Origin of the sequence: Streptomyces sp. 8N706 (assembly GCF_052245415.1) — a bacterium.
In the GTDB taxonomy this organism is placed as follows: Bacteria; Actinomycetota; Actinomycetes; order Streptomycetales; family Streptomycetaceae; genus Streptomyces.
The window spans coordinates 1-55630 of sequence record NZ_JBQQBW010000005.1 but is presented as its reverse complement, the minus strand read 5'-3'; the positions used below and the strand labels follow the sequence as shown (position 1 = coordinate 55630).

Annotated in this window: 54 protein-coding genes, 4 tRNA genes and 3 pseudogenes; 27 read left to right on the top strand and 34 right to left on the bottom strand. The window is 69.8% G+C overall.

All coding sequences use genetic code 11. The annotated features are described in order from the left end of the window. Positions 1-42 precede the first annotated feature (42 nt). On the top strand, positions 43-1065 hold the full coding sequence (locus tag ACTWQE_RS03740) for an adenosine deaminase (RefSeq protein WP_443327342.1): 1023 nt from the start codon (positions 43-45) through the stop codon (positions 1063-1065). 467 nt (positions 1066-1532) lie between these two features. Here ACTWQE_RS03740 and ACTWQE_RS03735 read toward each other — a convergent pair whose 3' ends face one another. The 6 genes from ACTWQE_RS03735 to ACTWQE_RS03710 form a co-directional block, all read right to left on the bottom strand. Continuing rightward, complete coding sequence (locus ACTWQE_RS03735; RefSeq protein ID WP_443327341.1) at positions 1533-2588, bottom strand: UDP-N-acetylmuramate dehydrogenase; 1056 nt, start codon at positions 2586-2588, stop codon at positions 1533-1535. A gap of 409 nt (positions 2589-2997) precedes the next feature. Continuing rightward, positions 2998-3426, bottom strand: coding sequence for a MaoC family dehydratase (locus ACTWQE_RS03730; protein ID WP_443327340.1), 429 nt, complete (start codon positions 3424-3426; stop codon positions 2998-3000). Further along, complete coding sequence (locus ACTWQE_RS03725) at positions 3426-3878, bottom strand: FAS1-like dehydratase domain-containing protein (protein WP_443327339.1); 453 nt, start codon at positions 3876-3878, stop codon at positions 3426-3428. The genes ACTWQE_RS03730 and ACTWQE_RS03725 overlap by 1 nt, the downstream gene beginning before the upstream one ends. 109 nt (positions 3879-3987) lie before the next feature. Beyond that, positions 3988-4152, bottom strand: a complete 165-nt coding sequence (gene rpmG / locus ACTWQE_RS03720) for a 50S ribosomal protein L33 (protein WP_004571794.1) — start codon at positions 4150-4152, stop codon at positions 3988-3990. 84 nt (positions 4153-4236) lie between these two features. Next, positions 4237-4309, bottom strand: a tRNA-Met gene (locus ACTWQE_RS03715). A 46-nt stretch (positions 4310-4355) separates the two neighbouring features. Further along, a tRNA-Thr gene (locus ACTWQE_RS03710) sits at positions 4356-4428 on the bottom strand. Between the two features lie 212 nt (positions 4429-4640). On the opposite strand from ACTWQE_RS03710, the gene ACTWQE_RS03705 reads away from it, so the two are divergent. From ACTWQE_RS03705 to ACTWQE_RS03690, 4 genes are all read left to right on the top strand, one after another. Beyond that, entirely contained in the window at positions 4641-5894 is a 1254-nt protein-coding gene (locus ACTWQE_RS03705; protein ID WP_443327338.1) for an amidohydrolase family protein, read from the top strand. 64 nt (positions 5895-5958) lie between these two features. Then, on the top strand, positions 5959-6621 hold the full coding sequence (locus ACTWQE_RS03700) for an SDR family oxidoreductase (protein WP_443327337.1): 663 nt from the start codon (positions 5959-5961) through the stop codon (positions 6619-6621). A 181-nt stretch (positions 6622-6802) separates the two neighbouring features. Next, complete coding sequence (locus ACTWQE_RS03695; RefSeq protein WP_443327336.1) at positions 6803-7027, top strand: hypothetical protein; 225 nt, start codon at positions 6803-6805, stop codon at positions 7025-7027. A gap of 2 nt (positions 7028-7029) precedes the next feature. Continuing rightward, positions 7030-7275 (top strand): hypothetical protein, encoded by a 246-nt coding sequence (locus ACTWQE_RS03690; RefSeq protein WP_443327335.1) that lies wholly within the window; start codon positions 7030-7032, stop codon positions 7273-7275. Positions 7276-7344: 69 nt separating this feature from the next. On the opposite strand, the gene ACTWQE_RS03685 is transcribed toward ACTWQE_RS03690, so the two are convergent. Beyond that, positions 7345-7424: transfer RNA gene (locus ACTWQE_RS03685), tRNA-Cys, on the bottom strand. Between the two features lie 356 nt (positions 7425-7780). On the opposite strand from ACTWQE_RS03685, the gene ACTWQE_RS03680 reads away from it, so the two are divergent. Beyond that, entirely contained in the window at positions 7781-7999 is a 219-nt protein-coding gene (locus ACTWQE_RS03680; RefSeq protein ID WP_443327334.1) for a hypothetical protein, read from the top strand. A gap of 170 nt (positions 8000-8169) precedes the next feature. On the opposite strand, the gene ACTWQE_RS03675 is transcribed toward ACTWQE_RS03680, so the two are convergent. Next, positions 8170-8409, bottom strand: a complete 240-nt coding sequence (locus tag ACTWQE_RS03675; RefSeq protein WP_443327333.1) for a hypothetical protein — start codon at positions 8407-8409, stop codon at positions 8170-8172. Positions 8410-8441: 32 nt separating this feature from the next. Further along, the gene (locus ACTWQE_RS03670) at positions 8442-9026 is read right to left on the bottom strand and encodes a histidine phosphatase family protein (protein WP_443327332.1); all 585 of its coding nucleotides are present in this window, start codon (positions 9024-9026) and stop codon (positions 8442-8444) included. Positions 9027-9375: 349 nt separating this feature from the next. Here ACTWQE_RS03670 and ACTWQE_RS03665 point away from each other — a divergent pair, with 349 nt between their 5' ends. From ACTWQE_RS03665 to ACTWQE_RS03655, 3 genes and pseudogenes are all read left to right on the top strand, one after another. After that, positions 9376-9822 carry a GntR family transcriptional regulator gene (locus tag ACTWQE_RS03665; protein WP_443327331.1) on the top strand — a complete coding sequence of 149 codons (447 nt, stop codon included), beginning with the start codon at positions 9376-9378 and terminating at the stop codon, positions 9820-9822. Positions 9823-9832: 10 nt separating this feature from the next. Next, positions 9833-10159 (top strand): annotated as a pseudogene (locus ACTWQE_RS03660) (HD domain-containing protein); the annotation flags it as partial. Between the two features lie 7 nt (positions 10160-10166). Beyond that, the gene (locus tag ACTWQE_RS03655) at positions 10167-10607 is read left to right on the top strand and encodes a hypothetical protein (protein ID WP_443327330.1); all 441 of its coding nucleotides are present in this window, start codon (positions 10167-10169) and stop codon (positions 10605-10607) included. Positions 10608-11848: 1241 nt separating this feature from the next. Here the strand turns inward: ACTWQE_RS03655 and ACTWQE_RS03650 are convergent. Further along, positions 11849-11931, bottom strand: a tRNA-Tyr gene (locus tag ACTWQE_RS03650). Between the two features lie 190 nt (positions 11932-12121). Here ACTWQE_RS03650 and ACTWQE_RS03645 point away from each other — a divergent pair. Continuing rightward, positions 12122-12610 (top strand): YajQ family cyclic di-GMP-binding protein, encoded by a 489-nt coding sequence (locus tag ACTWQE_RS03645; protein WP_443327329.1) that lies wholly within the window; start codon positions 12122-12124, stop codon positions 12608-12610. Here ACTWQE_RS03645 and ACTWQE_RS03640 read toward each other — a convergent pair. The 3 genes and pseudogenes from ACTWQE_RS03640 to ACTWQE_RS03630 form a co-directional block, all read right to left on the bottom strand. Further along, positions 12601-13488: a tyrosine-type recombinase/integrase gene (locus ACTWQE_RS03640; RefSeq protein WP_443327328.1), complete on the bottom strand. Its 888-nt coding sequence runs from the start codon at positions 13486-13488 to the stop codon at positions 12601-12603. The two genes, ACTWQE_RS03645 and ACTWQE_RS03640, sit on opposite strands and share 10 nt — an antisense overlap. Next, positions 13472-13680: pseudogene (locus ACTWQE_RS03635) on the bottom strand (helix-turn-helix domain-containing protein); the annotation flags it as partial. The pseudogene ACTWQE_RS03635 and the gene ACTWQE_RS03640, both read right to left, overlap by 17 nt. Before the next feature lie 308 nt (positions 13681-13988). Next, positions 13989-14276, bottom strand: a complete 288-nt coding sequence (locus ACTWQE_RS03630; protein WP_443327327.1) for a WXG100 family type VII secretion target — start codon at positions 14274-14276, stop codon at positions 13989-13991. 257 nt (positions 14277-14533) lie between these two features. Here ACTWQE_RS03630 and ACTWQE_RS03625 point away from each other — a divergent pair, with 257 nt between their 5' ends. The 8 genes from ACTWQE_RS03625 (at position 14534) to ACTWQE_RS03590 (ending at position 25039) form a co-directional block, all read left to right on the top strand. Next, complete coding sequence (locus ACTWQE_RS03625; protein ID WP_443327326.1) at positions 14534-19279, top strand: FtsK/SpoIIIE domain-containing protein; 4746 nt, start codon at positions 14534-14536, stop codon at positions 19277-19279. Between the two features lie 48 nt (positions 19280-19327). Further along, positions 19328-19639, top strand: a complete 312-nt coding sequence (locus tag ACTWQE_RS03620) for a hypothetical protein (RefSeq protein ID WP_443327325.1) — start codon at positions 19328-19330, stop codon at positions 19637-19639. A 108-nt stretch (positions 19640-19747) separates the two neighbouring features. Next, positions 19748-20962, top strand: coding sequence for a hypothetical protein (locus ACTWQE_RS03615; RefSeq protein ID WP_443327324.1), 1215 nt, complete (start codon positions 19748-19750; stop codon positions 20960-20962). After that, a complete protein-coding gene (locus tag ACTWQE_RS03610) occupies positions 20959-21384 on the top strand; it encodes a hypothetical protein (RefSeq protein ID WP_443327323.1) in 426 nt (141 codons plus the stop codon). The genes ACTWQE_RS03615 and ACTWQE_RS03610 overlap by 4 nt, the downstream gene beginning before the upstream one ends. Next, the gene (locus ACTWQE_RS03605; RefSeq protein ID WP_443327322.1) at positions 21381-22013 is read left to right on the top strand and encodes a hypothetical protein; all 633 of its coding nucleotides are present in this window, start codon (positions 21381-21383) and stop codon (positions 22011-22013) included. Before ACTWQE_RS03610 ends, ACTWQE_RS03605 begins: the two co-directional genes overlap by 4 nt. Beyond that, positions 22010-22660 carry a hypothetical protein gene (locus ACTWQE_RS03600; protein ID WP_443327321.1) on the top strand — a complete coding sequence of 217 codons (651 nt, stop codon included), beginning with the start codon at positions 22010-22012 and terminating at the stop codon, positions 22658-22660. The genes ACTWQE_RS03605 and ACTWQE_RS03600 overlap by 4 nt, the downstream gene beginning before the upstream one ends. A gap of 344 nt (positions 22661-23004) precedes the next feature. Continuing rightward, the gene (locus ACTWQE_RS03595) at positions 23005-23625 is read left to right on the top strand and encodes a hypothetical protein (protein WP_443327320.1); all 621 of its coding nucleotides are present in this window, start codon (positions 23005-23007) and stop codon (positions 23623-23625) included. A gap of 232 nt (positions 23626-23857) precedes the next feature. Further along, on the top strand, positions 23858-25039 hold the full coding sequence (locus ACTWQE_RS03590; protein WP_443327319.1) for a hypothetical protein: 1182 nt from the start codon (positions 23858-23860) through the stop codon (positions 25037-25039). Between the two features lie 510 nt (positions 25040-25549). Here ACTWQE_RS03590 and ACTWQE_RS03585 read toward each other — a convergent pair. The 12 genes from ACTWQE_RS03585 to ACTWQE_RS03530 all read right to left on the bottom strand — a co-directional run bounded on the left by ACTWQE_RS03585 (position 25550) and on the right by ACTWQE_RS03530 (position 37495). Beyond that, complete coding sequence (locus tag ACTWQE_RS03585; RefSeq protein ID WP_443327318.1) at positions 25550-25942, bottom strand: YccF domain-containing protein; 393 nt, start codon at positions 25940-25942, stop codon at positions 25550-25552. Then, positions 25939-26802 (bottom strand): zinc metalloprotease HtpX, encoded by an 864-nt coding sequence (gene htpX, locus ACTWQE_RS03580; RefSeq protein WP_443327317.1) that lies wholly within the window; start codon positions 26800-26802, stop codon positions 25939-25941. The genes ACTWQE_RS03585 and htpX overlap by 4 nt, the downstream gene beginning before the upstream one ends. A 162-nt stretch (positions 26803-26964) precedes the next feature. Then, a complete protein-coding gene (locus ACTWQE_RS03575) occupies positions 26965-28470 on the bottom strand; it encodes an NADH-quinone oxidoreductase subunit N (RefSeq protein ID WP_443327316.1) in 1506 nt (501 codons plus the stop codon). Next, positions 28470-30089 carry a complex I subunit 4 family protein gene (locus tag ACTWQE_RS03570; protein WP_443327416.1) on the bottom strand — a complete coding sequence of 540 codons (1620 nt, stop codon included), beginning with the start codon at positions 30087-30089 and terminating at the stop codon, positions 28470-28472. The genes ACTWQE_RS03575 and ACTWQE_RS03570 overlap by 1 nt, the downstream gene beginning before the upstream one ends. Before the next feature lie 30 nt (positions 30090-30119). Then, the gene (locus ACTWQE_RS03565; protein WP_443327315.1) at positions 30120-32129 is read right to left on the bottom strand and encodes an NADH-quinone oxidoreductase subunit 5 family protein; all 2010 of its coding nucleotides are present in this window, start codon (positions 32127-32129) and stop codon (positions 30120-30122) included. Beyond that, positions 32126-32509, bottom strand: a complete 384-nt coding sequence (nuoK, locus tag ACTWQE_RS03560) for an NADH-quinone oxidoreductase subunit NuoK (RefSeq protein WP_443327314.1) — start codon at positions 32507-32509, stop codon at positions 32126-32128. The genes ACTWQE_RS03565 and nuoK overlap by 4 nt, the downstream gene beginning before the upstream one ends. Further along, on the bottom strand, positions 32509-33123 hold the full coding sequence (locus ACTWQE_RS03555) for an NADH-quinone oxidoreductase subunit J family protein (RefSeq protein WP_443327313.1): 615 nt from the start codon (positions 33121-33123) through the stop codon (positions 32509-32511). Before ACTWQE_RS03555 ends, nuoK begins: the two co-directional genes overlap by 1 nt. Further along, positions 33120-33716, bottom strand: coding sequence for a NuoI/complex I 23 kDa subunit family protein (locus ACTWQE_RS03550; protein WP_443327312.1), 597 nt, complete (start codon positions 33714-33716; stop codon positions 33120-33122). Before ACTWQE_RS03550 ends, ACTWQE_RS03555 begins: the two co-directional genes overlap by 4 nt. Further along, positions 33716-34684 carry a complex I subunit 1/NuoH family protein gene (locus ACTWQE_RS03545; protein WP_443327311.1) on the bottom strand — a complete coding sequence of 323 codons (969 nt, stop codon included), beginning with the start codon at positions 34682-34684 and terminating at the stop codon, positions 33716-33718. The genes ACTWQE_RS03550 and ACTWQE_RS03545 overlap by 1 nt, the downstream gene beginning before the upstream one ends. Next, positions 34681-36270 carry an NADH-quinone oxidoreductase subunit C gene (locus ACTWQE_RS03540; RefSeq protein ID WP_443327310.1) on the bottom strand — a complete coding sequence of 530 codons (1590 nt, stop codon included), beginning with the start codon at positions 36268-36270 and terminating at the stop codon, positions 34681-34683. Before ACTWQE_RS03540 ends, ACTWQE_RS03545 begins: the two co-directional genes overlap by 4 nt. Then, complete coding sequence (locus tag ACTWQE_RS03535; RefSeq protein WP_443327309.1) at positions 36267-37088, bottom strand: NADH-quinone oxidoreductase subunit B; 822 nt, start codon at positions 37086-37088, stop codon at positions 36267-36269. Before ACTWQE_RS03535 ends, ACTWQE_RS03540 begins: the two co-directional genes overlap by 4 nt. Next, entirely contained in the window at positions 37079-37495 is a 417-nt protein-coding gene (locus tag ACTWQE_RS03530; RefSeq protein WP_443327308.1) for an NADH-quinone oxidoreductase subunit A, read from the bottom strand. Before ACTWQE_RS03530 ends, ACTWQE_RS03535 begins: the two co-directional genes overlap by 10 nt. 172 nt (positions 37496-37667) lie before the next feature. Between ACTWQE_RS03530 and ACTWQE_RS03525 the strand changes: the two genes are divergently transcribed. The 5 genes from ACTWQE_RS03525 to ACTWQE_RS03505 all read left to right on the top strand — a co-directional run bounded on the left by ACTWQE_RS03525 (position 37668) and on the right by ACTWQE_RS03505 (position 44888). Further along, complete coding sequence (locus ACTWQE_RS03525; RefSeq protein ID WP_443327307.1) at positions 37668-38906, top strand: sensor histidine kinase; 1239 nt, start codon at positions 37668-37670, stop codon at positions 38904-38906. A gap of 460 nt (positions 38907-39366) precedes the next feature. Further along, positions 39367-40686 carry a sensor histidine kinase gene (locus ACTWQE_RS03520; protein ID WP_443327306.1) on the top strand — a complete coding sequence of 440 codons (1320 nt, stop codon included), beginning with the start codon at positions 39367-39369 and terminating at the stop codon, positions 40684-40686. Between the two features lie 195 nt (positions 40687-40881). Further along, positions 40882-41541: a LuxR C-terminal-related transcriptional regulator gene (locus tag ACTWQE_RS03515; RefSeq protein WP_443327415.1), complete on the top strand. Its 660-nt coding sequence runs from the start codon at positions 40882-40884 to the stop codon at positions 41539-41541. A gap of 298 nt (positions 41542-41839) precedes the next feature. After that, positions 41840-43801 (top strand): 2-oxoacid:acceptor oxidoreductase subunit alpha, encoded by a 1962-nt coding sequence (locus ACTWQE_RS03510; protein ID WP_443327305.1) that lies wholly within the window; start codon positions 41840-41842, stop codon positions 43799-43801. Beyond that, complete coding sequence (locus ACTWQE_RS03505; protein ID WP_443327304.1) at positions 43794-44888, top strand: 2-oxoacid:ferredoxin oxidoreductase subunit beta; 1095 nt, start codon at positions 43794-43796, stop codon at positions 44886-44888. The genes ACTWQE_RS03510 and ACTWQE_RS03505 overlap by 8 nt, the downstream gene beginning before the upstream one ends. 41 nt (positions 44889-44929) lie before the next feature. On the opposite strand, the gene ACTWQE_RS03500 is transcribed toward ACTWQE_RS03505, so the two are convergent. Then, positions 44930-45367, bottom strand: a complete 438-nt coding sequence (locus tag ACTWQE_RS03500; RefSeq protein ID WP_443327303.1) for a winged helix-turn-helix transcriptional regulator — start codon at positions 45365-45367, stop codon at positions 44930-44932. Between the two features lie 107 nt (positions 45368-45474). Between ACTWQE_RS03500 and ACTWQE_RS03495 the strand changes: the two genes are divergently transcribed. Beyond that, positions 45475-46332: an SDR family oxidoreductase gene (locus ACTWQE_RS03495; RefSeq protein ID WP_443327302.1), complete on the top strand. Its 858-nt coding sequence runs from the start codon at positions 45475-45477 to the stop codon at positions 46330-46332. A gap of 216 nt (positions 46333-46548) precedes the next feature. Here ACTWQE_RS03495 and ACTWQE_RS03490 read toward each other — a convergent pair whose 3' ends face one another. Genes ACTWQE_RS03490 through ACTWQE_RS03480 form a run of 3 tightly spaced genes read right to left on the bottom strand, consistent with a single transcriptional unit; the run spans position 46549 to position 47170 of the window. Continuing rightward, complete coding sequence (locus ACTWQE_RS03490; RefSeq protein ID WP_443327301.1) at positions 46549-46734, bottom strand: hypothetical protein; 186 nt, start codon at positions 46732-46734, stop codon at positions 46549-46551. Beyond that, positions 46731-46949 carry a hypothetical protein gene (locus ACTWQE_RS03485; protein ID WP_443327300.1) on the bottom strand — a complete coding sequence of 73 codons (219 nt, stop codon included), beginning with the start codon at positions 46947-46949 and terminating at the stop codon, positions 46731-46733. Before ACTWQE_RS03485 ends, ACTWQE_RS03490 begins: the two co-directional genes overlap by 4 nt. Further along, complete coding sequence (locus tag ACTWQE_RS03480) at positions 46949-47170, bottom strand: hypothetical protein (RefSeq protein ID WP_443327299.1); 222 nt, start codon at positions 47168-47170, stop codon at positions 46949-46951. The genes ACTWQE_RS03485 and ACTWQE_RS03480 overlap by 1 nt, the downstream gene beginning before the upstream one ends. 318 nt (positions 47171-47488) lie before the next feature. Here ACTWQE_RS03480 and ACTWQE_RS03475 point away from each other — a divergent pair, with 318 nt between their 5' ends. Together ACTWQE_RS03475 and ACTWQE_RS03470 are read left to right on the top strand one after the other, a co-directional pair. Continuing rightward, entirely contained in the window at positions 47489-48304 is an 816-nt protein-coding gene (locus tag ACTWQE_RS03475) for a helix-turn-helix domain-containing protein (RefSeq protein ID WP_443327298.1), read from the top strand. Beyond that, entirely contained in the window at positions 48283-48492 is a 210-nt protein-coding gene (locus ACTWQE_RS03470; RefSeq protein ID WP_443327297.1) for a DUF397 domain-containing protein, read from the top strand. The genes ACTWQE_RS03475 and ACTWQE_RS03470 overlap by 22 nt, the downstream gene beginning before the upstream one ends. Positions 48493-48577: 85 nt before the next feature. On the opposite strand, the gene ACTWQE_RS03465 is transcribed toward ACTWQE_RS03470, so the two are convergent. Beyond that, entirely contained in the window at positions 48578-49507 is a 930-nt protein-coding gene (locus ACTWQE_RS03465; protein ID WP_443327296.1) for a hypothetical protein, read from the bottom strand. A gap of 435 nt (positions 49508-49942) precedes the next feature. Between ACTWQE_RS03465 and ACTWQE_RS03460 the strand changes: the two genes are divergently transcribed. Next, the gene (locus ACTWQE_RS03460; protein WP_443327295.1) at positions 49943-51355 is read left to right on the top strand and encodes a M28 family metallopeptidase; all 1413 of its coding nucleotides are present in this window, start codon (positions 49943-49945) and stop codon (positions 51353-51355) included. A gap of 185 nt (positions 51356-51540) precedes the next feature. On the opposite strand, the gene ACTWQE_RS03455 is transcribed toward ACTWQE_RS03460, so the two are convergent. From ACTWQE_RS03455 to ACTWQE_RS03440, 4 genes and pseudogenes are all read right to left on the bottom strand, one after another. Then, the gene (locus ACTWQE_RS03455; protein WP_443327294.1) at positions 51541-52542 is read right to left on the bottom strand and encodes an ABC transporter permease; all 1002 of its coding nucleotides are present in this window, start codon (positions 52540-52542) and stop codon (positions 51541-51543) included. Then, positions 52529-53533 carry an ATP-binding cassette domain-containing protein gene (locus ACTWQE_RS03450; protein WP_443327293.1) on the bottom strand — a complete coding sequence of 335 codons (1005 nt, stop codon included), beginning with the start codon at positions 53531-53533 and terminating at the stop codon, positions 52529-52531. The genes ACTWQE_RS03455 and ACTWQE_RS03450 overlap by 14 nt, the downstream gene beginning before the upstream one ends. 161 nt (positions 53534-53694) lie before the next feature. Then, the gene (locus tag ACTWQE_RS03445; RefSeq protein ID WP_443327292.1) at positions 53695-54972 is read right to left on the bottom strand and encodes a LolA family protein; all 1278 of its coding nucleotides are present in this window, start codon (positions 54970-54972) and stop codon (positions 53695-53697) included. A gap of 378 nt (positions 54973-55350) precedes the next feature. After that, positions 55351-55630 (bottom strand): annotated as a pseudogene (locus ACTWQE_RS03440) (polyprenyl synthetase family protein); the annotation flags it as partial.

Here is a 55630-nt window from a genome sequence, read left to right as displayed (position 1 = left end):
ATGCCCTACCCCGCCGGCCGCCGGATGCGGCAGGATCCTGGGATGGAGAGCGTGCGCGATGTCCGTCAGCTGCCGAAGGCCCATCTGCATCTGCATTTCACCGGGTCGATGCGGCCCGGCACCCTGCTGGAGCTCGCCGACAAGTACGGCGTCCACCTCCCGGAGGCCCTGAACGGCGGCGAACCGCCGAAGCTGCGGGCCACCGATGAGCGCGGGTGGTTCCGTTTCCAGCGGCTGTACGACATCGCACGGTCCTGCCTCAGATCGCCCGAGGACATCCAGCGGCTCGTCCGGGAGGCGGCGGAGGAGGACCTGCGGGACGGATCCGGCTGGCTGGAGATCCAGGTCGACCCCACCTCGTACGCGCCACGGCTCGGTGGGCTGATCCCCGCGATGGAGATCATCCTCGACGCCGTGGAGAGCGCCTCGCGCGCCACCGGGATCGGTATGCGGGTGCTGGTCGCGGCGAACCGTACGAAGCATCCGCTGGACGCGCGGACCCTGGCACGGCTCGCGGTCCGGTACGCCGAGCGCGGGGTCGTGGGCTTCGGGCTCTCGAACGACGAGCGGCGCGGGTTCGCACGGGACTTCGACCGGGCCTTCGCGATCGCCCGGGACGGCGGTCTGCTGGCGGCGCCGCACGGAGGCGAGCTGTCGGGGCCCGGCAGTGTGCGGGACTGTCTCGACGACCTGGACGCGGGGCGGATCGGACACGGCGTGCGGGCGGCGGAGGACCCGCGGCTGCTGCGGAAGCTGGCCGAGCGCGGGGTGACCTGCGAGGTCTGTCCGTCGTCGAACGTGGCGCTGGGCGTCTACGAGAAGCCGGAGGACGTACCGCTGCGGACGCTGTTCGAGGCGGGCGTGCCGATGGCGCTGGGCGCGGACGACCCACTGCTGTTCGGGACGCGGCTGGCGGCCCAGTACGACCTGGCACGGGAGCACCACGACTTCACGGACGCCGAGCTGGCGGAGCTGGCACGGCAGTCGGTACGGGGGTCGGCCGCGCCTGCGGAGATCCGGGAGCGACTGCTCGACGGGATCGCGGACTGGCTCGGGGAGTCGTAGAAGGACGACTCCGGTCTCGGCGACTGCGGTCTTGGGCGACTGCGGGGCAGGGACGGGCTCGAGGGGGCCGCCTCGGCGGGCTCGAGGCGCGGTCGCAGCGGGGTCGGGCTTCGAGGCCGAGCCTTGGGCCGTGGGGCCCGGTTCTTGAAGGACAGGTGTCGTGGAGTCCCAGGCCGGCCCGCGGGTGGCGGCACTGGCGGGCTCCGCCGGGGCGCGCGGTGCTGACACCACGGTGACGGAGGGCCGGCGACGGGTGCGGTCAGTCGGTTCCGGCGCTTCCGCACGGCAGGGGGCCCGGGTCCGCTCCGGCTGGGTCCGGGACGGCACCGCGGGGCCCGCCGAGGAGCGCCCGATCCTGGTCCCGTACGGGGGCGGGGGACGGCACCTCGGGCCCGCGAGGCGGGGACGGCCCGACCGGGCCAGGCTGGGTGGAGGTCCGCACCGGAGCGGCACGGCGGGTGCCGCACTCAGAGGCTGACGCCGACCGTCACCGGCTCGTTGACGAGACTGACGCCGAAGGCCTCGCGGACGCCGTCGCGCACCTCGCGTGCGAGGGCTAGCAGATCCTCGGTTGTCGCGGCCCCGCGGTTGGTGAGGGCCAGCGTGTGCTTGGTGGAGATGCGGGCGGGGCCCGTGCCGTACCCCTTGGTGAAACCCGCCTTGTCGATCAGCCAGGCCGCGGACGTCTTGATGCGGCCGTCACCCGCCGGGTAGGCGGGCGGCACCGTGTCCGGGCCGAGGCGCTCGTGGACGCGGGCGAGAAAGACCGTGTGTTCGCCCGTGGTGAGGATCGGATTGGTGAAGAAGGAGCCGGCGGACCAGGTGTCGTGGTCATCGGCGTCCAGGACCATGCCCTTGCCGGAGCGGAGCTTCAGGACGGCCTCGCGGGCGGTGGCGGCCGGAACGCGGTCGCCGGGCTCGACACCGAGGGAACGGGCGAGTTCGGCGTATGTGACCGGGGCGGACAGGCCTTCGGCGTCCTCGAGCGCGAAGCGGACGCGGAGGACCACGTAGCGGGTGGGATCGGCCTTGAAGCGGCTGTGCCGGTAGGAGAAGCCGCAGTCGGCGTTCGGGATGGTCACCGTCGCGTCCGTCCGTCGGTCGTAGGCGACGACCTCGGTGATGACGGAGGAGACCTCCTGGCCGTAGGCGCCGACGTTCTGGATCGGGGTCGCACCTGCGGAGCCGGGGATTCCGGCGAGGCATTCGATACCGGCGAAACCTGCCGCGACGGTCCGCGCGACCGCGTCCGACCAGTTCTCGCCGGCCGCGAGCTCGAGGCGGCTGCCCGCGAGGTCGAAGCCGGGGGTGGCGATGCGCAGGGCGGTGCCCTCAAAGCCCTTGTCGCTGATGACGAGGTTGCTGCCGCCGCCGATGACCAGGAGGGGCGTCGCGGTCGCGTCGGCTTCGCGGACCGCGGCGATCACCTCGTCGTCCGTGGTGGCGGTGACGAGGCGGGCGGCGGGGCCGCCGAGCCGGAACGTGGTCAGCGGGGCGAGGGGGGCGTCGTGGAGTTCCTGCACGCGCCAAGCGTACGGGGAGCGCGCCGGGGGGAAATCCTCGGTACTCCCCGGCGGCCGTCCGCGAGCGAGAGCCGGCCGGCTGCGCCGATCCTGGACGAGCCGCTGCACGAGACGCCGCACGCGCTCCCCCACGAGCCGCGGCACGGCGCGTCCCGGACGCGCCTCCGGGTACCGGAACGGACACGTCGCTATCTTCCGCACGGACTCCCACACATGCCCCTGCACGGTGCTCCCGCAGGGCCCTACGCGTACTCGTGCGGACGAATCCCTCGCCCGCTCCCGCGTGGGCTGCTGCGGGGGCGCGTTCGCCAGCTCCCTCACCGGCCTTCCGGACCCAGCCATGCGTAAGGGACCCACGGACGCTCCGTGCCCCCGCCCGTGCACCCGAACGGGCGGGCCGAGCTGCGGCTCAGGCGAGGCGGACCAGGGCGCGGGACATGCCCAGCACCTTCTGGCCCGCGCTGACCGCGGTCAGGTCGACCCGGACCGTACGGTCGTCCAGTTTGGCGGCGACCTTGGCGCTGACCTCGATGGCCGCCCCGCGGCCGTCGTCGGGGACCACGACGGGCTTGGTGAAGCGCACCCCGTATTCGACGACGGCACCCGGGTCCCCGGCCCAGTCGGTGACGACACGGATCGCCTCGGCCATCGTGAACATGCCATGCGCGATGACGTCGGGGAGACCGACCTCCTTGGCGAACTTCTCGTTCCAGTGGATCGGATTGAAGTCGCCGGAGGCCCCCGCGTAGCGGACCAGCGTCTCGCGGGTCACCGGGAAGGTCTGCGCGGGCAGTTCCGTGCCGACCTCGACGTCGTCGTAGGAGATCGTCGCGGTCATCAGGCCTCCTCGGCGGCGCGGGCCACCAGCTTCGTGTGCGCGGTGACGACATGTTCGCCGCTGTCGTCGTACACCTCGCCGCGGATCGACAACACATCGTTTCCGGCGAGGGATTTGATCGATTCAATAAAAGAGGTGACCGAGAGACGGTCACCGGCGCGCACGGGGCGGGTCTGGACGAACTTCTGGTCGCCGTGGACGACCCGGCTGTAGTCCAGGCCGAGGGCGGGGTCCTCGATGACCTGTCCGGCCGCCTTGAAGGTGATCGCGAACACGAAAGTCGGCGGGGCGATCACATCCGGGTGGCCGAACTCCTTGGCCGCGTCCGGGTCGGTGTAGACCGGATTGGCGTCCCCGATCGCCTCGGCGAACTCACGGATCTTCTCCCGGGCGACCTCGTACGGCGGGGTGGGCGGGTAGGACCGCCCGACGAACGACTGGTCGAGCGCCATCTGCTCTCCCTGTAGTGCGGCAATGGCCAGAAGGGCCTGTGTCGATGGAACGGGGCCAACGACGCGAGGCCGCCCCCAGCATGGGGACGGCCTCGCGTACGAGCCGGTTTTATCGCGTCTCGCGGTGCGCGGTGTGCGCGTTGCAGCGCGGGCAGTGCTTCTTCATCTCAAGACGGTCCGGGTCGTTACGCCGGTTCTTCTTGGTGATGTAGTTCCGCTCCTTGCACTCCACGCAGGCCAGCGTGATCTTCGGGCGGACGTCGGTGGCAGCCACGTGAGTGCTCCTTGCCGGACGGATGGATGAACGCAGAAAAGAGTAGCCGATCGGAGGACCGACCCCACAATCGGCTACTGTCAGTAGCGGTGACCGGACTTGAACCGGTGACACAGCGATTATGAGCCGCTTGCTCTACCGACTGAGCTACACCGCTTTGATGCGTGCGTACCCCGCCCGAGGGCGGGACACTCGCACATCAGAGCCCCAATACGGAATCGAACCGTAGACCTTCTCCTTACCATGGAGACGCTCTGCCGACTGAGCTATTGGGGCGAGCGATGAAGACATTACACGGTCGGCAGCCGAACGTGAAATCCGTATCGGAGCGTCCTGCCATGCCTCATGGCCACCACAGCAGTACGACTATTCGGCTCCTCCTCGATGCCGCAGCGGCCGCGCCTTAGGCTCGTCCCGCGCTGCGTGATCTTGGCGGCGCGTCCCCCCAGGAGGACGACCACGGGCCCCCGAACACCCCAGGGAGCACGATGCCCGAGAGCCACCCGCAGCAACCCCCGAGACGCGACGGTTCCGGCCCGGACGCCGCTGCGCTGCTGCTGTGCGGCGCCGGACTCGCGGACGGCCGGACCGTGGACGTACGGCTCAGCGGCGGGCGCATCGAGGCCGTCGGCACGGCCGGGAGCCTGGAGCGCGCCGGGGGCGCGGCCGCCGGCAGGCGCGTCGATCTCGCCGGCTATCTGCTGCTGCCGGCGCCCGCCGAGCCGCATGCCCACAGCGACACGGCCCTCACCGCCGACGCGGACGGGCCCGTCTCGTACGCCCCGGCGGATGTCCAGCGGCGCACCACCGAGGCCGCGCTGCTGCAGCTGGGACACGGCGCGACGGCGCTGCGCTCCCATGTGCGGATCGGCGACGTGCAGGGGCTGAGCTCGCTCGAGGCCGTGCTCCAGGCCGGGCGGACGCTGCGCGGCCTGACCGACCTCAGCGCCGTCGCCGTACCGCGGGTGCTCACCGGTGCGGCCGGGGCGGACGGGCTGGCGATGCTCCGCGACGCGGTGAAGATGGGCGCCCCCGTGGTCGGCGGCTGCCCCGACCTCGACCCGGACCCGACGGGGTATGTGGAGGCCGTTCTGGAGGTCGCGGCCGAGCACGGCTGCGCCGTCGATCTGCATACGGAGGGTGACGACCCCGCCAGGCTCGCGCGGCTCGCGGCGATGGCGGGCGGTCTGCGGCCGGGGGTCGCGGTGGGGCCGTGCGCGGGACTGGCGAAGCTGTCGCAGGAAAGGGCGGCGCGGGCGGCGGACCAGCTCGCGGCAGCCGGTATCACGGTGGTCTGTCTACCGCAGGGCGGCTGCGGCTCGACACACCGGCGGGCGGGCGCGGCTCCGGTGCGACTGCTGCGGGCGGCGGGCGTACGGGTCGCTGCGGGCAGCGGGGCGATGCGGGATGTGGCGAACCCGGTGGGGCGCGGAGATCCGTTGGAGGCCGCGTATCTGCTCGTCACGCAGGGCGGGGAGCAGCCCGGCGCGGCGTACGACGCGGTGAGCGGGCAGGCGCGGGCGGCGATGGGGCTGCCGGAGGTACGGGTGGAGGCCGGCTTCCCGGCCGAACTGCTCGCGGTGCGCGGTTCCGGGCTCGCGGGGGTGCTCTCACTGGCGTACAGCCGGGTGGTGGTGCACCGGGGGCGTGTGGTGGCGCGGACCAGCGCGGTGCGGGAGTACTGCGACTCGGCCGCGGTGGCGGCGCTGGACCTGCCGCGGCAGGCGCAGGGCGGTTCCTGACCCGTCCGCTCGCTCCACACGCCGTCGAGGTGCGGCACCGGCTCCCCGGCGTACGGTCGGAACCATGCGCATTGTCATCGCTGGTGGACACGGTCAGATCGCGCTACGGCTGGAGCGGTTGCTCGCCGGGCGCGGAGACGAGGTAGCGGGGATCATCCGCAAACCCGAGCAGGCGGACGATCTGCGGGCCGCGGGCGCCGAACCGGTTGTGTGCGATCTCGAGTCGGCGTCGGTCGACGAGGTCGCGTCCCATCTCGAGGGGGCGGACGCGGCGGTGTTCGCGGCGGGCGCGGGGCCGGGCAGTGGCGTCGAGCGGAAGGAGACCGTGGACAAGGGGGCCGCACAGCTGTTCGCGGACGCGGCGGAACGGGCCGGTGCCCGGCGTTTCCTCGTCGTCTCCTCCATGGGCGCGGACAGCGAGCCGCCGCCGGACACGGACCCGGTCTTCGCCGCCTATCTGCGGGCCAAGGGAGCCGCGGACGCCTACGTACGGTCCAAGAAGGGCCTCGACTGGACGATCCTGCGCCCCGGAGCGCTCACCAACGAGCCGGGGACGGGCATGGTCCGTCTCGTCGAGCACACGGGGCGCGGGCAGATTCCCCGCGACGACGTGGCGGCCGTGCTCGGGGCGCTGCTGCTGGAGCCGGGCACGGCCGGCCACGTACTGGAGCTGATCAGCGGACCGATGCGGGTCGAGGAGGCGGTCGCGGCGGTGGCCAGGGGCTGAGACCGCGAACTCGCGAACCCTGCGAACCCACACGGACCTCACCGACCTCACTGACTTCGCCAACCCCACAGAAGTTACGGACCTCGCGAACCCTGCAAACCCCACAGAGTTCGCGGACCTCGCGGATCCAGCGGGCCGCTGCCGGGATGCGCCCGGCAGCGGCCCGCCGCACGCTGGGGGCATGAACGGACAGCAGGGCCCTCCCGTGGTCGTGCACCCGTGGCTGGACGGCACGCGCCGCGTGACGATCCGCGGCGAGTCGGTCGGCAAGGCGCATTCGCTGCGGGACGTCGTCGAGTTCCTCCGCGTGGCGGGCCTGGACGAGCACATCGTCCGGGTGGACGACCCGGACCTCATCGAGTGGCGCGGCGGCGGCCCGGCGGACTGGCCGGACGAACAGGTCTAGCCATGGAAGCCCCCATCACCAGGGACGAGCGCACGGTCCTCCGGGCGATCGCCGACTTCCTGGACACGAAGCCGCCGGTCTGTCCCCACCGGGGCGATCTCGTACGGGCCACGGGCCTGACCGAGGAGGACGTCACCGAGGCCCTCCGGTCGCTGGAGCGCCTGGACTACATCGTGATCGGCACCCCTGCCCTGGGCGGGACGGGCGAGATCAGCCACATCACGAGAACGGGCCAGCACCACCTGTGAGCACGCGAGCGCACCCGGCATGAGATCAGCCCCCGACCAGACGTGCTGGTCGGGGGCTGATCCTGAGTGTGGCGGGTGCAGGGTTCGAACCTGCGTAGGCGTAAGCCGACAGATTTGCAGACTCCTGACGTGCTCTCCTAGATTGCACCTTTGACCTGCAAGAACAGGGCGACGCAGCTTAGATCGGCGCCCAGTCGTCCACACGTCGTCCAGAGCGGCACAGTAGGCATCCACCGAACTACGCCGTTTCGTTCTGACCACCAAGCGGTGCACCCGGCCCCCCGCGTGCGCGGCTGACCGGCAGACAACGCGGTTGTGGAGCAGGGGCTGTCGAACGACTGACGGCTCCTGGACTGTGCGGCAATTGAGGAGATCCGGAGCAGCTGCGGTCCGGGCCGTCAGCGGGGGAGGGCGTTCCATGGCAGCACAACGGGGCGGTACGAGCGGCGGAGCCTTACCGCCGCCCTCCGCACCAGGTCCGGCCGGCATCCCTGCGCCGGGCCCCGTGCCGCCAGACCCCGTAGTCCCGCCCGACAACCGCCTGCTGCGCGCGGGCCGCAGGTACCGCGCCCTCTCCACCGCCAACAAGCTCGGCCTGTGGAGTGTGGTCGTCGCTGCTCTTGCTTTCGCCGTCCCCACCGCCATATCGGCCCGGCAGTCGCTCTTCCCTGCCGACCCGGCCACGCTGTTGTCTTGGACGGTGGAGATAGGGACTTCCGGGTAGTCCCGACCGGGGACGACACAGCGTGAAGGTGACGGGTGCACGCCCGGCTAATGATCTCAAGGAAGCCGTGGCGACCCGGTACGACAAGAGAGCGTTCGTCTCTCACGGCACGGTCACCGACGCTGCGATCCGGCTGTGGATCCGTTAGTGCACCGCCAGACAGTCCCGAACTACCGCACGTACGACGAGCCGACGCCGTCGATGCCAGCAATCGTGGTGATGGGGGCGAAGGTGTTGCTTTGACCGCTCATGAAGCTGTCCCCCAACACCAACAAGCTGGCTGATTCATCAGTGTTAAGCCCCCCGTTGTCTCCGAACCCCAGGACGCCAGCAGCGTGGGCCGTACCTGTGATCGCCAGTGTGGCCCCGGCGAGGCCGAGAGTGGTAAGTGCACGCTTCATGGTGTTCATGCGCTTTCCCGTACCGCCGATGGGAGCCGACGTCAGACCTGCTCGAGAACGCTCTTCAAGCGCAAGTTCCAGTGCCCGGCCCGCCCGGTGAGCGTGATGGCGGTCAGCGGCATGACATCGATGCTCCAGTACGAGTGAGGCGGAACTTTGAGCGTGTAGACGAGGGCGGCCCGTACCACATCGGGTTCGGTCACGGCGAGGATGTGCCCGCCGTCGTGGACTGGCCGGGTGTCGAGCCAGCCACCCACCCGGGAGATGAACGTCAACAGCGGCTCGCCGCCGTGTGGGGCGACCCGCGGATCGGCGAGCCAGGCGTCGACGGCACGTGACTCGTGCGCCATCACCTCCTCCAAGGTGCGCCCGCGCCACCTGCCCATGTCGCAGCCGCGCAGCGCGGGCTGGGCTAGCGGGGAAAGGCCAAGGACCCTTCCTGTCTCCCGGCAGCGGGGCGACGGCGAGCAATAGCGCAGATCCGCCGCGGCCAGATGAACGAGGACAGGTGCCGCTCGTTCAGTCTCGTGCCACCCCGTGGCATCGAGGGGGCGGTCATCGCCGAATCGCACCTCGAGCAGAGAAGAGCTGCGGGCCGCGGCGAGCAGCGTGAGGCGAAGATTCATTCAGCAATATTAAGGGGAATTCCGTATTCCGCCTCGGTCGGCCCCGCTCGCTGCGGGCGCCACGCTCGCCTTGTGCCCGGATTTCAGGATCTGCACCTTGGGCAGTTCTGCTGTGCGAGGCTGCCGTGCTTCCGGGGGCTAGTCGACGCTCCCGTGACTAGAGCCGAGCCTGGCCTGTGCAAAACGCTACGGCCACACAGCGGCCGGCCAGCAGTCGTCCCCCTCGGGCCCGGAGTACCACGGGCCGAGCCGAGGCTGGGTCACCAGGGATGAACATGAACACGCTCGGGTTAACCTACTCAATTGAGTAGGCAGCCACCCCTGCTCGTGTTGAGGGGGTTCGTTCTCGGTGCCAGCAGCCAACCCGCGAGGTACGTATGTACTGGTTGCGGATGCTCTGCGCAACAAGATCAAAGATGGGTCCGTCTCGGGCGCCCTGCCATCTGAAGCCCAGATGATGCGTGACCACGGAGTCTCACGGACAACCATCCGACGCGCTCTGGCTGTGCTTCAAGCCGAGGGTCTGATCGAGTCCGCGCCCGGTGTCGGGTGGAGCGTGAGCCGGGGTGGAGACCGCCGGCCGCTCGTGGAGCGCATGACTTCACTCATCCCCGACAGGCAGCTCGCCGTTGGCGACGCGTTCCCATCCGAATCTGAGCTATGCCAGACCTTCGAGGTCTCCCGTACGGCTGTGCGCCGGGCGCTGGCTCAGATGGAAGGCAACGGCTTGCTGGACACCGTCCACGGCAAAGGGCGCACGGTGCGCGCCCTCCCGGGCCCCGCGGTCCCCTCGTAGCCTGGCTGCTATGACACTGACTGAGTGGCCGTACGAGCTCTCCGAAAAGATGCTGTCCGAGCCGCTGCCGCGACGCTGGGCGCACTCTCTGGGCGTCACTGAGCGGGCCCGCTCACTTCGTCCGATCGTCGGGAACGATGCCGAGGTGTTGGAGGCCGCCGCGATCCTCCATGACGTCGGCTACTCGCCGTCCATCGCCACCACCGGCTTTCATCCCCTGGACGGGGCTCGCTTCCTGCGCGACCAGGAGGCGGCGGACGGCCGAGTCGTACGGCTCGTCGCTCACCACTCATGTGCGCTTCTGGAAGCTGAGGAGCGGGGCCTACGGCAAGAGCTAGCGTGCGGTGATCAACGCCAAAGAGGGCGACCGTAGGGCAACTCACCGGCACATCGAGCAGGCCCACGACATCGCTGCGCGGCTCGGCGAGGACCGCAACGACTTCGGCACCGAGTTCGGCCCGACGAATGTCGAGCCGCATGCAGTGAGCACCGCTGTTGATCTAGGGGACGCTGGGCTAGCGCTGGACGTAGCGGAAGGCGTTGACGCCTCTGGGCTCTCTCCAGAGCGTCAGTCGCGTTTCCTGCTTGACGTGGCGCGGGCACATGCGCAGCGGCGACACGTCGGTGAAGCCGTAGCCGCACTGACCGAGGCGGAGGCACTGGCGCCAGAGCAGATCCGTACGCATCATCTGTCCCGCGGAGTGATCCGCGACCTGGTCCAGCTCTCAGGCACGCGAGTACCCGAGCAACTCGCCGAGCTTGCCGAGCGGAGCGCTGTGTCGTAGCCAGCCGAGATGCGTGCGGTAAGAGTTTCTCTACTTCATCAAGGCTCGCTCCGCTCGCTCCCGGGTCCGGCGAGTTGGGGCGCCAGGAGCAACGCGACGACGCATGAGCGTCGAACGATCCCGGCCTCCTGGAACTGCGAAGCAGTCTGAACACAGGGGATTCAGGTGCCGCGCTGAAGCGCGGCGGCGCCGGACGCCGCCGGCGCGCGGCTCCCCTCCATGCCTCCGTCACCGGGGGCCACGCGCCGTCGCCGTCCGCGCCCACAAGGGGGCGAAAGACCAGGCCGGATGTGGGGCGGTCGGCTCCGCGGCTTCAGGCACCTCCCCGGTCCGGGTCCCGCGTCGAGCAAGACCAGGGGGCCACTCGGACACATTGCGGGCAGGGGGCAAGCCTGCCCGAGTTGCGGGCAAGCGTACGGCCCCCTGATCATGCTCGACCCCAGACCGGGCAGGCCACCGCCCAAACCCGCTCCGCCGACCTGGTGTCCAGCGCCGTCCAGACAGGTCGCCCGGGCGCACTCAGGCTCTCAAGATCCGTTGTTGGACGGATGCGACCGTACGGCCTCCCGGCTGCCCCGGCGCCTCATCCCAACAACGAACGATGCCGCGCCGACCCCAGCGGTGATCAACCCACCGACAGCGGTAATGAGCGCAGGCGCTCCACCATCTGCCTCGGACACTCGAACGTGCTGGGTCACCGTCACGGTCGGCGTAGGAGGTGGCATAGAGGGCGTGACGGGGTTCTGGGGGGCGGTTGGGAGGTCAGCGGTACCGGGCGGGGTTGGTTCAGGGGTCCTAGAGAGGGTGGGGCTGCGAGTCGGCGACTCAGGCAAGCGCAAGCCACGCTCATGATCGGTCATCCGGAGGACGGACACCGCGAGCAGAACCACAGCGACACCCATCAGTCCGGCGCCGGACCAGACCAGGCGCCAGCGCCTACCACGCCGCCGGTGATCCTCCGGCGAGCTCCTCGCATTGTGACCCGTCACTCCACCAGATTGAGGCAGGTGAACAACTCTCGCGAGATAACTGCACCACTCTGCGTAGCCAACAGTGCCGGGACTGGGAAGCTAGCCCGATTCGCCCTAGGCCCGCCGTCAGCAGCATGTGGCCCACTGCACCTCATGCCCGTTACGTGCCCGATGAGGCGGGGAAGCACGGGGAGCCACGGCCATCACAGTCACCTGGATAGGCGGACGGCCCCCGACCGTTTTACCTGGTCAGGGGCCGCTTCACTCGTGTGGCGGGTGCAGGGTTCGAACCTGCGTAGGCGTAAGCCGACAGATTTACAGTCTGCTCCCTTTGGCCGCTCGGGCAACCCGCCGGGGATGTGGCCGGGGCGCGCTCCTGTGTCGGTGCTCCCTGGCAACGACGTAAACCATACCTGATGGCGGGGGGTGGTTCGCCACCCGGTTGATCGCCGATGGATCATGGCCGGGGTGGCTAGGCTGGCGGTGCGGGCCGGGGACGGCGCCGTACCCATGACGGATCTACGTACGAGGAGCCAACTCACGATGGCCGACTCCAGTTTCGACATCGTCTCGAAGGTCGAGCGGCAGGAGGTCGACAACGCCCTCAACCAGGCGAGCCGGGAGATCTCCCAGCGGTACGACTTCAAGAACGTCGGCGCTTCGATCGAGTGGTCCGGCGAGAAGATCGAGATGCGCGCCAACTCCGAGGAGCGGGTGAAGGCCATCCTCGATGTGTTCCAGTCCAAGCTGGTCAAGCGCGGGATCTCGCTCAAGGCACTGGACGCCGGTGAGCCGCAGGCGTCCGGCAAGGAGTACAGGATCTCCGCCTCTCTCCAGGAGGGGATCTCGCAGGAGAACGCGAAGAAGGTCGCGAAGATCATCCGCGACGAGGGCCCGAAGGGCATCAAGGCGCAGGTGCAGGGCGACGAGCTGAGGGTGACCTCGAAGAGCCGGGACGATCTGCAGTCCGTCATCGCCCTCCTCAAGGGCAAGGACCTGGACTTCGCGGTGCAGTTCGTCAACTACCGCTGAGAAGTGGCCTGACCTGCACGAACGTCGTCACGCAGACTTCGCAGGGCACAACGGGGGCACATCGCCGAGGAATGCCTCGACCGCGCCCTCGTTGTGTCCTCCTCGTCAGGCCACAGGTGCGTGTACGTGTCGAGGATGATCGACGGCTTCGCGTGGCACCTCTTCTGCACCGTCTTGACGTTCTCCCGGTGCTTGATGACCAGCGAGGCGTAGAAGTGCCGCAGGTCGTGCAGGCTCGCGCCGTCCGGAACCTCTACACGGCTCGGCTCGCTGCCCTCGGCCCTCCCGTTTCGGACCCACGCCTTTCGCGCCTGCTCGTGCCTCTTCGCGAGCGCCCTGTTCGCGTTGCGTCGGGTCCTCCCCCATACGTGCGACCAGGCTCCGCGCCGAACTGGCTCGTTGAGCTGGTTCGGTGAGATCAGCCGCGCGGTGCGACGCCGTGGCTTCCTCGGGTCGGTCCGGTCCTCGATCTTCACCGCAGGCGCCGGAAACCGCTCAAGGTGGGCGGCGAGCGCACCTACCGCCGCTTTGGTGAGCGGCACCGTGCGGTAGCTCTCGTGCGTCGTGGGCTCGCCGAGGTAGGGCTCGCCCTCTTCCGGCTCGCCCTCTTCCGGGTCGCCCTCTTCCGGGTCGCCCTCTTCCGGGTCGATGAGCTGCTGCCGCAGAGTCACCTCACGACGCAGGAAGTCGACGGCATCGACCTCGAGGCCGAATAGCTCACCTTGCCTCAGCCCGGATGACGCCGCGAGCAGGAAGAGCCCGCGGTACCACGCGGGGGCCGCGCTTGGGAGGGGGTTGAGGTCGGGTGCCCAGGGCGGCAGGTAGTAGATGGTCAGGCGAGGCGGCGAACTCCCGCAATCCGGCGAGCCAGGTCCCACGGGCCGCCGCAAGTCTTCCGCGCAGGGCCACACCTCCTTGACCCACCCGGCGACGGCCTCGTCGTCCCGCTCGACTGCGCGACGAGCGGGAACCCGGCAGGACCAACCGTTCCGTACGAGAAGTCTCCGCACACCCTGGATGGTGCAGGCCAGGTGGAAGCGCCGACCGATCACCCTCTTGACCCGCTCCAAAAGGACAGCGGCCGAGCCTCCGGCTCCTTCCCTTCTCCTGTAGCGGTGCGTTTTCGATCCCGCCGGCTACTACCAGCCCGCCGATACTTGCCGCCTGTGAATACTCTGTGACTGCACCGTAAGAGATGTAACGGAGATGGAGAAATTCCGGTGAGGTCTCGGGGCGGCGGCCCGGCCGCCCATTACGCCCCTCACACCATGCCGCAGAAAGCAAAAAAGGGGTGAGGGCGGTACCGGCCGATCCAGGCCGACATCGCCCTCACCCCCGGCGCTGTGCGCAGGCAGGCTCAACCGCGGCAGTCGCCGACTTACTTGCCGAGCTCCATGTCGAGGTTCTCGAAGGAGTCCGCCGCCTTCTCCAGGTACTGGGCCAGGCCGTCGAGACCCTCGTTGGTCTTCGACATGCCCTGCTTGAACTCCTCGAAGTCCTGGCCGAACTTCTTCGACGCCTGCCGGGTGACGAAGCCCTTCTCGAGCAGGCCGTCGATGTAGGTCTTCAGGTCCTGGAGCTTCTCCTCGATGCGCTCCTTCTCGCGGTTCATCTTCTTCGCCGCGGCCCGCATGTCCTCATATGTGACATCAAGGTCTTTAGCCATGACGCTCCCCTTCCCTCCGTTGGCGACCGCGAGGGCCCCCTCCCGGCATACGTGTGGCGCGCACCGGTTCGGCACACGCCGTTGGGCACCCTAGTCGCTAACCCTCACAGGTGCATATAAGTGCAGTCACGGCGGCCATCAACTGCCCATCAACTGCCCTCAAATCGCGACATTGTTGTGGCATATCGCAGGTGCACGACCGAGTTGCCGGGACGATATTCTTTCCCTCGTTGAGAGGCATTTCGAGGAGGAGTTAAGTGCGTTTGAAGCTGACTGTCGTCGACCCCTATACGAACGCCAGCAAAGACCTCGTCCTCGATGCCGACCCGGAGACCCGTATCGACGCCGTTGCCCGGGAGCTCGCGGCCCGGGTGCGGGGCGGGCTCGGGCCCGGCTCGCTCGCCGGGCAGCCCGGTCCCGTGCTCTACGTCGACAACTGCCAAGTGGACCCCGCCCACACCGTCACCACCTCCCCGCTGCGCGACGGCGCGGTGGTGAGCCTGGACGACCCCTCCGGCACGCTGCCCGGCGAGCAGTCCGGTGTCATCGAAGTCCGGGTGGCCGGCGGGCCCGACGCCGGCGCCGTGTACCGGCTGGGCATCGGCCGGTACGACATAGGCTCCGGCCCGAACTGTCAACTGATCATCGACGACCCGGAGTTGCCTCAGCGCGCGCTGACGCTCTACGTGGTCTCCGCGGACGACCTCCGCCTGGCCGTGCACGGCGGCAGGCAGGGCGGCGAGGGGCCGGCACAGCAGCCAGCCGGGCAGCCCGGTCGGCCGGGTGCGGCACCCGAGGACAAGGAGCCGGGGCCCGACGAGGTGCGTGTCGACGGCAAACCGCTCGAAGGGCAGCAGCTGCGCGTCGGCTCACAGCTCGCCATCGGCAACACCCTGCTCGACGTGGCCGGTTACACGCCCCCGGACGCGGCCGTGAAGTGGTCCGACGACGGCTCCGGGCTCGACTACAACCGCCCGCCGCGGCTGCGCCCCCCGGAGCGCACCACCACGTTCCGCCTGCCGACGCCCCCGAGGGAGTACGAGGCCCGGCCGCTGCCCTGGCTGATGGCGCTGTCCCCGCTCGCCATGGCCGTCACCATGGCGTTGGTGATGGGGCGCATGACGTACCTGCTGATCGCGGTCTTCAGCCCGCTGATCATGATCGCCAACTACTTCTGGGACAAGAAGCACGGCCGCAAGTCCCACGCCAAGCAGGTCAAGGAGTACGAGGAGCACAAGGCCCGGATCGAGCGCGACGCACAGGAGGCGCTGGTCCTGGAGCGCGGCGACCGCCGCCTCGACCACCCGGACCCCGGCACCATCTGGGCCAACGCCACCGGCCCCCGCACCCGTCTGTGGGAGCGCCGCCGTAGCGACGCCGACCACCTGCTGCTGCGGGTGGGCACCGGCCGACTGCCCTCCGCCGTCGTCCTCGACGACCCTGAGCAGGACGACCACCGCCGCCAGGTCACCTGGGACATCACCGACACCCCCGTCACCCTGCACCTGGGCCGGCTCGGCGTGATCGGCTTCGCGGGTCACGACGACACCGCGCGCAGCCTGGCGCGGTGGACGGTGACGCAGGCGGCCGCCCTGCACAGCCCGCTGGACGTGCAGTTCTACGTGCTCACCGAGGCGAACGCGCAGGCCGGTTGGGACTGGGTCCGCTGGCTGCCGCATGCCCGTCCGACGGCGCAGGACGCCAACGTCCTCATCGGGAACGACGCCGAGACCGTCGGCGCCCGTATCGGCGAACTCACCCAAATCCTTGAGGCCAGGCAGAAGGCCGCCCAGGAGAACCGCGGTCAGGTGGGCTTCGCCGACCCCGACATCGTCGTCGTCTGGGACGGCTCGCGCCGGCTGCGCTCGATGCCCGGCGTCGTACGGCTGCTGAAGGAAGGCCCGGCCGTATCGATGTACGCGATCTGCCTGGACGCCGAGGAGCGCTTCCTGCCGGGCGAGTGCAAGGGCATCGTGATCGCGGAACCGCGCAATGCCCGGCACGCCAGGCACGAGCGGCAGGCCGGCGGCGGCGCGAGCGAGGCTCTCGACGTGCTGCGGCGGGCCGCCGAGGAGGAGCAGCGGAAGAAGGCGGCGGCCGAGGCCGGCAGGTCGCGCCGCAAGCGGAAGCGGAAGACGTCGGCCGCGCCCGCCACGCCGGCGCTGACCAACACCGCCGCTGTGCTGCTCTCCCTCGACAACCAGAGCGGCGCCCCCGGGCCGGCGGCGCCGACGGCTGCGGAGCAGGTCGACCCCTCCGTGCTGCGGCTGCGCGTGCAGCAGGAGGGCAAGGCCAAAGTCCTGGGCGTACGGCCCGACTTCGTCTCGGCGGCCTGGTGCGCCCGGGTGGCCCGGGCGCTCGCCCCGCTGCGCGACATCAGCGGCGAAGCGACGGACAGCGCGCTGCCGGACGCCAGTCGGCTCCTTGACGTCATCGGGATGGAACCGCCGACGGCCGGCGTGGTGGCCGCCCGCTGGCAGACCGGCGGGCAGTCCACGCTGGCGATGGTCGGTGAGTCGTACGACGGGCCGTTCGGCATCGACATCCGCAAGGACGGGCCGCACGGCCTCATCGCGGGTACGACGGGCTCCGGCAAGTCCGAGCTGCTGCAGACGATCGTCGCCGCGCTGGCGGTGGCGAACACACCGGAGAACATGACCTTCGTGCTCGTCGACTACAAGGGCGGCAGCGCGTTCAAGGACTGCGTACACCTGCCGCACACCGTTGGCATGGTCACCGACCTCGACGCCCACCTCGTCGAGCGCGCCCTGGAGTCGCTCGGCGCCGAGCTGCACCGCCGCGAGCACATCCTGGCCCAGGTCGGGGCGAAGGACATCGAGGACTACCAGGACCTGGTACGCCGTAATCCGGGTATGGCGCCGCTGCCCCGACTGCTGCTGGTCATCGACGAGTTCGCGTCCATGGTCCGCGACCTGCCGGACTTCGTCACCGGCCTTGTCAACATCGCCCAGCGCGGCCGCTCCCTCGGCATCCACCTGATGCTGGCCACCCAGCGACCGTCCGGCGTGGTCTCGCCGGAGATCCGGGCCAACACCAACCTCCGTATCGCCCTGCGGGTCACCGACGGCGGCGAGTCGACGGACGTCATCGACTCACCCGAGGCCGGCAACATCTCCAAGAACAACCCGGGCCGCGCCTACGTGCGCACCGGCGCAGCCTCCCTCATCCCCTTCCAGTCCGGCCGCGTCGGCGGCCGCCGTCCCGGCACCGTGGACCCGATGGCCGTCGCCCCGTGGACCGGGGAGCTGCACTGGGCCGGCCTGGGCCGCGCGGCGCTGGCGAAGCCCGCGGCCGCCAAGAGCGAGGAAGAGGAGATCACCGACCTGAAGGTGCTGGTCGACGCCGTCCGGGAGGCCAACGCGCACCTGCGCATCCCGCAGCAGCACAGCCCGTGGCTGCCGGCCCTTGCGGAGACCGTGCTGCCGGAGGACCTGCCGCCGGCTCAGGGTCTGGGCGTGCTGCCCCCGGCGCCGTACGGCATCGAGGACCTGCCGTCGAGCCAGGCCCGCCGCGCGGTCGCGATCGACTTCGCCACCTTCGGCCATCTGCTCATCGCGGGTGCGCCGCGCAGCGGCCGCTCCCAGGTGCTGCGTACGATCGCGGGCTCCCTGGCCCGCACCCTCTCCTGCGCCGACGTCCACCTGTACGGCATCGACTGCGGCAACGGCGCGCTGAATGCTCTGTCCAAGCTGCCGCACTGCGGCGCGGTGGTGGGCCGCAACCAGAGCGAGCGGGCCGTCCGTCTGGTCCGCCGGCTGTCGGCGGAGGTGAGCAGGCGGCAGGAGCTCCTTGCGGAGTACGGCTTCGCGGACATCGGTGAGCAGCGCGCCGGGGTGCCGGAGGACCGGCGGCTGCCGCACATCGTGCTGCTCCTTGACCGCTGGGAGGGCTGGGTCTCCTCCCTGGGCGAGCTGGAACACGGCGAGCTGACCGACGAGTTGCTGACCCTGATGCGCGAGGGCGCGAGCGTCGGCATCCACCTGGTGATCGCGGGCGACAGGCAACTGCTGACCGGTCGGATCGCCTCGCTGACGGAGGACAAGTACGGCCTGCGCCTTGCGGACCGTACCGACTTCTCGATGCTGGGCATCAACAGCCGCAAGGTGCCGGACGAGATCCCGCCGGGCCGCGCGTTCCGCAACGAGACGGGTACGGAGATCCAGTTTGCGCTGCTGAGCGAGGACGCCACCGGGCAGGGGCAGAACGCGGCCCTTGCGGCCCTCGGAGAGGGGGCGACCCGCCGGGACGCGGCGGTGCCGCGGGCCCTGCGGCCGTTCCGGGTGGACTCGCTGCCCAGCCGCCTCACCTTCGACCAGGCATGGCAGCACGTCGACCCGGCGGCGTCCGCCTCGCCGCTGTGGGGCCTGGTGGGCGTCGGCGGCGACGACCTGACGGCCTTCGGCCCGGACCTGGCACAGGGCTCGCCGGGCTTCGTGATCGCGGGCCCGGCGAAGTCGGGCCGCTCGACGGTGCTGATGAACCTGGCGCGTACGTTTGTGGGCCGCGGCGCCCGCCTGGTCGTCTGCGCCCCGCGGACCTCCCCGCTGCGCGAACTGGGTGCTTTTGAAGGCGTGTTGGCGGTCTTCACGGGCAGCGACGTCGAGGAGGACGAGCTGAAGGAGGCCGTGGCCACGGCGTCTGTGGAGCGTCCGATCGTCGTCCTGATCGACGACGGCGAGCTCCTGGAGGACTGCGATGCGGAGGACGAGTTCAAGAGGCTGATCTCGACGGGCTCCGACCGCGGCATCGGCATCGTTATCGCCGGCGACGAGGACGACGTCTGCTCGGGCTTCAGCGGCTGGCAGGTCGACCTGAAGAAGTCCAAGCGCGGCCTGCTCCTTTCCCCGCAGGACACGTCGAGCGGCGAACTGATCGGCGTGCGCCTGAGCCGGAGCGCGGTGGGCGGCCCGGTGGTACCGGGCAAGGGCCTGCTGCACCTGGGCAGCGGGGAGGCGTTCACGGTGACTGTGCCGGTGGGCTGAGCCGCAACGTGAGCCTGTTGAACCAAGTAAGGCAAACGGAGGGGACATATGGGCCGCCACGACCGGCTGGTTGTCGACTACACATTGCTGGAGTCCTCGAAGAGGAATCTCCGAGACATCATTAAGGCCCTAGAAGGCATCGACAAGCGTAGCGAAGCCCTACGTGATATCTGGGGCCACGACAGCATCGCCGACAAGATGGACGAGTTCGTCACCAACTGGGACAGCTATCGAGAAGAACTAGCGAAAAACGCCGAGGACTTGAAGAACCATGTGTCGGGGGCACTCAAGAACTTCGAGAAACAGGACCTCGATCTGAAGAACGCGACCGAGAAAAGCGGGAAAAACGGGGGGAAGTGACCGATGGGAACAGGTAGGGGTAGGCGGCGGCCGGTCGACTGGCACCCGCTAGCGGAGGAGGACCCGGTCCCCGGCGATCCGGAGGACATCCGGGACGAGGTCACTCGGATGAAGAACCTCGCCAAGACCCTCCGCGACCAGGCCCGCATCCTGCGCAAGGCCGAGGACGGCGATGCGCTGAAGGGTGAGTACGCCGACAAGATCCGCGAGAAGTCCGGCGAACTGGACAAGCGATTCCGCGAGACTGCGGGCCGCTACGAGCGCGTGGTGGGTGACCTCGGCAAGTGGGCCAACGACCTGGAGAATTTCCAGGATCGGGCGGACCGGATCCTCCATCGCGCAAAGCAGGCCAACGAGGATCACGCCGCCGAGCTGAAGAAGAAGGAAGCCGAGGCGAAGAAGGATGGCGGCGAGCCGCCGGACTTTACCGACGACAGTCACCTGACGCAGCATCGCAAGGCTCTGAATGAAGTCATCTCCGAACGAGACACCAAAGCCCGGGAGTACGCCAGAAACATCGGCGATGACATCTCAGACGTGCTTGAGGACAGTGCGTGGGAGAACTTTGCGGATGGGCTCAGTACGGCGCTCGATGTGATCGGCTATCTCGGCATAGCGATCGCAATCGTCGCCATCTTCTGCACGCCCGCGGGTTGGGTCCTGGCGCTCGCGACGGCCCTGACAGTCGTGAGTCTGGCCGGTCACGTACTGCTGGCAGTCACTGGCGAGGGTTCGTGGACCGACGTGGCGTTTGACGTGATCGCGCTTGCGACGATGGGGCTTGCTAAGCCGGCCGTGGCTGGCCTTAAAGCCGGCCATGCCTTGACCAAGACCGCCGCCACGGCTGCCGCGAAGAGCCAAAAGGCTAGCCAAGTTATGCAGCGCACCAAAAACATGCGTAACTTCCTCGACCGGACTATGGCCCGCCACGGGGCCGGTTCAGAGCGTGGGCAGAGGGCACTGCAGGCAAAGCAGCGGCTGAGGGAAAATGGGGCTGGCGATATGCGCGCCGCGAAGCAGGCGGAGGCCAATGCGCCGATAGCGGAGAGCCGGGGAATCGTAGAAAAGGAAAGCCGAAACATTGCTCATGACGTCAAGCGCATGAAGGAGGCATTCGGTGGCGAGCGCCCAGGTGGCAGGGCAGTCGATGAGGCTGCGGACAAGGCGCTGGCAGACTACACAAAGTTCAAGTGGTCTTGGGGTGTAGGCACGGGTGTCGATGCTGGCGACAAAGCCATTGACAACCTCACCTCATTCGTCGGCTATGACGGCTACGAGGAGCTCAAGGACGTCCCGACCATTGAAGTGGGAAGCCAATGGTGAGCAATTTCGGCAATGAAGAAAATCTAGGAGGAGACGCGATGTCATCCGGAAACGGTCAATCCAAGGCACTGCTTGCACTTCGAGTAATTGTGCTCGTGCCCGTGCTCTGGTTCTTTCTGGGCGGAGGGGCCATCGGGAAGATCGCAGGCAAGGACTGGATGCCAATGGAAGCATTCTTCTGGCCGTTGATGATTGCACCCGTTGCGTTGACTGCAGCCTACGTGGGGTATCGACAGTGTATCCGGCGGCCTCGGAGTATTCCTGACGTGCGGTGGATGTATCGGTTCGCTGCGGGGATGTTTATTTTCGCGAACGGTGCGCTGGTAATCTTCTATTCGTGGATCGCCGTGATTCCGGCAGTCCTGTCTCTGGGGATCTTGCTGGATTCGCTGATTAATAGGTCCGTCATGGAGAATTCGTGAGCTCCATCGGGACGGCCGAGGAAACGCCGACCGGGTACACCCTCATCATCCCGCCGGGGTGGGCTCGGATTCCTCTCCGTGAGGGGACGAAAGCGGCTCTGGAGCGGATCTTTTTCACGCACATGGATAAGGTCCCAGACGGGGTGTCTCGTGACGACGCCATGCGCTTTCGGCTTGAACTGCGCCAGCAGATGCAGAAGAAGGCGCGCGCTGCACGGCGCCATGGCGGCCTGGACCTCTATCTGCCGGTACGCCCACGTGGGGGGAGGCTCATAGCCGCATCGATCATCGTGTCTGAACTGCCCATCGGTAGTGCCGAGAGGGCTCAGAATGAGCGTGTCCTGGAGGGGCTCTCGGCCAGCACCGCGAGCCCCGGCGTGACCGCAGTCAAAGTCGCCGGCAGTAATGCCATCCGGCGGGAGCGCGTAGCAGCAGCGGAGCCCGACCGAGAGCTTGACATTGCTTCGCGCCGTGTCGAATATGCCATGCCGGTGCCAGGGGCCCCGGAGAAGTGGCTTTCGATCAGTTTCTCCACGTCAGGGGACGGAAACCCCGAAAGCGACTTCACCGATGTGCTGGTCGAGCTCTTCGACGCGGTCGTCGGGACGTTCAAGTGGAGATACGAATGAGCTGGCTCAACGTCAAGCACGCCATGTCCCTCGCCCCTTGGCTCCGTGTTCCGCTCATGTGGCCGGAGCCTGGCCTTGAGGACGTGGAGATTGCGCAGACGCCTCAGGTGTGGGCGCGTACCTTCGCCGAGGCGTGGTGGGAGGACTTCGCGACTGAGAAGCCGCTGCCGGGCGAGGTTGATCTGTTGACCAACATCCTGGTGATGTACGCGGACAGGGCGCCCGGTATCTCGCCGGGGTCCGATGTCTTCTTGCACATCCCGCACCCGAGGGTCGATCCCCTCATGGTGCTTGTAGATCTCGTAGAGATCGCCGCGGAAGACCGCGAGATCGAGCTGCGCAACCTGACGCACGCTGATGCGAGCGACGCAATCGAGCTCCCGATGGTCGAGAAGTTCGACTCCCCGCACCTCGGCACCGGCTTGCGTGCGTTGCGCTACTACCAGGATGAGGACAGCAACGAGGTGCACGCCGGCCTCCGTTACGCCTGGCGCTACGAGAAGGGCACGGAAGCCGTAAATGTCCTCATCGTTCTTTCCCACCCGGATCCGGCCCGGATCATCCGCGCATTCGACGACCTCGACGAATTCGCCCGTACCATCCGGATCAGCCCGGACGAGGAAGTGGACACCTGGAACCTTTCATGATTCTGGTCGCGTCCGATTCAGACTCATGGTTCCCGAAGCTCGTGCATGCGTAGAGCCCGCAGGTGCGAAAGGGTTGGCCGGGAATCCGTAAGCAGACTGCCGAGCGGATCGGTGCCGTCCGGATACCGGACCGGCGGCGAGCAGGGCATAGGTGTCGCCGCACCGTAGGTGGGCCAGGGTGAGCGGGGCTTGACGTCCCTTTGCCAGCCGCCGCCACCGCGTACAGATCTCCCCTCGCCGGGAGGCGAGTTGGCCGGCCAGGTACCGCCGGGGCCAACCTGTGGCCACCACCATCAAGTTGGAAAGGGTTCGACGATTTCAAGAGCAACACCTCGGAGCGCAGCATGAGCATTCCGTACGCACTCGACTTCACCGAGGGAACAGTCCCGGATGCGTGGATTCCCCTCCCCATCCTTGAGGGGAACGGCGCTGACCGGAAGCGGCGGAAGTGGGTGAAGAAATACGCCGAATTGCACTGGAAGCTTCACGATGGCCCTCGTGACAAGGCGCAGTTGAAGGAGCTCGCGCGCATGCTCGAGGGTATCGCCGAGCAGTTTCCGCAGAAGATCCCCATGCAGTACTTGTTCGCGTACGTTCCGGATCTTCGCAGGGAGCCCTTGCCGTTCTTCTTCTACGCGACCGCGTCGGAAGGGCCGGCGGAGCAGATTTTGGACACACTGGTGCAACGCAACCAGCCCGGAGCCGTCCAGGATCCCCAGATCGTGGATTTCACCACCGACAATCTCGGCAAGGGGCTGCGCTCCGTTCGCCACTTCGTCCCGAAGGGCGGCGAAGCTCTCTGCATGTCCGTCAACTACGGGTGGCGCGTCGACTCGTACGGCATCGACCTGTCCATGCGCACCGTCAGCGACGACCTCGGCTGGGCGTCTGCGAATATCGATGCGTTCGACGCATTCGCTCGCAGCCTGAAGGTGGTGCACCCGAACGACGTCATGGTCGATTGACCGTACCGCGGGGACGGAGGGGTGTCATGCCGGTGCGTTCGAACGACGTGAGGGCGACGATCACTTGCGGCGGTAGGCAACCCCTTTCCGCGGCAGCACCGCCCCATGACGACAGAAAGGCAGTATGAGACACCCCACTGAGCGTCCCGTACCCCAGCGATCCAACGCTGCGCAATCTCACGCCACCGGTGACACTGCCTGGCAGCACCCGGCCACCCGTCGTGTCTGGACGGTGGGCCTCGCCCAGCACTTCCTGGGCGTCCCTCTCGGAATCGGGGCCGCGGGCACCGTCGTCGCCAACCTGCCCACCCCGACGTGGGTGAGCGTGATCCTTATCGTGCTGCTCGTCATCGCCGGAATCTACGGAATCTGTCGCCAAGTCCCACGAGTCCGGCGGATGCTCCGGTTGCGCCGTGTCCTGCGCACCTATCCGTGGGAGGTCCATGAGAGAGGCCTTCCGCACGCGTGCACCCAACGCCATTCCGCCCATCAGGGTCGGCCTTGGTTCAAGTTTCCCGATCCGGATAACCCGAAGTCCTGGGTCACGGTCTATCTGGACCGAGATCGGCACACCCGCTGGTGGGTGGAGCGGATGTCCCCGCAGGCCGGGCCCGAGGCTAAGGCGGACATCCGGACGCTGTGGTTCGTCGGCGATCCGCGTTTCTGTGCCATCCTTGCGGTCCCGGGCAAACGCGGGCCGCACCGCATGCTGGAGATCCCACGCCAAGGAGTACTGGGCTCCGGCGCCGAGATTCGTGACAATGCCTCTCCCGAAGCGCTGATACGGGCCACCAAGGCAGGTGTTCGCCTGCCGGAACTCGCCCTCCCGGCCATGGAATCGGACCGTACCCCGGTGGTGCCGGCTCCCGCGCCGCCACCGGGCCCGGCCTGGTCCTTTCCGGCCACGCGTCGCTCAATGCGGCTACGGCTGCTCCGAGGGGCAGCCGTTCTGGCCGTCGCGCCGATCCCCTTCCTCTGGCTCCTCTCGCTCGGGCCTTGGCACGCAAGCAGCGCCAAGGGGCTCGGCCTCGTGCTGATCGCCACCGTGGTCCCGGCTTTCCAGCGTTTGCGGACCAGCTTCACCCTGCGTCGGAAATTGCGCAGCAGAGGTACCCCCTGGCGAACGCTGGATGTCGAGATACGGCACCGTGGGCGTGCTCTCGTGTTGGTCACCGGTAACGAGGCCCTGCGCACGCAGCTCGCTCTCCGCCGACCACCGGCTGGGCGGGCGCAGGTCTGGTTTGTGGGCGATATCTATGGACGCGGCGTGGTTTCGCTGCGTGCCGACGGTGCCGTCATCCCCGTGCGCTGCACGGAGCACGGACGCCCCGCTACGAAGGCGAAAGCCGATGCAAGCAAAGCCGCGGCAAGCGGAGGGCGGTCGCGTACCCGCCTCTGGGGGCGCGTCGGCTGACCATACGGGGAACAGGTCCGGCGTCAGCCCTCACCGCTGCACCAGCGCAGGAGGCCTTGGCGGGTGTGGGGCTGACCGACGCGGGCCGTACCCCGAGCGGCTGCGGCAGCAGTTCGAGGGCGTGATCCGGCGGGACTTGTCCCTGGTCAGCGTGGACTCCACCACTGCCCGGGCCCACCACGATTCGGATCGGGTAGCCGCTCTGACCGGCCGTGCCCCATCAAGGGCACATGGGCCCGGAAGAACGCGGAAACCACGGCAATTACGGAGAGTGTTTCCGCAGGTCAGGGCGGGCGATGGGAAGTCCGTGCAGGTCAGATGATCAGGCGGGAAGTTCATCAACCACCGGTTGGTGGTTGCCACGGTGGCGGTACGGCGGGGGCCGTGGCGCCGCCGCCGGGCTGCCGGCCCGCGCCGGGGAGTACCTCGGCGCGGGCGGCCGCACGGAGCCGCGCGGAGGCCCGGCATGCGGACCGGCGCGGAGAGCCCGGCAAGCGGCCTGGCAACGGGTCAGCGGCCGACGAAGGGCTGGTCCGTGGGGACGATCTCGCGGCCCAGCGGCATCAGGGAGATCGGGATCAGCTTGAAGTTGGCGACGGCCAGCGGGATGCCGATGATCGTGAAGCACAGGGCGATGCCGGTGACGAGGTGCGTCAGGGCCAGCCACCAGCCTGCGAAGACGATCCAGATCACGTTCCCGAGGAGGGAACCCGCGCCCGCGTCCCGGCGCTCCGCGGCCATACGGCCGAAGGGCCAGAGCGCGTATCCGGCGATGCGGAACGAGGCGATGCCGAACGGGATCGTGATGATGAGGATGCAGCAGATGATGCCGGCGACGACATAGCCGATCGCCAGCCAGAAGCCGGACAGTACAAGCCAGATGAGGTTAAGGATCGTTTTCACGGTCGGTAGCCTGCCATCTGTTCCAGGCGCGCGATGCGTTCGGCCATCGGGGGGTGGGTCGAGAACAGCTTGGCCATGCCCCTGCCGGGGCCGAAGGGGTTGGCGATCATCATATGGCTCGCCGTCTCCAGACGCGGCTCGGGCGGCAACGGCAGCTGTTTGGTGCCCGCGTCGAGCTTGCGCAGCGCACTGGCCAGGGCGAGCGGGTCGCCGGTCAGCTGCGCGCCCGAGGCATCGGCCTCGAACTCCCGGGAGCGGCTGACCGCCAGCTGGATGATCGACGCGGCGAGAGGTCCGAGGAGCATCACCAGCAGCAGGCCCAGCAGGCCGGGGCCCTCGTCGTCGTCCGAGCGGCCTATCGGGATGAGCCAGGCGAAGTTCACCAGGAACATCACCACGGAGGCGAGCGCTCCGGCGATCGAGGAGATGAGGATGTCGCGGTTGTAGACGTGGCTGAGCTCGTGTCCGATGACGGCGCGCAGCTCGCGCTCGTCGAGGATCCGCAGGATGCCGTCCGTGCAGCATACGGCGGCGTTGCGGGGATTGCGCCCGGTGGCAAAGGCGTTGGGGGCCTGGGTCGGGGAGATGTAGAGCCGGGGCATGGGCTGGCGGGCGGTGGTCGAGAGGTCGCGCACCATCCGGTAGAGCGCGGGTGCCTCGAACTCGCTGACGGGCCGGGCCCGCATGGCGCGCAGAGCCAGCTTGTCGCTGTTCCAGTAGGCGTACGCGTTGGTGCCCAGCGCCACGACGAGGGCGATCAGCAGGCCCGTACGGCCGAAGAGGCTGCCGATGACGATGATGAGGGCGGACAGTCCCCCGAGGAGTACGGCGGTCTTCAGCCCGTTGTGCCGGCGGTACACGGTACGCCCTCCTGGTCGGCGACAGGGGAACCCTTGACGCGGTGATTCCACCTTCCAGTGGACCCTCCTGTACTGGTCAACGCCAGGCGGGAGCCGCGGGTTCCCTGGTGCGCGCCGGGGGCAGGGCAACGCTGTTGGGCCGTACGAGTGATGCCGCCGAGGTCAGAGGAGCGTGGCGGAGGCGAAGCGCAGGACGAGTTGGGGGGCGCCGGACAGGGCGATGCCGAGGACGGCCGTCAGACCGATCGCCGCGGTGAGCGGTGCCGGGACCCGGGGGCGCTCGTGCGGGACCGCAGCGGCGGCTTCGGGGGCCCGGAAGAGGACGGCGGTCCACTGGAGGTAGTAGTAGAGCGCGATCACCACGTTCACGGCCATGACGACGGCCAGCCAGCCCAGGCCCGCGTCCACGGCCACGGAGAAGACGGTGACCTTCGCGAACAGGCCGATGACGCCCGGCGGCAGACCGGCGAGGCAGAGCAGGAAGAAGCCGAGGGCGAGGGCAGCCAGGGGGCGGGTGGCGTACAGGCCGCGGTAGTCGGCGATACGGTTGCCCGCGCTCGTACGGGCGACGAGTGCGGCGACGGCGAAGGCCCCGAGGTTCACGGCCCCGTACATCAGCGCGTAGGCGACGGTGGAGCCGATGGCCCGCGACGGGTCGTCGACGTACGCGGCGGCCGCGATCGGCACCAGGAGGTAGCCCGCCTGGCCGACGGAGGACCAGGCCAGGAGGCGTACGGCGCTGTGGGTGCGCTCCGGTCGCTGGCGCAGCGCGGCGACGTTGCCCGCCGTCATGGTGAGGGCGGCGAGCACGGCGACGACCGGCCCCCACACGTGCGCGTACGCGGGGAAGGCCAGGACCGTCACCAGGATGAGGCCGGAGAAGCCGACGGCCTTGCCGATCACTGACAGATAGGCGGCGATGGGCAGGGGCGCGCCGACATAGGTGTCGGGAACCCAGAAGTGGAAGGGAACGGCGGCGGCCTTGAAGGCGAAGCCGACGAGGGTGAGGGCGACGCCCGCGGTGACGAGGGAGTCGAACCGGCCGGGGACGTCCGTGAGGCCTCCGGCGACCTCGGAGAGGTGCATGCTGCCGGTCGCGGCGTAGACGAAGCTGACCCCGAGCAGCATGACGGCGGTCGCGGCGACCGACGACAGGAAGAACTTGAGGGCGGCCTCGGAGGAGAGGCGGTTGCCGCGGCGCAGTCCGACGAGGGCGAACGCGGGCAGGGAGGCGACTTCGAGCGCGATGACGAGGGTCGCGAGGTCGCGGGAGGCGGGCAGCAGGGCCGCGCCCGCGGCCGAGGAGAGCAGCAGGAACCAGTACTCGCCCGCGGGGAGTGCGGAGTCGGCGACGGCGCTGATGGACAGGAGGGCCGTCAGCAGGGCGCCACCGAGCACCAGGAACTGGATGACCAGGGCGAAGTGGTCGGCCGCGTAGCTGCAGACATCGGCGTCGGACGTGAGGCAGAAGGTGGTCCGGTCGCCTTCGAGGAGGGGGAGCAGCGAGAGCGCGGCGAGGGCGAGGCCCGCGGTGGTGATCCAGCCGAGCAGCGGCTTGCGGCTCTCGGGCAGGAACAGGTCCGCGACGAGGACGATCAGGGCCACCGCCGCGGCGATGGTCGGCGGGGCGATCGCGAGCCAGTCGACGGACTGGACGACGGAGGTCATCAGCTGCCTCCTCCGAGGAGGTTCTGCACGGCCGGGTCGGTGAGCCCGAGGAGGGCCGCGGGCCAGAGACCGGCGAGGACGGTGAGGGCGACGAGCGGGGTCCAGGCGGCGAACTCACAGCCCTGGACGTCGGCCAATGCGGGTGCGGGGGCCGGTGCCGTGGGCGTGGCGGCGGGTTCCGGGGGTGTGGCGTCCCCTTCGGTCGGCACGTCGGGCTCCGCTCCCGGGCGCTCTCCCATGCAGACGCGGCGGACCACCACGAGGAGATAGGCGGCGGTGAGGAGCGTGCCGAGGCCGGCCAGGGCCATGAAGGTCAGATACGCGGGGCGGCTGAGCCCCTCGGCGGGCTCGAAGGCACCGAACATGGCGAGCATCTCGCCCCAGAATCCCGCGAGGCCGGGGAGGCCGAGGGAGGCGACGGCGCCGAAGGCGAGCAGGCCTCCGAGACGCGGCGCCCTGCCGTAGAGGGCCGCGCCGGTCCTGCCGGAGAGTGTGTCCAGGTCGGTCGAGCCGTAGCGCTCCTTGACCGCGCCGACCAGGAAGAACAGCAGCCCGGTGATGAGGCCGTGGGCGATGTTGGCGAAGAGCGCGCCGTTGAGGCCGGTCGGGGTGAGGGTCGCGATGCCCAGGAGCACGAATCCCATATGGCCGACCGAGGAGTAGGCGATCAGCCGCTTGAGGTCGCCCTTCGCTCCGGTGCGGGCGAGGGCGAGGCAGGCGAGCGATCCGTAGATGATGCCGACGACGGCGAAGGCGGCGAGGTACGGGGCGAAGGTCCGGGTGCCCTCGGGGGCGATGGGCAGGACGATCCGTACGAAGCCGTAGGTGCCCATCTTCAGCAGGACGCCGGCCAGCAGCACCGAGCCGACGGTGGGGGCGGCGGTGTGGGCGTCCGGGAGCCAGCTGTGCAGCGGCCACATCGGGGTCTTGACCGCGAGGCCGATGCCGATGGCGAGGACGGCGATCAGTTGCGTGGTGTGACTGAGCGATGACCCGTTGTCAGTGGCGAGTGCCACTATGTCGAAGGTGCCGCTCTGGAGACCGACGACGAGGAGGCCGAGCAGCATGACGACGGAGCCGAGCAGGGTGAAGAGGATGAACTTCCACGCGGAGGCCGCCCGCCCCGCGCCGCCCCAGCGGGCGATGAGGAAGTACATCGGGATGAGCACCATCTCGAAGGCCAGGAAGAACAGCAGCAGATCGAGGACGGCGAAGGTGGCGAGCGTGCCCGATTCGAGGACGAGGACCAGCGCGACGAACCCCTTGGCGGAGGGGCCCTCCGGCATACGGAAGTAGCTGTAGAGCGCGCAGAGGAACGTCAGCAATGCGGTGAGGACGACAAGGGGGAGCGAGATGCCGTCGATGCCGAGATGGATCCGTACGTCGAGGGCGGGGATCCAGCTGATGTCGGTCGTGGCCTGCATCCTCGCCGGGTGGTCGTGGTCGAATCCGGCCGCCAGGGCGATGGCGAGGAGCAGGACCACTCCGCTCACGGTGACGCCATGGCGCAGCACGGCCTGCTCGGGGTTGCGGCCCCTCAGTCCGGGAGGGGCGGGGAGCAGGGCCGCGGCGGCCCCGAGCAGGGGGAGTACGACGACGGCCGCGAGGAGGTACTGCATAGCGGTGTCATTGATCAGTTCGGTCACGGCTCACGCTCCGGCGGCGACGAGGACGGCGGCGACAGCCAGGACGACGGAGCCGGCGAGCAGCGCGCTGAGATAGGTCTGCACATTGCCGGTCTGGGCGCGGCGTACGGCGGCGCCGAGCAGGCGGGCGGCGGAGCCCGCGCCGCGTACATAGGTCTCGACGACCTCGCGGTCGAGGAACCGGACGAGTTCGGCGGCCGCGCGGACGGGGCGCACGAAGAGGGCGGAGTACAGCGCGTCGAGGTGGAAGCCGTGCGCCGCGTGCCGGTGGAGGGGGCCGAGGAGCAGGCGTCCGGGGTCGGCGGGGTCCTTGGCCGAGGCGATGTCCCCGTAGACCTCTTCGTGGGTGGCGATGGCCTCGATCTCGGTGAGTGCGGGCTCGGTGTGGGGGTGGGCCACGACCGCGCCGACCGGGACCCGCCGGGCGATGGCCGTGGTGTGCCGCCAGGCGGCGTAGGTGACCAGGATTCCGACGAGGGCGAGACCCGTGCCGAGGACGGAGGTGGTGAGGGTCGGGTTGAGCGAGCGGCCGTCGAACCACCCGGGGAGGAGGCCGACGGTGACGCCGAAGGCGGCGGTGGGGAGGAAGAGCACCCACAGCACGGCGTTCATGACCACCGGTTGCCTGCCGTGGTCGGGGGCGGAGACGCCTTGACCCCGGAAGGCGAGGAGCCAGAGGCGGGCGGCGTAGCCGGCGGTGAGGACGGCGGTCAACAGGCCGGAGACCAGGACGACCCAGCCGGCGGCGCCGGGGATCTGCTCGGTGTGGGCTGTGGCGCCGTGCCCGATCGCAGCGGCCTCGGCGGCACCGAGGACGGCTTCCTTGGAGAAGAAGCCGGCGAAGGGCGGGATCGCGGCGAGCGCGAGGAGGGCGACGGACATGGTCCAGAACGCGTCGGGGATGCGCTTGGCCAGGCCGCTCATGCGGGACATGGCGGCCAGGGAGTTGGTGCCGGCGGCGGCGATGACGACGCCGGCACCGAGGAAGAGCAGGGCCTTGAACGCACCGTGCGAGAGGAGGTGGAAGACGGCGGCGCCGCGGTCGCCGACCGCCAGGGCGCCGGTCAGATAGCCGAGCTGGCCGATCGTCGAATAGGCCAGGACGCGCTTGATGTCGTCCTGGGCGAGGGCGGCGAGCGCCGATCCGACCATGGTCACGGCTGCCATGACGGCGAGCACGACGAGCGCCGCGGCGGAGGAGACGAAGACCGGCAGCAGCCGGGCGATGAAGTACACACCGGCCGCGACCATCGTGGCGGCGTGGATGAGCGCGGATACGGGGGTGGGGCCGGCCATCGCGTCGGGCAGCCAGGTGTGCAGCGGGAACTGCGCCGACTTGCCCGCCACACCCGCGAGCAGCAGGAGCGCGATGAGGGTGGGGTGGTCCAGACCGTCGCCCGAGACCGTGGCGGTGAGGATGCCGTTGATCCGGAAGGTCCCGGCGTCGGCGGCGAGGGCGAACAGGCCGAACAGGAAGGGGACGTCGCCGAGCTTGGTGACCAGGAAGGCCTTGAGGGAGGCGGACCGGGCGGCCTCGGTCTCCCAGTAGTGGCCGACGAGGAAGTACGAGCAGATGCCCATGATCTCCCAGCCGACCAGCAGCACCATCAGGTCGCCGGAGTAGACGACGAGCAGCATGGCGGAGGTGAAGAGGGAGACGAGCGCGGCGTACGAGGGGTAGCGCGGGTCGTGGCGCAGATAGCCGGTGGAGTAGAGCTGCACACAGCAGGCGACGACTCCGACCAGGACGGCCACGAGCGCGGCGAAGCCGTCGAGGTGCAGGGCGAGGTCGATCGGGACCGAGCCGGTGGGGGTGAGCCGGGTCGAGGCGTCGATCGCCTCTCCCCCGCCCTGCCGTACGGCCACGAGCGCGGCGAGTACGGCGGCGACGACGGTCGGCAGGATGGCCAGCGGCCGTACGAAGCCGGGGGCCCGGCGGCCCAGGAGCAGCCCCGCGGCGGCTCCGAGGAAGGGCAGCACGGGGACGAGGACGGCGAGGGTCGTGGTCGTCACGCGGCGGCCTCCGCCTTGTCTGCCGTGGTCTGCGGGGTGGCTGCGGCGCCTTCCGTGCCGCCGTCGGGGCCTGGGGTCTCGGCGAGGTCGCGCAGCCGGTCGACGTCGGAGCTGCCGCGGTTGCGGTAGACCAGCAGCACGATCGCCAGGCCGATGCCGATCTCGGCGGCGGCGATGGCGATGGTGAAGAGGGTGAGCGCCTGCCCCGCGTGCAGAGCGTCGCGGAGCCAGACGTCGAAGGCGACGAGGTTGAGGTTGACGGCGTTGAGCATCAGCTCGACGGACATCAGGACGAGGATCGCGTTGCGCCGCGCGAGTACACCGTAGAGACCGGTACAGAAGAGGAGGGCGGCGAGCACGGCGGGATAGGCGAGGTGCATCAGCGCTGCTCCTTGCGGTCGGGGGCGCCGATGGGCGTGTCGTCGGTCCTCGTCGTGCCGGTCGTGGTGCCGTTGGAGGTCCCGTTCTTGCGGGACAGGACGATCGCGCCGACCAGTGCGGCCAGCAGCAGGACGGAGAGGGCTTCGAACGGCAGGACCCAGTGCCGGAAGATGATCCTTCCGGAGACCTCGGTGGACCCCTGAGCCTGGCCGTCGAGGTTGATCCAGGTCGCGCGGAAAGCGTCCACGACCACCCAGACCAGCGCGGCCGCGGCTGCGATGGCCACGACGAGTGCGGCCGGACGGTTGCCGGAGTCGGCGTCCGGGGACCGCCCGATGGGCGCCTTGGTGAGCATCAGCCCGAAGAGGAGGAGGACCACGACGGAGCCCACGTAGATCAGCACTTGGACCCACGCGATGAATTCGGCCGTGAGGAGCAGGTACTCGACGGCGAGTCCGCCGAGCGTGACGACCAGCCACAGCGCGGCGTGCACCAGCTGCCGGGTGGTGACGGTGACGAGGGCCGCGCCGAAGGTGACGAGACCGACGAGGAGAAAAGCGATCTCGACGCCGGTCGGTGACAGGAACCCCGGATGGCTTGCTGCGAGGCTCACGCGCCGCCCTCCTGCTGCTGCTCTGCGGCGGCGGCCAGCTTGTCCGCGGTCTTACGGGCGGCGCCGAGTTCCTTGGGCTCCTCGGCGGCCGCGTCGAGCGCGGGGGGCGCGGGCACGGTCCACATCCACTCGCGCAGCTTCTCGCGCTCGTGGGTGAGATCGCGGATGTCCTCTTCGGCGTACTCGAACTCCGGGGACCAGAACAGCGCGTCGAAGGGACACACCTCGATGCAGATCCCGCAGTACATGCAGAGCGCGAAGTCGATGGCGAAGCGGTCCAGGACATTGCGGCTGCGCTCACGGCCACCGGGGGCCGCGGGCGGCACCGTCTCCTTGTGGGAGTCGATGTAGATGCACCAGTCCGGGCACTCGCGCGCACACAGCATGCAGACCGTGCAGTTCTCCTCGAACAGCGCGATCACGCCGCGGGTGCGGGGCGGCAGTTCCGGCTGCACGTCCGGGTACTGCGCGGTGACCGAGCGGCGCGTCATGGTCCGGAGGGTGACGGCGAGACCCTTGGCGAGGCCGCTGCCGGGGAACGAGCGACCGGAGGACTTCTCCGGAACGCCGGTGGCGGGCGACTGGCGGGGCATTACTGGATCACCACCTTGACGATGCCGGTGAGTGCGATCTGGGCGAGGGCGAGCGGAATGAGGACGGTCCAGGCGAGCTTCTGGAGCTGGTCCTCACGGAGGCGGGGGTAGCTGACGCGCAGCCAGATGATGCCGAAGGCGAGGATCGCCGTCTTGAGCAGGGTCCACAGCCAGCCGAGGCCGTCGGCACCGAAGGGGCCGTGCCAGCCGCCGAGGAAGAGGACGGTGGTCAGCAGGCAGAGCACGATGATCCCGGCGTACTCCGCGAGCAGGAAGAGCGCGAAGCGGAGACCGGTGTACTCGGTGTACGCACCGAAGATGATCTCGGAGTCGGCGACCGGCATATCGAACGGGGGCCGCTGGAGCTCGGCCAGACCGGCGGTGAAGAAAACCAGCCCTCCGACGATCTGCCACGGCACCCACCACCACTGGAAGGCGTCCAGGATCCCGACGAGGGAGACGGTGCCCGCCGCCATGGCGACGGAACCGGCGACGAGCAGCATCGGCAGCTCGTACGCGAGCAGCTGCGCGGCGGTGCGGAGGCCTCCCAGCAGGGAGAACTTGTTCGCCGACGCCCAGCCCGCCATCAGCGAACCGAGCACACCGACGCCCATCACGGCGAGGACGAAGAAGATGCCCGCGTCGACGACCTGCCCGACGGCGCCGCTCCCGGGGCCGATCGGGATCGCGACGAGCACCAGGAGATACGGGAGCAGGGCGACGGCCGGAGCCATCTGAAAGATCCGTCGATCGGCACCTGCCGGTACGACGTCCTCCTTCTGCGCGAACTTCACACCGTCCGCGACGAGCTGGGCCCAGCCGTGGAAACCGCCCGCGTACATCGGGCCGAGCCGGCCCTGCATATGAGCCATGACCTTGTGCTCGGTCTGGCCGACGACCAGCGGCAGGACGAGGAATCCGGCGAAGACGGCGAGCAGCCGCCAGGTGACGTCGAGGACGTCGCTCATACGGTCTCGCCTCCTTCGGGGTCGTCCTGGTGCGCTTCTGCTGTGCTGCGTGTTCCGGTCTCGGCTTCGGTTCCGGTTCCGGATTCGGTACCGGTTCCGGATTCGGTACCGGGTCCGGATTCGGGTCCGGATTCGGATTCGGGTCCGGATTCGGGTCCGGTTCCGGCCGGGGGTTCACCGGAGGGTTCGCCCGCCGTGCGCTTCGGGGGCTTCACCTCGTCGGCGGCCGGTTCTTCCGAGTCCTTGTCGAAGGCCGGGCGGGGATTGTGCCAGGGGGCGTCCGAGGACCGCTTCGCCGGGGTCGCCGGGCCCACTGTGTCCTGCGCCTGCCGCGCTGCCGAGGCGCCGCTCCCATCGTCGGCATCGCCGAGACCGCCGGTACTGCTGGGGCTGCTGCTGTCGGTACGAGCGGTACTGCTGGGGCCGCTGCTGCCGTCGGCAGCGCTCGGGCCGCCGCTACCGCCGGGGGTTGTCGGGGCGGCCCGCGTCGATTCCTCGGCGGGGGCCGTCGGCTCCGTCCCGGTCGCGGCGCCCTCCGGCCGCTGACTCGCCGAACCCTCACTCGCACTGCGCGCACGACGTACGGGACGCTCCGGCGTCACCGCCGCCGCCTCCGTCCCCGCACCCTCCGGCCGCTGGCTGGCCGAGCCCGCGCTCGCGGTACGCGTACGGCGCGGCGGGCGCTCGCCCCCCGCCGCCGCGCGGGCGCCGCGGGCCGGGCGGGCGGGAGCCGGGGGCAACTGCCCCTTGAGGGGGCCCCATTCGTTGGGATCCGGAACACCCGGCGGGAGCATCTGGCGCCGCTTCGGGCCGCCGTGCTCCGACTCCCCCGGTTCCTTCGCTCCCGGCCACGCCTTGACGACCCGTGCCGCCAGCACGAAGTCCTTGCGGAGCGGATGCCCTTCGAACCCCTCCGGAAGCAGCAGCGGCACGAGGTGGGGGTGGCCCGTGAAGTCGATGCCGAACATCTCGTACGTCTCACGCTCGTGCCAGCCCGCCCCGGCGTACACACCGGTCGCGGTGGGCAGCGCGGGGGCGCCGTGCGGCACGCTCGTGCGGACCAGCAGGCGGCGCGGCGGGCTGCCTGCCTCGAGCGCGACGACATGAGCGGAGACACGGAAGCCCTCGCCCGGCTCGTCGACCGCGCTCAGCCAGTCGAAGTACGTGCAGCCGAGGGTGTCCCGCGCCGTCTCCAGCGCGCCGGTCCAGGCGGCGGCCGGTACGTCGACGGTGAGCAGGCCGTACGCCTCCTCGGCACGCGCTCCCTCGCCGAAGAGCTCCTCGGCTCCGTGCGGCAGCCAGCCGACGGGCGGCTGCGCCACGGGGGCGGGCTCCGCCACGGCCCCGGCCTCCGCGGAGCCGTCTTCGGCGTCGCCGGTCCCCGCACCCTCCGTCGGCCTGCCCGGTCGCGCGGGCTCCGTCCCCTCGCCGGCGCGGGCAGGGCGCGGTCGGTCGCCGCGCTGCGCCGCTTCGGTCGCACCGGTGTGCTCGCCGCGCTGCGCCGGCTCCGTCGCCTCGGTGGCCGGGGTGTCCTCACTGCGCTGCGTCGGCTCCGTGGGCTGCGTGGGCTCCGTGGGTCCGGTCACCGGTCGTCGCCCTTCTCCGGTGCGGGGTCGTTCTCCGTGGGCTGTGAGGCGGAATCGGTCACCGGCCCTGATGACTCGCGCCCGACCGGGCCGCCGCCCGCCCCCGCAGCGCCCGATGCACCCGACGCCCCCGTTGCACCCGTTGCGCCGGGGTAGACCGCGGAACTCGAGGAATCCGAGGAATCCGAGGAGGCCGGACCGCCCGGGGAGGCCGGGGCCTCCGGTCCCCGGACCAGACCGCTCCGCAGCGCGGCCGTCGAGGCGCGGCCGACGGACGGCCCCGCGCCCACGGCGGAGGCGTTCCCGTACCGCTCGGCCAGCGACTCCCGGGCGATCTTCTCCTGGAGCTTGAGAATGCCCTGGAGCAGCGCCTCCGGCCGCGGCGGGCAGCCCGGGACGTAGACGTCCACCGGAATGATCTGGTCGACACCCTTGGTCACCGAGTACGAGTCCCAGTACGGGCCGCCGCAGTTCGAGCAGGCGCCGAAGGAGATCACGTACTTGGGCTCGGGCATCTGCTCGTACAGCCGCTTCACCGCGGGCGCCATCTTGTCCGTGACCGTGCCCGACACGATCATGAGGTCGGCCTGCCGCGGTCCGGGGGCGAAGGGGATCACGCCCAGCCGGATGAAGTCGTGCCGGGCCATCGACGCGGCGATGAACTCGATCGCACAGCAGGCGAGCCCGAAGTTGAAGACCCAGAGGCTGTAGCGGCGGCCCCAGTTCAGGACCACCTTCATGGGCTCCGGCGCGAGCCGGGCCAGCGGGCCGAGCCGGCGCGGCTCGGGCAGCAGTTCAGGGGCGGGTGTCACGTCCATTCGAGGACGCCCTTCTTCCAGGCGTACAGCAAGCCCACGGCGAGGAAGCCGAGGAAGATGAACATCTCCACCAGCGTCGTTCCGCCGTAGCCCGGCGCGGCGAAGACCGTCGCCCAGGGGAACAGGAAGATCGAGTCCACCGCGAAGATCACGTAGAGGAACGCGTAGACGTAGTAGCGGACCTGGGTGTGCGCCCAGCCCTCGCCGACGGGGTCGACGCCGCACTCGTACGTGAGAAGTTTCTCGGGCGTCGGGACCACGGGCCGCAGCAGCCGTCCGGCGCCGAAGGCCACGGCCACGAACAGTATCCCGACGACGGCGAGCAGGCCGACCACCGAATAGCTCTGGAAGTAGTCGGCCGCCAGATGGACAGGTGCCGTGCGCACGGTCGGCGTCGGCTCGAGCACGTCCGCCCCTCGCTCCCTGGCTGCCTTGTTCGACGATCTGTACGCACGCGAGTCTAGGCCCTGCCAGAGGCGCCGTGACCAGCCGTCTCACGGTTGGTGTGGGGTTATCCCTACGTCAACCCGCCCAAGTACCCCATGGTGCCCGTCGACGGGGCCCGGCAGTCTGGCCGCTATGACCGAAAGCACCCCTGAGTCCGGCGGCGCCGGCGACGACGACCGCCTGCCTCCCGCCCGCTCTGCCTTCGGCGCGCAGACCTGGAAGGAGATCGCGTACCTCCTCGTCAATCTGCCGATGGTGATCCTCGGCTTCGTCTACGTGGTGGGCTGGCTGTTCCTGGGCACGGGGCTCTCGGTGACCGTGGTCGGCCTGCCCGTGCTCGCCATCGGCCTGTCCGGCGCGCGGCTGCTGGGCAGGTGGGAGCGGGGGCGGGCCCGGTGGCTGCTGCGGCTGCGGATCGACGAGCCGAGCCCGCTCCGGCACCGCGGCGTGCGGGGCGGCTTCTTCCTCTGGCTGTGGACGGGCCTCAAGGACCCGGTCGGCTGGCGTACGGTGCTGTACTCCTTCATCCGGCTCCCGTGGGGCATCGCCACCTTCACCGTCGCGTTCACCGCGCTCTTCGTGGCCTGGCCGGTGCTGCCGTTCATCGCCCGCGTACTGACCAACGGGGACCGGGCTATGGTGCGCGGCCTGCTCTCCGCGTCCGACGAGCTGGAGCGGCGGATCGCCGAGCTGGAGTCGGATCGTGGGACGGTCGTGGACACCGCCGCCGCCGACCTGCGCCGTATCGAACGCGACCTCCACGACGGCGCCCAGGCCCGCCTCGTCGCCCTCGCCATGGACCTCGGCCTCGCCAAGGAAAAACTCCCCGAAGACCCCGACACCGCCGCCCGCATGGTCGACGAAGCCCACGGCGAAGTGAAACTCGCCCTCCAAGAACTCCGCGACCTCGCCCGCGGCATCCACCCCGCCATCCTCACCGACCGCGGCCTCGGCCCCGCCCTCTCCACCCTCGCCACACGCTGCACCACCCCCGTCACCACCACCGTCCACCTCCCCCACCGACCCGCACCCGCCATCGAAGGCATCGCCTACTACACCACCTCCGAACTCCTCCAAAACATCAGCAAACACGCCCACGCCACCCACGCCACCATCGACGTATGGCAGGCCGCGGGGCGACTGCTGATACGGGTGGTGGACGACGGGCACGGCGGAGCGCGGCTGGACGGCGGAAGCGGACTGGCCGGACTGGCCGCACGTCTGGACGCGGTCGACGGGCTGTTCACGCTCGACTCGCCGGTGGGCGGGCCGACGACGGTGACCGCGGAACTGCCCTGGCGGGACCGTACGCCGGACGGTACGCCGCCCCACCGGACCCGTGAGGCTCGTCTGTCCCGCAAGGGCTCGTAGGCCTCGGCGCCTCGTTACGCCTGTCGCCTCATAGGCCTCCTACGACTCATCCGCCTCGTACGCCTCGTACGGCGACCCTTCGCACCGTACGAGCGTCTGACCTGCCGGGGCCTCTGGCCTCAGGGACTGCCCGGCCTCGAACACCATCCGGCAGCCCTGGACCTCCGAGCTCTGACACCCCGTCCCAGCCGGTCCGCAGCCGGCCGGTCCGCCGCCGCGCCGCACAGGGTGGGGAAAACCCCCTGCCCGAGACGGGGAGCGACTCCATGGTCCGGCCCGCCCCGCTCCCGCAGCCTTGAGGCACGCACCACGCCTTGCGGGCCGCACACAGCGCCCGCCGTACACCGCGCAACCGGCACGCTCGCGGAGCACACAGAGCACACAGAGCACACAGAGCACACCCGGCACAAGGCCCAGCCCAGGCATCGCATCCAGCGGATCGCAGAACGGACGACACACCATGGCCACCACATACGGACCGCAGACCGCCGCCCACCGGATGCCCGCCGCCCTGCGCGCGCCGCTGGAGGGCCGCACCTGGCGGGAGTTCCTCTACCTGCTGCTGAACCTGCCCCTCGCCGCCGTGATGTTCGTCTACGCGATCACGATGACCTCACTCGGCGTCGGGCTGCTGATCACCTTCCTCGGGGTCCCGGTGCTGGCCGTCGCCCTCGCCGGCGCCCGCGGCCTCGGCGCCGTGGAGCGCGCCCGGGCCCGCGTCCTGCTGCGCCTGGACGTGGCCGCCCCCGGGCCCGTACGCGCCGGGAAGGGCCGCACCGGGCCGCTGGCCTGGATGGGCGCGATCCTGCGCAACGGGGCGTCCTGGCGCCATCTGCTCTACTGCGTGCTGCACTTCCCCTGGGCCGTCTTCGGCTTCTGCGTCTCCCTGGTCCTCTGGGCGAACGGCTGGGGGCTCCTGCTCTACCCGCTGTGGCAGTGGCCGATCGACCGCTACACCGACCAGCCGGGCCTTCAGCTGTACGGCGACGCCGAGGGCAACGCCTTCTACCTCGACACCCCGTTCGAGATCGCCATGACCTCGGCCGTCGGTCTGCTCCTCGTCCTCGCCACACCCTGGGTGATCCGCGGCCTCACCCAGGTGGACCGGCTGCTGGTCGCGGGGCTGCTCGGACCGTCCCGGCTGGCCACGCGCGTCTCGGAGCTGGAGTCGGATCGTGGGACGGTCGTGGACACCGCCGCCGCCGACCTGCGCCGTATCGAACGCGACCTCCACGACGGCGCCCAGGCCCGCCTCGTCGCCCTCGCCATGGACCTCGGCCTCGCCAAGGAAAAACTCCCCGAAGACCCCGACACCGCCGCCCGCATGGTCGACGAAGCCCACGGCGAAGTGAAACTCGCCCTCCAAGAACTCCGCGACCTCGCCCGCGGCATCCACCCCGCCATCCTCACCGACCGCGGCCTCGGCCCCGCCCTCTCCACCCTCGCCACACGCTGCACCACCCCCGTCACCACCACCGTCCACCTCCCCCACCGACCCGCACCCGCCATCGAAGGCATCGCCTACTACACCACCTCCGAACTCCTCCAAAACATCAGCAAACACGCCCACGCCACCCACGCCACCATCGACGTATGGCAGGCCGCGGGGCGGATCGTGCTCCAGGTCACGGACAACGGCCGTGGCGGGGCCACGGCATCGGCCGGTTCCGGTCTGGCGGGGCTGGCCGCACGGCTGGACGCGGTCGACGGCCTCCTCGTCGTGGACTCCCCCGAGGGCGGCGGTACGGCCATCACCGCCGAGCTGCCCTGGCGGTGCTGACACCCCCCTTCCCGTCACGGAGAGCACGCCCCTTCTGTCACCCAGAGCACGCCCCTTCCGCTCCCGATTCCTCCTTCCGCCGGAGGACGCGGGCCTCCCGGCCCTGGAATGCTGGTGGCTGCACACCACGGGAGCCGTGGGGTCCTGGGGGAAGAGCGAGCGGGGGACTGGCACGTGGACGACGCGGAAGACAGGGTGCGGGTGGTCATCGCCGAGGATTCGGTGCTGCTCCGGGAGGGCCTGACCCGGCTGCTGACCGACCGGGGGCACGAGGTGGTCGCCGGGGTCGGCGACGCGGAAGCTCTGGTCAAGGCCATCGGCGAGATGGCGGACGACGGCGCGTTGCCGGACGTGGTCGTGGCCGACGTCCGGATGCCGCCGACACACACCGACGAGGGCGTACGGGCGGCGGTGCGGCTGCGCCGCGACCACCCCGGGCTCGGGGTGCTGGTGCTGTCGCAGTACGTCGAGGAGCAGTACGCGACGGAGCTGCTGGCCGGCAGCAGCCGGGGCGTCGGCTATCTCCTCAAGGACCGGGTGGCCGAGGTCCGGGAGTTCGTGGACGCCGTGGTCCGCGTGGCCGGAGGCGGCACCGCGCTGGACCCGGAGGTCGTCGCCCAGCTGCTGGGCCGCAGCCGCAAGCAGGACGTGCTGGCCGGCCTCACCCCGCGGGAGCGGGAGGTGCTGGGGCTGATGGCCGAGGGGCGGACGAACTCGGCGATCGCCCGGCAGCTGGTGGTCAGCGACGGCGCGGTCGAGAAGCACATCAGCAATATCTTTCCGAAGCTGGGGCTCTCGAAGAGTGACGGGGATCACCGCCGCGTACTGGCCGTGCTCACTTATCTGAACTCCTGACGGCCCGGTGTCCGAACTCCTGACGGCCCGGTCGTTCCATCAGTGGCGCGGCGGGCTCGCCGTACGGCGGACAGCTTCCACCCATGGTCCTAAGACCAAGAGATGAGCCGGAAGCGCCGATCGAGAGAGCACGGAGGTGCGGGTGAAACATGACGAACCAGCACAAGCAGATGTCTCATCCTTCATTCCACTATGTGACACTTCCAGGGAAGGCGACCCTTACCGACGTAGAGTGGCCGACGGAACAACCGGTCGGTATGGCAGAGCCGAGCCGCCGCCTCGAAGGAGGTCCAGTTCAGTGACCAGCCAGGTCAGTACCCAGCCCGAACCTGCAGAGCGGGCTGAGCAGCCCGGACAGGCCGAGGAGGCCGAAGGGGCAGCCCCGGGGGGACAGCGGGGTCCCGGCAAGGAGATCCGCCGTCTGGACCGGGTGATCATCCGTTTCGCGGGTGACTCCGGTGACGGTATGCAGCTGACGGGTGACCGGTTCACTTCCGAGACCGCGTCCTTCGGGAACGATCTGTCGACGCTGCCGAACTTCCCGGCGGAGATCCGGGCCCCTGCCGGGACGCTCCCGGGAGTCTCCAGCTTCCAGCTGCACTTCGCCGACCACGACATCCTCACCCCCGGTGACGCGCCGAACGTCCTGGTGGCGATGAACCCGGCGGCGCTGAAGGCGAACCTGGCGGATGTGCCGCGGGGCGCGGACATCATCGTGAACACCGACGAGTTCACCAAGCGGGCCATGGCCAAGGTGGGCTACGCGGCCTCGCCCCTGGACGACGGGTCCCTCCAGGCGTACGCGGTGCACCCGGTGCCGCTCACCACGCTGACGGTCGAGGCGCTCAAGGACTTCGAGCTGTCGCGGAAGGAGGCCGAGCGCAGCAAGAACATGTTCGCGCTGGGTCTGCTGTCGTGGATGTACCACCGGCCCACGGAGGGGACCGAGCGGTTCCTGCGGTCGAAGTTCGCGAAGAAGCCGCAGGTCGCGGAGGCGAACGTCACGGCCTTCCGGGCGGGTTGGAACTTCGGTGAGACCACGGAGGACTTCGCCGTCTCCTATGAGGTCGCGCCGGCCGCCAAGGCGTTCCCGCCGGGCACCTACCGCAACATCTCGGGGAACCTGGCGTTGTCCTACGGGCTGGTGGCCGCCTCCCAGCAGGCGGATCTGCCGCTGTACCTCGGCTCGTACCCGATCACCCCGGCCTCCGACATCCTGCATGAGCTGTCGAAGCACAAGAACTTCGGCGTGCGGACCTTCCAGGCCGAGGACGAGATCGCCGGGATCGGCGCCGCGCTGGGCGCGGCGTTCGGCGGTGCGCTCGCGGTGACGACGACCTCGGGCCCGGGGGTGGCGCTGAAGTCGGAGACGATCGGACTGGCGGTGTCGCTGGAGCTTCCGCTGCTGATCGTCGACATCCAGCGCGGCGGCCCCTCGACGGGGCTGCCCACCAAGACCGAGCAGGCGGACCTGCTGCAGGCGATGTACGGGCGCAACGGCGAGGCGCCGGTGCCGGTCATCGCCCCCGCCACGCCCGCGGACTGCTTCGACGCCGCACTGGAGGCGGCCCGGGTCGCGCTGACGTACCGGACCCCGGTGTTTCTGCTGAGCGACGGCTATCTGGCCAATGGCTCCGAGCCGTGGCGCATCCCGGACCTGGAGGAACTCCCCGATCTGCGGGTGCAGTTCGCCACCGGCCCCAACCACACCACCGAGGACGGCACCGAGGTCTTCTGGCCTTACAAGCGGGATCCGCAGACCCTGGCCCGGCCGTGGGCCGTGCCGGGCACGCCGGGCCTGGAGCACCGGATCGGCGGCATCGAGAAGCAGGACGGCACGGGCAACATCTCCTACGACCCGGCCAACCACGACTTCATGGTCCGCACCCGCCAGGCCAAGGTCGACGGCATCGACGTCGCCGACGTCACGGTGGACGACCCCACCGGGGACGCCGACGTCCTGGTCCTGGGCTGGGGTTCGACCTACGGGCCGATCACCGCGGCCGTACGCCGTACCCGCGCGGCCGGCCGCCGGGTCGCCCAGGCCCATCTGCGCCACCTCAACCCCTTCCCCCGGAATCTCGGCGAGGTACTGGGGCGTTACGAGAAGGTGGTCGTACCGGAGATGAACCTCGGCCAGCTCGCGACCCTGCTGCGGGCGAAGTATCTGGTCGACGCCCGTTCCTTCACCCAGGTCAACGGGATGCCGTTCAAGGCCGAACAGCTCGCGCATGTGCTCAAGGAGGCCATCGATGACTGAGACGGTGACGGAGGGCCGGTCGGGGGTCGACGCGCTCTCCCTGGTGCCCAAGGCCGATGCCAAGCAGTCCATGAAGGACTTCAAGTCCGACCAGGAAGTGCGCTGGTGCCCCGGTTGCGGTGACTACGCCGTCCTCGCCGCCGTCCAGGGCTTCATGCCCGAACTCGGCCTGGCGAAGGAGAACATCGTCTTCGTCTCCGGCATCGGCTGCTCCTCCCGCTTCCCGTACTACATGAACACCTACGGGATGCACTCCATCCACGGACGTGCCCCCGCCATCGCCACCGGCCTCGCCTCCTCCCGCAGGGATCTGTCGGTGTGGGTGGTCACCGGTGACGGCGACGCGCTGTCGATCGGCGGCAACCACCTCATCCATGCGCTGCGCCGCAATGTGAACCTCAAGATCCTGCTGTTCAACAACCGGATCTACGGCCTCACCAAGGGCCAGTACTCGCCCACCTCCGAGGTGGGCAAGATCACGAAGTCCACACCGATGGGATCGCTGGACGCCCCCTTCAACCCGGTGTCGCTCGCGATCGGCGCGGAGGCGTCCTTCGTGGCCCGTACGGTCGACTCCGACCGCAAGCACCTCACCGGTGTGCTGCGTGAGGCCGCCGCCCATCCGGGCACGGCGCTCGTCGAGATCTACCAGAACTGCAACATCTTCAACGACGGCGCCTTCGAGGTCCTCAAGGACAAGGAGCAGGCCCAGGAAGCGGTCATCCGGCTGGAGCACGGGCAGCCGATCCGCTTCGGCGCCCCGGCGGAGGACGGCCTCGGGTCGAAGGGCGTCGTACGGGACCCGGCGACCGGTGACCTCCGGGTCATCGACGTCACGTCGGAGGGGACGGGCGACGTGCTGGTGCACGACGCCCACGCGGCCTCGCCGACCACCGCCTTCGCCCTGTCCCGACTCGCGGACCCGGACACCCTGCACCACACCCCCATCGGCGTACTGCGGAGCGTGCAGCGTCCCGTGTACGACACGCTGATGGCCGACCAGTTGGAGGGGGCGGTGGAGCGCTGCGGCAAGGGCGACCTCGCCGCCCTGCTCACCGGCAACGACACCTGGACGGTCGTCGGCTGATCGCCCCGTCACTACGACCCCCGCGGCCCGGACCTGAGTGCTCAGGTCCGGGCCGCGTCGTGTTCCTCCCGGGCCGCGTCGTACTGCTCCCGTGCCGCGTCGTACCGCTCCCGGGCGGCCTCGACGTCCGACACGCGGCCGTCGACCCACTGCACGAGCGCCCACACCTGACGCGCCGCCTCCTCACCGAGTCCGGTGAGGGAGTAGTCCACGCGCGGCGGGATGACGGGGTGGGCGTGGCGGTGCACAAACCCGTCGCGCTCCAGGGTCCGGAGCGTCTGGGCCAGCATCTTCTCGCTGACACCGCCCATGATTCCGCGCAGCTCGCTGAACCTGAGCGACCCGTCGAGCAGCGCGCCCAGCACGAGCACGCCCCAGCGGCTGGTGATGTGCTCCAGCACCAGTCGGGCTGGGCAGTCAGCGGCGTTCTTGTCGGCGACGAGCGCTTCCAGCTCGTCCCGCACTCTGCTTACGGACATGCCAGTACCTTACTTTGAAGTGGGTACTTTAAAAAAGTTAGCCATCCGATCTACGGTGAGTGGCGTTCGGGCACCACAGGATGAAGCCGTAGAAACGGGGAAACACCATGAGCATTGTCGTCACCGGAGCCACCGGCCAACTGGGCCGTCTCGTCATCGACGAACTGCTGGCAAAGATCCCGGCCGACCTGGTCGCAGCCGTCGTACGCAGTGCGGAGAAGGCCGCCGACCTCGCTTCGCGCGGCGTGGAGCTGCGGATCGCGGACTACAACGACCCCCGGACGCTCAAGGGGGCCTTCCACGCCGGGGACAAGGTACTGCTGATCTCCAGCAGCGAGGTCGGGGTCCGAGTGCCGCAGCACACCGCCGTCGTGGAGGCCGCGAAGGAGGCCGGAGCAGCGCTGCTCGCGTACACCGGCATCCTCGGCGGCCCGGCCACGACCATGCTCCTCGCCCGGGAACACAACGCGACCGAGCAGGTCATCCGCGACTCCGGACTGCCGTACACCCTCCTGCGCAACGGCTGGTACAACGAGAACTACACCGCGAACCTCGGCGCCGTGCTCGCCCACGGGGCCGTCGTCGGCAGCGCGGGCGACGGCCGGGTGGCCAGCGCCTCCCGCGGCGACTTCGCGGCCGCCGCGGCCGCGGTCCTCACCGGCGACGGGCACGAGAACACGGTGTACGAGCTGAGCGGCGACACCACCTGGTCCCTCACCGAGTACGCGGCGGAGGTCGCCCGGCAGTCCGGCAAGGACATCGCGTACACGGAGCTGCCCGTCGAGAAGTACCGCGAGGTGCTGGCGAATGCGGGTTTCCCGGCAACGATCGCCGAGGCCCTCTCCGACGCCGACACCGGCATCGCCCGCGGCGAACTGGCCGCGACCCCGGGGGACCTGAGCCGTCTCATCGGCCGGCCGACCACCCCGATCGCCGACTCGGTCGCCGCGGCGCTCAAAGGCTGACCTCCGGCGCGCCCCACCGTTCGACGCGCCCCACCGTTCGACGCGCCCGACCCGGCGGCGCGGAGCCCGTCCCGGCGGCGTGAGCGCCCGACCCGGCGGCGTGAGCGCCCGACCTGGCACACCGGCGCAGGGGCGCCTGTCGTGGCACACCGACGCGGGCGCCCGTCCCGGCACACCGGCCGCGGAACGTGGCGTACTACCCGGGACGGTGGCGGGCTACCGGGGACGGTGGCGGGGGCACTGGCAGGGCGGGTAGGTATGGGACATCAGGGGCGGCAGGGCATCACCGGCAAGGACATGCACCTCCGCCCGTTCCTCCACCACCACGCCGTCGCGCGTCGCGGTGTAGACGCGCAAGGTCATCCGGGACTGTCCGGCTCGGGGCCGCGTGGCATCGTTCACCGGCCTGCCTCCTCCCCGCGGCGGCGCCGCGCCGCATCGAGGAGGTCGAGCACGTCCGAGGACGGCGGGATGTGCGGAGCGCAGCCGGGGCAGGCGTACACGTTCCAGCCGGGGCCGCTGTTGCTGTGCACCTCCTGGACGAGGACCGGGGTTTCCGTGACGCGCTGGCAGCGGACACACATACGGACGGGCGCGGGTCGGCCGGCGGCATCCATCAGGCGACCGCCACGCCGGGGATCCGGTACGGCCCTGCCGCGTCGATGTCCGGCGATACCGCTGCACACCGCAACTGCCGCGATTCCTCCGCGAGGACGTACGGGCGCACCAGGGCGATGACGTCGGACTCGAACGGCTCCTCGGCCCGCCTGCCGTACGCCCGGGGAAGATACGGAGGATCCCAGGGCCGCACGATGACCGTACGGGCCTCAGGGCCCAAGTCGACGGATGAGACGTCCCGTTGAGGCCGGGGAGTCCGAGGGGCGCAATCCCTCACCCGGGCAGGACAGCGGGCAATATGCTGAACCATGTCGGCGTTCCTTGTGCAGCGTTGGCCATGCCCCGGGACCGATTGCAGCGGTTGCCGGGGCCCTTGGCGTCATCCGCCCTTGGATGAGCGAACAATCACCATGTGTATCTCCATCGTCGCCCTGCGCAGCTACCCTCGACAGAGGGTTGCCGTCCCCGTCCACGCCAGGGGACGGGGGAAGAAGGGGCAATGAAGTTCCAACCCGGTGACCTCTCACCGGACCGGTCCGTGCGTGACCTTTTCGGCGCCGAAGTGCGCCGTCACCGCGAGAAGAACAACATGTCGTTACGACGGCTCGCCGAAGTCCTGAACTACAGCAAGTCCCACCTTGCGCGGATCGAGACGGCGGAGTCACTGCCGTACGACGACCTGCCGTCGAGTCTGGACGCGTGCTTCGGCACGGACGGGCACTTCGCCCGCCTGCACGCGGTGGCCAAGAAAGAGCCGTTCCCCGGCAAATATCGCAGGGTGATGGAGATCGAGAGCCGGGCGACGGTCATCGAGTCCTTCGTGAGCGGCACCGTTCACGGTCTGCTCCAGACTCCCGAGTTCGCGGAGCGGTGGCTTCGCTGCGGACATCCACAAGCCCCAGAGGCAGAAATCGAGGCGATGGTAAAGGCTCGGATCGACCGACAGGCACGGTTGAGCCGCCCAAAACCTCCGCGTTGCTGGTTCATTCTGGACGAGGCGGTGCTTCGCCGTCGGGTTGGTCGGCCGGAGCTGATGCATCACCAGATGACGGTGCTGATCGAGCGTGCGGCGGCACCACACATCACCCTCCAGGTGTTGCCGTTCACGGCAGGCGAGCACCCAGAACTGCTGGGCAGTTCGCAACTGGACCTCTACACGGTGCCGGACCAGCCACTGGTCGTCTACGAAGAGGGCAGCCGGTCCGGGACCATCTTCGAAGACCGCGACACGGTGGCAAAGTGCCAAGAGTCCTACGATCTGCTCAGGGCCATGGCCCTCTCGCCTTACGACTCTGAGGCGATGATCCGAGCGGCGATGGAGGACTGGACGCCATGCGAACCACCCCGGACCTGAGCACTGCCTCCTGGCACAAGAGCAGCCACAGCAACGCCGACGGGGGGTCCTGCGTCGAGGTCGCGGACGGCTACCCCGGCCTCGTCCCCGTCCGCGACAGCAAAAACCCCCACGGCCCCGCCCTGATCTTCCCCACCGCGGCATGGACCGCCTTCATAACAAGCGTGAAGACAGGCGACTTCACCTGAACTGACCAGGAGCTTGCGAACGAAGGACCGCGCGGACCGCCCGCCACCGTGACGGCGACGGGCGGTCCGCTGCGGACGACAGCGGTCAGAGCTGAGGTTCTCCGGCCTCCGTGCCGCGGTCCTTCAGCATCGAGAAGACGTCGAAGGTCTCTGCGGCGGGCGGAGCCTCGACCGTCACCGGGGCGCCGTAGTCGTAGTAGTGCGTCTTCACCGTGAGCGACCCCTGAGGCGTCTTCATCCCCAGGACCATCTTTACCGGGAGGTCGTCCTCGTTGACCCAGACCTCGGTGTCGTAGCCCTTGATCTTCGACTTCCGCATGGTCTTCAGGAGCTCTTGGCGCTCCTTCTCGCCGAGCTGGGACTTGTCGGCGTTCACCATGTCCTCGACCGTGAGCGTGCCCTTGTAGTGCTCGGCCTGCTCGCCGTCGACTTTCTGGGTGCCGACGTGCCGGATGTTGGGCGACTCCAGGAGCGTCGCCAGCTGCTTCGCCGGGTCCTGGTTCATACCGTCGAGGCTGCCGGTCATCCGCTGGGCGAGCTTTTCGTCCCCGGAGGCCTTCGCGGCGGCGGCGAGGTCGAGCTTCATCCAGCGCTTGCCGTCCGTCTCCTTACCGGCCTTCGAGCCCATGTCCATGTACATGACGTCATCGCGCCAGATCATCCGGACCTTCTTCGGCACGCCCGGGGCGGACACCGACAGGGGACCCGTGGTGGTCATGTCCATCACCGTCGGGTTCCAGCCCATGACGCCGGACATCACCGTCTCGCCGTTGTCCCCGCCGATGCCGGGCATCGACATGGTCATCCGGACCTTGGCCGACTTCGCGGCCTCCGTCTTCTTGAAGGCGGCTGCGATGACCTGCGTCGGCGTACGTCCGGAGGACTGCTGGTCGGCGTCCTTCCGCGATGCGCCGGAGGCCTTTCCCTCGCCGTCACCCTGGCACCCCGCGGCTCCGGCGAGCACGGCCACCGCTATCAGCGAGACTCCCCCGCGCCGCCATACGGACATGTTCATTTTCCCCCACCCCTTGCTCCACGAACGTCAGTTCACCGTAGCGCAGCAGCAGGAGAGCGGGCAGCAACGGCCCCAGCCGCCCGGGCGACGACCAGGGGGCGATGGCGGCCGCGAGTGCGTGTTACCCGGCGTCGTCGGGGTGCAGCCGGACTGCCGTCGGTTCACGACCGCGGCGGAACGGCGTCGACCGGGCCGGGCGCCACCACAGCGCCCGTCGTCTTCCTCACCCCCGGGCCCAACTGATCCCTTCGGCCGCGCCGTTGGACCGATATCCGGCGCATGGTGTCCGGATTCCGCCCTTGACGTCTCGCCAGGGCCGCCCGAGCATCATGCTCGCGTCAAGAAATGTTCAGCTCCAGCGCCCTGTGGTCACCCAAGCCGCAGGGCTGCCTGTTCGTTCCGTCCCTGTCCGTTCGGAATCCGGAGCGCCCCACCATGTCGCCACACACCCCCCGCACCCACCGGAGCCGCGCCCGAAGATCCTGGCTGCGCCGGGCCGCCACCGCCGGCGCGGCGGCCGGTGCGCTCGCCGGGCTGGTCGCCTCGGCCCCGGGCGCGGCCGCCGCGCCTCCCGCACCCCTACGGTCCGCTCCCGCCACGCATGTTGGCCCTGCGCACGTAAGCCCCGCGCCCGTACGGACCGCCGCGCTCGCCGCGCCCGACATCCCGCTCGCCAACGTCAAGGCGCATCTGAGCTCACTCCAGTCGATCGCCACCGCCAACAACGGCAACCGCGCCCACGGACGGCCCGGCTTCAAAGCCTCGGTCGACTATGTGAAGGGCAAGCTGGACGCGGCGGGCTTCACCACCACCCTCCAGCAGTTCACCTCCAGCGGCTCGACCGGCTACAACCTGATAGCCGACTGGCCCGGCGGCGACACCGGCACGGTCCTCATGGCCGGGGCCCACCTCGACTCGGTCAGCGCGGGCGCCGGGATCAACGACAACGGTTCGGGCTCCGCGGCCGTCCTGGAGACCGCCCTCGCCGTCTCCCGCGCGGCGCTGCACCCCACAAAGCATCTGCGGTTCGCCTGGTGGGGCGCGGAGGAGCTCGGGCTGATCGGATCGAAGTACTACGTCAACAACCTGCCGCCCGCCGAGCGTTCCAAGATCTCCGGGTATCTGAACTTCGACATGATCGGCTCACCGAACCCGGGTTACTTCGTCTACGACGACGACCCGACGATCGAGCGGACATTCAAGGACTATTTCGCGGGCCTCGGCGTGCCCACCGAGATCGAGACCGAGGGCGACGGCCGCTCCGACCACGCCCCGTTCAAGAACGCCGGCGTCCCCGTGGGCGGCCTCTTCACCGGCGCCGGCTACACCAAGACCTCCGCCCAGGCGCAGAAGTGGGGCGGCACCGCCGGCCAGGCCTTCGACCGCTGCTATCACTCCTCCTGCGACACGGCGTCGAACATCAACGACACCGCCCTCGACCGCAACAGCGACGCCATCGCCCACGCGGTGTGGACTCTGGGCACGGAGACCGCCCAGCCCGGCACGGTCTTCGAGACCACCACCGATGTACCCATTCCGGACAACGGCGCGGCGGTGACCTCGGCGCTCGAGGTCACCGGCCGTACGGGCAACGCGCCCTCCGCCCTCCGGGTGAGCGTCGACATCAAGCACACCTGGCGCGGAGACCTGTCGGTCGACCTGCTCGCGCCCGACGGGACCGCGTATCCGCTGAAGGCGGCCGGCGGTCCGGACTCATCGGACGACGTCATCGCCACCTACAGCGTCAACGCCTCCGGCGAGGTCGCGAACGGCTCCTGGAAGCTGCGGGTCCAGGACGTGGCCGCACAGGACACCGGCTATATCGACAGCTGGAAGCTCACCTTCTGAGGCACCTGAGGAACGTGAGGCAGGGGCGCGGACCGGCTGCCGAGCCGCGTTGCCGAAGCTCGCTGCCGGGGTGCGTGCCGGGGCCGATGCCGAGTGGCGTGCTGCCGTCGTGTCAGGGCTCCGGATTCCCCCGACGTCATCCGGGGCCCTGGCCGTGCCGTCCGCCCGCACCGGACCCCGCGCGGTCACACGGTGATGTCACGGGAGGTGAACCGCGCCCAGGCCGCCGCTCCGAACACGGCCGCGTACACGCCCTGGAGGCCGAGGTTGCGCAGCAGTTGGTCCCAGTAGACCGGCTCCCGCAGCAGGTCCGCGAAGCTCAGCCAGTAGTGCGGAAAGAGATACGGATGGACCGCGTGCAGCTGCGGGATCGTATCGACGATCTGCACGGTGATCAGGATGCCCACGGTGGTCGCCATCGCCGCGACACCGCTGTCGGTCAGCGTGGAGACGAAGAGGCCGAGCGCGGCGACACCGGTCAGCGAGGCCGCGACGGCCGCGGCGACGCCCACCGCCCGTACCAGGCCCTCATCGAACGACACCGTGGTGCCGGAGATCAGGGTGACATCGCCGAGCGGGAACAGCAGCGCCCCCGCGGCCAGCGCGGACGCGGCCACCACCAGGGTCGCCACCAGGCAGAAGGCCATCGTGGCGGTGTACTTGGCGAGCAGCAGCCGGGTACGGCCCGCGGGCGCGACCAGCAGATAGCGCAGCGTCCCGGCGCTCGCCTCCCCGGCGACGGCATCGCCCGCGACGACGCCGACGGTCATCGGGAGAAAGAAGGGCAGGGTCGCGGCGAGGGAGGTGAAGACCAGGAACAGGCCGTTGTTGGTGACCTGGGTGATGAAAGCGGGGCCGCCACCGCCCTCGCCGATGGAGCCGTCACCGCTCGTCTCGATCTTCACCGCGGTGCCGACGAGGACGGGTACGGCGGCGAGGACTCCGAGGAGTGCGAGGGTCCGCCAGCGGCGGAAGGTCGTACCGAGCTCGCTGCGGAAGAGCCCGAGGGGCCGACCCCCCTTCCGTCCGACCGCCACGGGTCCGACCGCCGCCGGGCCACCCGCCGGGCCGCTCATCGCCCGTCCACCCGCCGTGGGTCCGCTCGCCTTCGGCCCGCCGGCCGGCCCGCCGTTCCCGTCCCCCGGCCCGTCGGCGGCAGCGGCCGCGCCCGTCTCAGCCCGCGACATCGAAGCCCTCTCCGGTCAGGGCCACGAAGGCGTCCTCGAGCGAGGCCCGTTCGAGGCCGAAGGCCCGTACGCGCACCTCGGCCCGTACGAGTGCGGCATTGAGCTCCGCGAGATCAGGGGTGTCCGTGGCGGGCAGTTCGCCCGTCACCCGGTCGTCGGTGACGGCGACGTCGGTCAGGCCGTACTCCTTGAGGACCCGTACGGCATCGGCCGGATCGGGGGTGGTGACGGCCAGCCTGCCGCGCACCCCCGCCGACAGCTCGGCGACCGGCCCCTGCACCACGAGGCGGCCCCGCGCCATCACCGCCGCATGCGTGCACACCTGCTCGATCTCGTCCAGGAGGTGCGAGGAGAGGAAGACCGTCGTGCCATCGGCGGCCAGCGCGTGGACCAGCGACCGGATCTCCCGCATGCCCTGCGGGTCGAGGCCGTTGGTCGGCTCGTCGAGTACGAGCAGCCGGCGCGGCTGGAGCAGCGCGGCGGCCAACCCCAGCCGCTGCTTCATACCGAGCGAGTACGCGCGTGCCTTTTTTCCGGCGGCGGCGGACAGACCGACCCTGTCGAGAGCGGCCGACACACGGGCGGCCCGGGTACGGGGGTCGGCCGTGGGGTCGGCGGCGTCGTACCGGACGAGATTGTCCCGGCCGGAGAGAAAGCCGTAGTGGGCGGGGCCCTCGATGAGCGCGCCGACCTCGGGCAGCACCTGGCGCACCGCCCGGGGCATGGGGCGGCCCAGGACGCGGGCGCTGCCGGAGGTGGGCTCGATCAGGCCCAGGAGCATACGGATGGTGGTGGTCTTGCCGGAGCCGTTGGCCCCGAGAAAGCCGAAGACACTGCCGCGCGGCACGGCGAGGTCGAGCGAGTCGACGGCGAGCTGCCCGCCCCGGTAGCGCTTGGTGAGCGACCTCGTCTCGATGACGTGGTTCGCGCCGGGCACACCGGATGGACCCGGGCCGTTCTCCGGTCCGGGCCGAGCCGTCAACCCCTCCATCGCCCTCCGATCGTGCGGTGCGGAGGCGCCCCGCCGCACGTGGCGCGCGGCGGGGCCCCTGTGGTGTCCACGGGGCTACGGGCCTCGTCGCTGTCCGCGTGGCCTTACGTCACCTCGTCGCCGACCAGGCGGCCTTCTCGGCCGGCCGCCGACCAGGTGGCCTACTGGGCCTCGTTCGCCGCCTTGACCAGGGCGTCCTTGTCGACCGCGCCGACGTAGAGCCCGCCGTCCTCGGTCATCAGGGCGTTGACCAGGCGGGTGCTGAAGACCGTGCCCTTGCCGAACTTCCCGCTGACCTTGTCACCGAGGCTGTCCATGAAGCCCCGCGCCTCCTGGGGCATTTTGTCATCACCGGAACCGGCGGACGGGGAGTTCGTACGGTCCGGGGCCTTCAGTTCGGCGACGGAGGTCCAGCCCTCGCCGATGACGTTCAGGCCGCCCAGGCCTCCGGAACCGGCCGACGGCCCGAGGGGCAGGTCGAGATCCGGCTCGGGCTGCCAGCCCCGGCCACCCTTCCTGTCGAACTCCTTCTGCTCGGTGACCTCGGCGCCCTTCGGCGGCGTGAAGGCGAAGGTGCTCTCGTCGGGCTTGGCGAAGTCCACCGAGGTGAAGCCCGCGTCGACGATGGCCTTGCCGCCGCTCTCCGGCGAGAGTGTGAACTTCAGCGGGACGCCGTTCTGCGCGTCCACCGCGATCCGGACCGAACCGACCGTGGATTCCGTCTGCTTGGGCCGGATCACCAGCTGGTAGGCGTCCCGCCCGGCGACCCGCGCCGTGCCGTCGACCTTCACGGACGTTGTGCTGTCCACGGCCTTCAGGGCCTGCCGCGCGAACTCCTGGGGCGTGACGTCCTTGGGCAGCGCCTCCCGCTCGCGGGACTTCGCGCTCCCGTCCGCCGGGGCGCTCGCGTGGTACGCGGCGTTGGCGGCCGAGTCGTACGCCCACACCTCTCCGCCGTTGTGGATCAGGCTGTACTCGGCGGCGTCGTCGATGACCGACAGCCGGTGCCGGTCGGGGTCATCCGCGGCGACCCGCAGGGTGTGCGACCCGGTCGCCAGCTCCATCAGCTTCGCCTGCGGGTCGGCGGCCGCCGCGCCGTCCTTGCCGCCCTCGCCGTTCGGGCCGCCGCTGAAGACATTGGCGCCGCCCGCCCCGGAGCCCGGCAGGGACGGGAGGCCGAGGTCGGTGTTGACCTTGACCGTGCCGGACAGCTGCTGCACATCCGACTCGGCGACCTTCGCGATGAGCTGCTCCGCCGAGATCTCCGGCAGATCGGGGGCACCGGCGCCCGCAAACGCCGGGACGAGTCCGATCGTCACGGCCGCGACTCCCGCCACCGCGACCGGGACCACGTACCGCGCCGTCCTGTGCCTCGGTGGCGCGTCGTCGTCTTCCGCATCCCATGCGTCGGTGACCTGTACCGGTCGCTTCTTGAGCATCTGCCCTACCTCCGTGGTCGGCGGCGGTTGATCGCGTAGCACCCGTGGGCTCGTCTCGCGGACATTGTCACTGTGCCCGCCGCGCTTGTGCTACTAATCCCACCAAACCGGCCATGGTCCATGCGTCAACCGACGGGATCAACTCGGTGTACGCCTACAGGATGAGACGCCCCGTCCGCTTGGCGGAGCGTGTACCGCCGGAAGTGGAGCGCCCCCCTAAGGGCTCACCGCACGCACGGAAGGCGGCTCAGCCCGGCCCGATGCAGCGCCGGCGGCAGTACACGACCGCGCGGTCGGCCCACGCAGAGGACCACCGCCGGGGCAACCCGGCGCGATGCGCGGACCGCCGTCCGCCCGCCCGGACGTGCCACCCCCGGGTCAGCCCGCGCGGTGGACCACCGCGTCGCAGAGCGCTTCCAGAGCGGCCTTCGCCGGGCAGTCGGGCAGGGGTGCCAGCGTCGCACGCGCGTCCTCCGCGTAACGGACCGTGTCCCGGCGGGCCTGCTCCAGCGCCGGATGGAGCCGCAGCCGGCGCAGCGCCTCCGCGTGCCGGACGTCGTCCGTGAGGTCGCCGTCGAGCAGCTCGCACAGCTCCCGGTCGGCCGCCTCGCCCGTCGCCGCGGCCTGGGCGCGCAGATGGAGCACCGGCAGCGTGGGG

Excerpts from the sequence above, each read along its gene's own strand:
- ACTWQE_RS03740 (WP_443327342.1), top strand. The coding sequence starts at position 43 with ATGGAGAGCGTGCGCGATGTCCGTCAGCTGCCGAAGGCCCATCTGCAT.
- ACTWQE_RS03730 (WP_443327340.1), bottom strand. The coding sequence starts at position 3,426 with ATGACCGCGACGATCTCCTACGACGACGTCGAGGTCGGCACGGAACTG.
- ACTWQE_RS03725 (WP_443327339.1), bottom strand. The coding sequence starts at position 3,878 with ATGGCGCTCGACCAGTCGTTCGTCGGGCGGTCCTACCCGCCCACCCCG.
- ACTWQE_RS03705 (WP_443327338.1), top strand. The coding sequence starts at position 4,641 with ATGCCCGAGAGCCACCCGCAGCAACCCCCGAGACGCGACGGTTCCGGC.
- ACTWQE_RS03700 (WP_443327337.1), top strand. The coding sequence starts at position 5,959 with ATGCGCATTGTCATCGCTGGTGGACACGGTCAGATCGCGCTACGGCTG.
- ACTWQE_RS03695 (WP_443327336.1), top strand. The coding sequence starts at position 6,803 with ATGAACGGACAGCAGGGCCCTCCCGTGGTCGTGCACCCGTGGCTGGAC.
- ACTWQE_RS03690 (WP_443327335.1), top strand. The coding sequence starts at position 7,030 with ATGGAAGCCCCCATCACCAGGGACGAGCGCACGGTCCTCCGGGCGATC.
- ACTWQE_RS03675 (WP_443327333.1), bottom strand. The coding sequence starts at position 8,409 with ATGAACACCATGAAGCGTGCACTTACCACTCTCGGCCTCGCCGGGGCC.
- ACTWQE_RS03670 (WP_443327332.1), bottom strand. The coding sequence starts at position 9,026 with ATGAATCTTCGCCTCACGCTGCTCGCCGCGGCCCGCAGCTCTTCTCTG.
- ACTWQE_RS03645 (WP_443327329.1), top strand. The coding sequence starts at position 12,122 with ATGGCCGACTCCAGTTTCGACATCGTCTCGAAGGTCGAGCGGCAGGAG.
- ACTWQE_RS03630 (WP_443327327.1), bottom strand. The coding sequence starts at position 14,276 with ATGGCTAAAGACCTTGATGTCACATATGAGGACATGCGGGCCGCGGCG.
- ACTWQE_RS03620 (WP_443327325.1), top strand. The coding sequence starts at position 19,328 with ATGGGCCGCCACGACCGGCTGGTTGTCGACTACACATTGCTGGAGTCC.
- ACTWQE_RS03615 (WP_443327324.1), top strand. The coding sequence starts at position 19,748 with ATGAAGAACCTCGCCAAGACCCTCCGCGACCAGGCCCGCATCCTGCGC.
- ACTWQE_RS03600 (WP_443327321.1), top strand. The coding sequence starts at position 22,010 with ATGAGCTGGCTCAACGTCAAGCACGCCATGTCCCTCGCCCCTTGGCTC.
- ACTWQE_RS03595 (WP_443327320.1), top strand. The coding sequence starts at position 23,005 with ATGAGCATTCCGTACGCACTCGACTTCACCGAGGGAACAGTCCCGGAT.
- ACTWQE_RS03575 (WP_443327316.1), bottom strand. The coding sequence starts at position 28,470 with ATGACCTCCGTCGTCCAGTCCGTCGACTGGCTCGCGATCGCCCCGCCG.
- ACTWQE_RS03570 (WP_443327416.1), bottom strand. The coding sequence starts at position 30,089 with ATGCAGTACCTCCTCGCGGCCGTCGTCGTACTCCCCCTGCTCGGGGCC.
- nuoK (WP_443327314.1), bottom strand. The coding sequence starts at position 32,509 with ATGCACCTCGCCTATCCCGCCGTGCTCGCCGCCCTCCTCTTCTGTACC.
- ACTWQE_RS03550 (WP_443327312.1), bottom strand. The coding sequence starts at position 33,716 with ATGCCCCGCCAGTCGCCCGCCACCGGCGTTCCGGAGAAGTCCTCCGGT.
- ACTWQE_RS03545 (WP_443327311.1), bottom strand. The coding sequence starts at position 34,684 with ATGAGCGACGTCCTCGACGTCACCTGGCGGCTGCTCGCCGTCTTCGCC.
- ACTWQE_RS03535 (WP_443327309.1), bottom strand. The coding sequence starts at position 37,088 with ATGGACGTGACACCCGCCCCTGAACTGCTGCCCGAGCCGCGCCGGCTC.
- ACTWQE_RS03525 (WP_443327307.1), top strand. The coding sequence starts at position 37,668 with ATGACCGAAAGCACCCCTGAGTCCGGCGGCGCCGGCGACGACGACCGC.
- ACTWQE_RS03520 (WP_443327306.1), top strand. The coding sequence starts at position 39,367 with ATGGCCACCACATACGGACCGCAGACCGCCGCCCACCGGATGCCCGCC.
- ACTWQE_RS03505 (WP_443327304.1), top strand. The coding sequence starts at position 43,794 with ATGACTGAGACGGTGACGGAGGGCCGGTCGGGGGTCGACGCGCTCTCC.
- ACTWQE_RS03500 (WP_443327303.1), bottom strand. The coding sequence starts at position 45,367 with ATGTCCGTAAGCAGAGTGCGGGACGAGCTGGAAGCGCTCGTCGCCGAC.
- ACTWQE_RS03495 (WP_443327302.1), top strand. The coding sequence starts at position 45,475 with ATGAGCATTGTCGTCACCGGAGCCACCGGCCAACTGGGCCGTCTCGTC.
- ACTWQE_RS03485 (WP_443327300.1), bottom strand. The coding sequence starts at position 46,949 with ATGGATGCCGCCGGCCGACCCGCGCCCGTCCGTATGTGTGTCCGCTGC.
- ACTWQE_RS03470 (WP_443327297.1), top strand. The coding sequence starts at position 48,283 with ATGCGAACCACCCCGGACCTGAGCACTGCCTCCTGGCACAAGAGCAGC.
- ACTWQE_RS03465 (WP_443327296.1), bottom strand. The coding sequence starts at position 49,507 with ATGAACATGTCCGTATGGCGGCGCGGGGGAGTCTCGCTGATAGCGGTG.
- ACTWQE_RS03460 (WP_443327295.1), top strand. The coding sequence starts at position 49,943 with ATGTCGCCACACACCCCCCGCACCCACCGGAGCCGCGCCCGAAGATCC.
- ACTWQE_RS03455 (WP_443327294.1), bottom strand. The coding sequence starts at position 52,542 with ATGTCGCGGGCTGAGACGGGCGCGGCCGCTGCCGCCGACGGGCCGGGG.
- ACTWQE_RS03450 (WP_443327293.1), bottom strand. The coding sequence starts at position 53,533 with ATGGAGGGGTTGACGGCTCGGCCCGGACCGGAGAACGGCCCGGGTCCA.
- ACTWQE_RS03445 (WP_443327292.1), bottom strand. The coding sequence starts at position 54,972 with ATGCTCAAGAAGCGACCGGTACAGGTCACCGACGCATGGGATGCGGAA.